General features: G+C 72.7%; 54 protein-coding genes, 1 tRNA gene and 1 pseudogene (1 of these 56 only partly in view). 21 read left to right on the top strand and 35 right to left on the bottom strand.

All coding sequences use genetic code 11. From position 1 onward, the window contains the following. Positions 1–339: the 3' portion of a response regulator transcription factor gene (locus tag ACZ45T_RS25830; protein WP_468445173.1), read on the top strand. Its footprint begins 378 nt before the window's first position; 339 of the gene's 717 nt are visible here — the last part of the coding sequence; its start codon lies off the left edge, out of view; the stop codon is at positions 337–339. After that, the gene (locus ACZ45T_RS25825; RefSeq protein ID WP_468445171.1) at positions 336–1,718 is read left to right on the top strand and encodes a HAMP domain-containing sensor histidine kinase; all 1,383 of its coding nucleotides are present in this window, start codon (positions 336–338) and stop codon (positions 1,716–1,718) included. The genes ACZ45T_RS25830 and ACZ45T_RS25825 overlap by 4 nt, the downstream gene beginning before the upstream one ends. A 51-nt stretch (positions 1,719–1,769) precedes the next feature. On the opposite strand, the gene ACZ45T_RS25820 is transcribed toward ACZ45T_RS25825, so the two are convergent. Beyond that, positions 1,770–2,738, bottom strand: a complete 969-nt coding sequence (locus tag ACZ45T_RS25820; protein WP_468445169.1) for a TAXI family TRAP transporter solute-binding subunit — start codon at positions 2,736–2,738, stop codon at positions 1,770–1,772. Between the two features lie 65 nt (positions 2,739–2,803). Between ACZ45T_RS25820 and ACZ45T_RS25815 the strand changes: the two genes are divergently transcribed. After that, positions 2,804–3,418, top strand: coding sequence for a hypothetical protein (locus ACZ45T_RS25815; protein ID WP_468445167.1), 615 nt, complete (start codon positions 2,804–2,806; stop codon positions 3,416–3,418). A gap of 70 nt (positions 3,419–3,488) precedes the next feature. On the opposite strand, the gene ACZ45T_RS25810 is transcribed toward ACZ45T_RS25815, so the two are convergent. Further along, positions 3,489–4,439, bottom strand: coding sequence for an ArsR/SmtB family transcription factor (locus tag ACZ45T_RS25810; RefSeq protein WP_468445165.1), 951 nt, complete (start codon positions 4,437–4,439; stop codon positions 3,489–3,491). 137 nt (positions 4,440–4,576) lie between these two features. On the opposite strand from ACZ45T_RS25810, the gene ACZ45T_RS25805 reads away from it, so the two are divergent. From ACZ45T_RS25805 to ACZ45T_RS25790, 4 genes are all read left to right on the top strand, one after another. After that, positions 4,577–5,845, top strand: a complete 1,269-nt coding sequence (locus ACZ45T_RS25805; protein ID WP_468445163.1) for an MFS transporter — start codon at positions 4,577–4,579, stop codon at positions 5,843–5,845. A 10-nt stretch (positions 5,846–5,855) separates the two neighbouring features. Then, the gene (locus ACZ45T_RS25800) at positions 5,856–6,722 is read left to right on the top strand and encodes a PhzF family phenazine biosynthesis protein (protein ID WP_468445161.1); all 867 of its coding nucleotides are present in this window, start codon (positions 5,856–5,858) and stop codon (positions 6,720–6,722) included. A 225-nt stretch (positions 6,723–6,947) separates the two neighbouring features. After that, complete coding sequence (locus tag ACZ45T_RS25795; protein ID WP_468445159.1) at positions 6,948–7,688, top strand: cyclodityrosine synthase; 741 nt, start codon at positions 6,948–6,950, stop codon at positions 7,686–7,688. Next, a complete protein-coding gene (locus ACZ45T_RS25790; RefSeq protein ID WP_468445157.1) occupies positions 7,678–8,862 on the top strand; it encodes a cytochrome P450 in 1,185 nt (394 codons plus the stop codon). Before ACZ45T_RS25795 ends, ACZ45T_RS25790 begins: the two co-directional genes overlap by 11 nt. A gap of 94 nt (positions 8,863–8,956) precedes the next feature. Here ACZ45T_RS25790 and ACZ45T_RS25785 read toward each other — a convergent pair whose 3' ends face one another. Next, on the bottom strand, positions 8,957–9,784 hold the full coding sequence (locus tag ACZ45T_RS25785) for an alpha/beta fold hydrolase (protein WP_468445326.1): 828 nt from the start codon (positions 9,782–9,784) through the stop codon (positions 8,957–8,959). A 78-nt stretch (positions 9,785–9,862) separates the two neighbouring features. Here ACZ45T_RS25785 and ACZ45T_RS25780 point away from each other — a divergent pair, with 78 nt between their 5' ends. Then, positions 9,863–10,468, top strand: coding sequence for a sigma-70 family RNA polymerase sigma factor (locus ACZ45T_RS25780; protein ID WP_468445324.1), 606 nt, complete (start codon positions 9,863–9,865; stop codon positions 10,466–10,468). 129 nt (positions 10,469–10,597) lie between these two features. On the opposite strand, the pseudogene ACZ45T_RS25775 reads toward ACZ45T_RS25780, so the two are convergent. Further along, positions 10,598–10,768: pseudogene (locus ACZ45T_RS25775) on the bottom strand (class I SAM-dependent methyltransferase); the annotation flags it as partial. A gap of 8 nt (positions 10,769–10,776) precedes the next feature. Beyond that, positions 10,777–10,938, bottom strand: coding sequence for a hypothetical protein (locus tag ACZ45T_RS25770; protein WP_468445155.1), 162 nt, complete (start codon positions 10,936–10,938; stop codon positions 10,777–10,779). A 165-nt stretch (positions 10,939–11,103) separates the two neighbouring features. Between ACZ45T_RS25770 and ACZ45T_RS25765 the strand changes: the two genes are divergently transcribed. Continuing rightward, the gene (locus tag ACZ45T_RS25765; protein ID WP_468445153.1) at positions 11,104–11,634 is read left to right on the top strand and encodes a hypothetical protein; all 531 of its coding nucleotides are present in this window, start codon (positions 11,104–11,106) and stop codon (positions 11,632–11,634) included. Positions 11,635–11,722: 88 nt separating this feature from the next. Here the strand turns inward: ACZ45T_RS25765 and ACZ45T_RS25760 are convergent, their stop codons facing one another. Continuing rightward, entirely contained in the window at positions 11,723–12,622 is a 900-nt protein-coding gene (locus ACZ45T_RS25760) for an aminoglycoside phosphotransferase family protein (RefSeq protein ID WP_468445151.1), read from the bottom strand. A gap of 128 nt (positions 12,623–12,750) precedes the next feature. Between ACZ45T_RS25760 and ACZ45T_RS25755 the strand changes: the two genes are divergently transcribed. Continuing rightward, on the top strand, positions 12,751–15,939 hold the full coding sequence (locus tag ACZ45T_RS25755; RefSeq protein ID WP_468445149.1) for an amidohydrolase family protein: 3,189 nt from the start codon (positions 12,751–12,753) through the stop codon (positions 15,937–15,939). Positions 15,940–15,959: 20 nt separating this feature from the next. On the opposite strand, the gene ACZ45T_RS25750 is transcribed toward ACZ45T_RS25755, so the two are convergent. From ACZ45T_RS25750 to ACZ45T_RS25740, 3 genes are all read right to left on the bottom strand, one after another. Then, positions 15,960–16,358, bottom strand: coding sequence for a nuclear transport factor 2 family protein (locus ACZ45T_RS25750; protein WP_468445147.1), 399 nt, complete (start codon positions 16,356–16,358; stop codon positions 15,960–15,962). Between the two features lie 94 nt (positions 16,359–16,452). Further along, positions 16,453–17,640 (bottom strand): low temperature requirement protein A, encoded by a 1,188-nt coding sequence (locus ACZ45T_RS25745; protein ID WP_468445145.1) that lies wholly within the window; start codon positions 17,638–17,640, stop codon positions 16,453–16,455. After that, positions 17,640–18,434, bottom strand: coding sequence for a class I SAM-dependent methyltransferase (locus tag ACZ45T_RS25740; RefSeq protein WP_468445143.1), 795 nt, complete (start codon positions 18,432–18,434; stop codon positions 17,640–17,642). Before ACZ45T_RS25740 ends, ACZ45T_RS25745 begins: the two co-directional genes overlap by 1 nt. Before the next feature lie 268 nt (positions 18,435–18,702). On the opposite strand from ACZ45T_RS25740, the gene ACZ45T_RS25735 reads away from it, so the two are divergent. Continuing rightward, positions 18,703–19,026 carry a putative quinol monooxygenase gene (locus ACZ45T_RS25735; protein WP_468445141.1) on the top strand — a complete coding sequence of 108 codons (324 nt, stop codon included), beginning with the start codon at positions 18,703–18,705 and terminating at the stop codon, positions 19,024–19,026. Positions 19,027–19,038: 12 nt separating this feature from the next. Here the strand turns inward: ACZ45T_RS25735 and ACZ45T_RS25730 are convergent, their stop codons facing one another. From ACZ45T_RS25730 to ACZ45T_RS25715, 4 genes are all read right to left on the bottom strand, one after another. Further along, the gene (locus ACZ45T_RS25730; RefSeq protein WP_468445139.1) at positions 19,039–19,440 is read right to left on the bottom strand and encodes a hypothetical protein; all 402 of its coding nucleotides are present in this window, start codon (positions 19,438–19,440) and stop codon (positions 19,039–19,041) included. Positions 19,441–19,522: 82 nt separating this feature from the next. Beyond that, positions 19,523–20,047 carry a GNAT family N-acetyltransferase gene (locus tag ACZ45T_RS25725; RefSeq protein ID WP_468445137.1) on the bottom strand — a complete coding sequence of 175 codons (525 nt, stop codon included), beginning with the start codon at positions 20,045–20,047 and terminating at the stop codon, positions 19,523–19,525. A gap of 100 nt (positions 20,048–20,147) precedes the next feature. After that, positions 20,148–20,618, bottom strand: coding sequence for a hypothetical protein (locus ACZ45T_RS25720; protein WP_468445135.1), 471 nt, complete (start codon positions 20,616–20,618; stop codon positions 20,148–20,150). 90 nt (positions 20,619–20,708) lie between these two features. Next, positions 20,709–22,829 (bottom strand): SpoIIE family protein phosphatase, encoded by a 2,121-nt coding sequence (locus ACZ45T_RS25715; RefSeq protein WP_468445133.1) that lies wholly within the window; start codon positions 22,827–22,829, stop codon positions 20,709–20,711. 200 nt (positions 22,830–23,029) lie between these two features. Between ACZ45T_RS25715 and ACZ45T_RS25710 the strand changes: the two genes are divergently transcribed. Continuing rightward, complete coding sequence (locus ACZ45T_RS25710; RefSeq protein ID WP_468445131.1) at positions 23,030–23,650, top strand: L-threonylcarbamoyladenylate synthase; 621 nt, start codon at positions 23,030–23,032, stop codon at positions 23,648–23,650. Positions 23,651–23,714: 64 nt separating this feature from the next. On the opposite strand, the gene ACZ45T_RS25705 is transcribed toward ACZ45T_RS25710, so the two are convergent. The 4 genes from ACZ45T_RS25705 to ACZ45T_RS25690 are packed head-to-tail and all read right to left on the bottom strand — an operon-like array spanning position 23,715 to position 29,418. Next, entirely contained in the window at positions 23,715–25,853 is a 2,139-nt protein-coding gene (locus tag ACZ45T_RS25705; protein WP_468445128.1) for a bifunctional serine/threonine-protein kinase/ABC transporter substrate-binding protein, read from the bottom strand. Positions 25,854–25,859: 6 nt separating this feature from the next. After that, complete coding sequence (locus tag ACZ45T_RS25700) at positions 25,860–28,016, bottom strand: bifunctional serine/threonine-protein kinase/ABC transporter substrate-binding protein (RefSeq protein ID WP_468445126.1); 2,157 nt, start codon at positions 28,014–28,016, stop codon at positions 25,860–25,862. Then, on the bottom strand, positions 28,016–28,924 hold the full coding sequence (locus ACZ45T_RS25695; RefSeq protein ID WP_468445124.1) for a hypothetical protein: 909 nt from the start codon (positions 28,922–28,924) through the stop codon (positions 28,016–28,018). Before ACZ45T_RS25695 ends, ACZ45T_RS25700 begins: the two co-directional genes overlap by 1 nt. Continuing rightward, positions 28,921–29,418, bottom strand: a complete 498-nt coding sequence (locus ACZ45T_RS25690; protein ID WP_468445122.1) for a GNAT family N-acetyltransferase — start codon at positions 29,416–29,418, stop codon at positions 28,921–28,923. Before ACZ45T_RS25690 ends, ACZ45T_RS25695 begins: the two co-directional genes overlap by 4 nt. A gap of 170 nt (positions 29,419–29,588) precedes the next feature. Here ACZ45T_RS25690 and ACZ45T_RS25685 point away from each other — a divergent pair, with 170 nt between their 5' ends. After that, a complete protein-coding gene (locus tag ACZ45T_RS25685) occupies positions 29,589–30,320 on the top strand; it encodes a LamG domain-containing protein (protein ID WP_468445120.1) in 732 nt (243 codons plus the stop codon). A gap of 45 nt (positions 30,321–30,365) precedes the next feature. On the opposite strand, the gene ACZ45T_RS25680 is transcribed toward ACZ45T_RS25685, so the two are convergent. Together ACZ45T_RS25680 and ACZ45T_RS25675 are read right to left on the bottom strand one after the other, a co-directional pair. Continuing rightward, a complete protein-coding gene (locus ACZ45T_RS25680; protein WP_468445118.1) occupies positions 30,366–30,530 on the bottom strand; it encodes a hypothetical protein in 165 nt (54 codons plus the stop codon). A gap of 6 nt (positions 30,531–30,536) precedes the next feature. Beyond that, positions 30,537–32,354, bottom strand: a complete 1,818-nt coding sequence (locus ACZ45T_RS25675; RefSeq protein ID WP_468445116.1) for a family 20 glycosylhydrolase — start codon at positions 32,352–32,354, stop codon at positions 30,537–30,539. A 559-nt stretch (positions 32,355–32,913) separates the two neighbouring features. On the opposite strand from ACZ45T_RS25675, the gene ACZ45T_RS25670 reads away from it, so the two are divergent. Further along, complete coding sequence (locus tag ACZ45T_RS25670; RefSeq protein WP_468445114.1) at positions 32,914–33,996, top strand: mechanosensitive ion channel family protein; 1,083 nt, start codon at positions 32,914–32,916, stop codon at positions 33,994–33,996. Between the two features lie 78 nt (positions 33,997–34,074). On the opposite strand, the gene ACZ45T_RS25665 is transcribed toward ACZ45T_RS25670, so the two are convergent. The 4 genes from ACZ45T_RS25665 to ACZ45T_RS25650 all read right to left on the bottom strand — a co-directional run bounded on the left by ACZ45T_RS25665 (position 34,075) and on the right by ACZ45T_RS25650 (position 36,512). Beyond that, a complete protein-coding gene (locus ACZ45T_RS25665; RefSeq protein WP_468445112.1) occupies positions 34,075–34,239 on the bottom strand; it encodes a hypothetical protein in 165 nt (54 codons plus the stop codon). 262 nt (positions 34,240–34,501) lie between these two features. Further along, positions 34,502–35,209, bottom strand: coding sequence for a ribonuclease H family protein (locus ACZ45T_RS25660; RefSeq protein ID WP_468445110.1), 708 nt, complete (start codon positions 35,207–35,209; stop codon positions 34,502–34,504). A gap of 103 nt (positions 35,210–35,312) precedes the next feature. Beyond that, positions 35,313–36,107 carry an aquaporin gene (locus ACZ45T_RS25655; RefSeq protein WP_468445108.1) on the bottom strand — a complete coding sequence of 265 codons (795 nt, stop codon included), beginning with the start codon at positions 36,105–36,107 and terminating at the stop codon, positions 35,313–35,315. 90 nt (positions 36,108–36,197) lie between these two features. Further along, the gene (locus ACZ45T_RS25650) at positions 36,198–36,512 is read right to left on the bottom strand and encodes an ArsR/SmtB family transcription factor (protein WP_468445106.1); all 315 of its coding nucleotides are present in this window, start codon (positions 36,510–36,512) and stop codon (positions 36,198–36,200) included. Between the two features lie 68 nt (positions 36,513–36,580). On the opposite strand from ACZ45T_RS25650, the gene ACZ45T_RS25645 reads away from it, so the two are divergent. Continuing rightward, positions 36,581–37,000, top strand: a complete 420-nt coding sequence (locus ACZ45T_RS25645) for an arsenate reductase ArsC (RefSeq protein WP_468445104.1) — start codon at positions 36,581–36,583, stop codon at positions 36,998–37,000. 11 nt (positions 37,001–37,011) lie between these two features. Here the strand turns inward: ACZ45T_RS25645 and ACZ45T_RS25640 are convergent, their stop codons facing one another. Continuing rightward, entirely contained in the window at positions 37,012–37,404 is a 393-nt protein-coding gene (locus ACZ45T_RS25640; RefSeq protein ID WP_468445102.1) for a MerR family transcriptional regulator, read from the bottom strand. A 51-nt stretch (positions 37,405–37,455) separates the two neighbouring features. Between ACZ45T_RS25640 and ACZ45T_RS25635 the strand changes: the two genes are divergently transcribed. After that, positions 37,456–38,748 carry an MFS transporter gene (locus tag ACZ45T_RS25635; RefSeq protein ID WP_468445100.1) on the top strand — a complete coding sequence of 431 codons (1,293 nt, stop codon included), beginning with the start codon at positions 37,456–37,458 and terminating at the stop codon, positions 38,746–38,748. 239 nt (positions 38,749–38,987) lie between these two features. On the opposite strand, the gene ACZ45T_RS25630 is transcribed toward ACZ45T_RS25635, so the two are convergent. After that, a complete protein-coding gene (locus ACZ45T_RS25630; RefSeq protein ID WP_030384970.1) occupies positions 38,988–39,191 on the bottom strand; it encodes a cold-shock protein in 204 nt (67 codons plus the stop codon). A gap of 287 nt (positions 39,192–39,478) precedes the next feature. Between ACZ45T_RS25630 and ACZ45T_RS25625 the strand changes: the two genes are divergently transcribed. Beyond that, positions 39,479–39,552: transfer RNA gene (locus tag ACZ45T_RS25625), tRNA-Met, on the top strand. A gap of 43 nt (positions 39,553–39,595) precedes the next feature. Here ACZ45T_RS25625 and ACZ45T_RS25620 read toward each other — a convergent pair. Both ACZ45T_RS25620 and ACZ45T_RS25615 read right to left on the bottom strand, forming a co-directional pair. Then, positions 39,596–40,561, bottom strand: coding sequence for an ABC transporter permease (locus ACZ45T_RS25620; RefSeq protein ID WP_468445097.1), 966 nt, complete (start codon positions 40,559–40,561; stop codon positions 39,596–39,598). Beyond that, a complete protein-coding gene (locus ACZ45T_RS25615) occupies positions 40,558–41,370 on the bottom strand; it encodes an ABC transporter ATP-binding protein (RefSeq protein WP_468445095.1) in 813 nt (270 codons plus the stop codon). The genes ACZ45T_RS25620 and ACZ45T_RS25615 overlap by 4 nt, the downstream gene beginning before the upstream one ends. A 190-nt stretch (positions 41,371–41,560) precedes the next feature. On the opposite strand from ACZ45T_RS25615, the gene ACZ45T_RS25610 reads away from it, so the two are divergent. After that, complete coding sequence (locus ACZ45T_RS25610; RefSeq protein WP_468445093.1) at positions 41,561–42,844, top strand: sensor histidine kinase; 1,284 nt, start codon at positions 41,561–41,563, stop codon at positions 42,842–42,844. Beyond that, positions 42,841–43,533, top strand: a complete 693-nt coding sequence (locus ACZ45T_RS25605; RefSeq protein ID WP_468445091.1) for a response regulator — start codon at positions 42,841–42,843, stop codon at positions 43,531–43,533. The genes ACZ45T_RS25610 and ACZ45T_RS25605 overlap by 4 nt, the downstream gene beginning before the upstream one ends. Here ACZ45T_RS25605 and ACZ45T_RS25600 read toward each other — a convergent pair. The 4 genes from ACZ45T_RS25600 to ACZ45T_RS25585 form a co-directional block, all read right to left on the bottom strand. Beyond that, positions 43,530–44,687 carry an NHL repeat-containing protein gene (locus ACZ45T_RS25600; RefSeq protein WP_468445089.1) on the bottom strand — a complete coding sequence of 386 codons (1,158 nt, stop codon included), beginning with the start codon at positions 44,685–44,687 and terminating at the stop codon, positions 43,530–43,532. The genes ACZ45T_RS25605 and ACZ45T_RS25600 overlap by 4 nt on opposite strands. A gap of 21 nt (positions 44,688–44,708) precedes the next feature. After that, positions 44,709–45,746: a gluconolaconase gene (locus tag ACZ45T_RS25595; RefSeq protein ID WP_468445087.1), complete on the bottom strand. Its 1,038-nt coding sequence runs from the start codon at positions 45,744–45,746 to the stop codon at positions 44,709–44,711. 379 nt (positions 45,747–46,125) lie between these two features. Continuing rightward, positions 46,126–46,830: a response regulator gene (locus tag ACZ45T_RS25590; RefSeq protein WP_468445085.1), complete on the bottom strand. Its 705-nt coding sequence runs from the start codon at positions 46,828–46,830 to the stop codon at positions 46,126–46,128. Next, entirely contained in the window at positions 46,827–48,098 is a 1,272-nt protein-coding gene (locus ACZ45T_RS25585; RefSeq protein WP_468445084.1) for a sensor histidine kinase, read from the bottom strand. The genes ACZ45T_RS25590 and ACZ45T_RS25585 overlap by 4 nt, the downstream gene beginning before the upstream one ends. A 270-nt stretch (positions 48,099–48,368) precedes the next feature. On the opposite strand from ACZ45T_RS25585, the gene ACZ45T_RS25580 reads away from it, so the two are divergent. Together ACZ45T_RS25580 and ACZ45T_RS25575 are read left to right on the top strand one after the other, a co-directional pair. Continuing rightward, a complete protein-coding gene (locus tag ACZ45T_RS25580; protein ID WP_468445083.1) occupies positions 48,369–49,727 on the top strand; it encodes a tannase/feruloyl esterase family alpha/beta hydrolase in 1,359 nt (452 codons plus the stop codon). Between the two features lie 59 nt (positions 49,728–49,786). Then, positions 49,787–50,020 (top strand): antitoxin MazE7, encoded by a 234-nt coding sequence (locus ACZ45T_RS25575; protein WP_468445081.1) that lies wholly within the window; start codon positions 49,787–49,789, stop codon positions 50,018–50,020. On the opposite strand, the gene ACZ45T_RS25570 is transcribed toward ACZ45T_RS25575, so the two are convergent. From ACZ45T_RS25570 to ACZ45T_RS25555, 4 genes are read right to left on the bottom strand one after another with little or no spacing between them, the layout of a single operon-like run. After that, positions 50,021–51,445: an ABC transporter ATP-binding protein gene (locus ACZ45T_RS25570; RefSeq protein WP_468445079.1), complete on the bottom strand. Its 1,425-nt coding sequence runs from the start codon at positions 51,443–51,445 to the stop codon at positions 50,021–50,023. It lies immediately after the preceding gene. Then, positions 51,442–52,251: an ABC transporter permease subunit gene (locus ACZ45T_RS25565; protein WP_468445077.1), complete on the bottom strand. Its 810-nt coding sequence runs from the start codon at positions 52,249–52,251 to the stop codon at positions 51,442–51,444. The genes ACZ45T_RS25570 and ACZ45T_RS25565 overlap by 4 nt, the downstream gene beginning before the upstream one ends. Next, positions 52,248–53,195: an ABC transporter permease gene (locus ACZ45T_RS25560; protein WP_468445075.1), complete on the bottom strand. Its 948-nt coding sequence runs from the start codon at positions 53,193–53,195 to the stop codon at positions 52,248–52,250. Before ACZ45T_RS25560 ends, ACZ45T_RS25565 begins: the two co-directional genes overlap by 4 nt. Continuing rightward, positions 53,192–54,763 carry an ABC transporter substrate-binding protein gene (locus tag ACZ45T_RS25555; protein WP_468445074.1) on the bottom strand — a complete coding sequence of 524 codons (1,572 nt, stop codon included), beginning with the start codon at positions 54,761–54,763 and terminating at the stop codon, positions 53,192–53,194. Before ACZ45T_RS25555 ends, ACZ45T_RS25560 begins: the two co-directional genes overlap by 4 nt. Between the last annotated feature and the right edge of the window lie 116 nt (positions 54,764–54,879).

The following is a 54,879-nucleotide window of genomic DNA, read 5'->3' as shown; positions in this document are numbered from 1 at the left end:
TCTGCGGCCACGGGCGGCCCGCCGGTGCGCACCGGAGACGTCGAGGTCGACCTGGCGGGGCGGACCGTCACGGTGGCGGGCGCCGAAGTCAGGCTGACCCGGCGCGAGTTCGACGTCCTCGCGTTCCTCGCTGCCCGCCCGGACCAGGTGCATTCCCGTGAGGAGATCCTGGACCGGATCTGGGGGGACGCCTTCCTCGCCGCCTCCCGCTCACTGGACGTCCATGTGGCGGGCATCCGCGCCAAGACCGGCCGCTCCGGCCTGGTGCGCACCGTCCGCGGGTTCGGCTACCAGCTCGGCTGCCCAGCCGCCGGCCATGGGCTGGACGGCGAGCGATGAGACGCAGGCTGCTCGCCGTGCTGATGGTGCTCATGGGGGTCGCGGCGCTGCTGCTCTGCGTCCCCCTGGCCGATGCCTACGCGCGGGGACGCACCGAGCACCTGCTCCTCCAACGCCGCTCGGAGGCCGTTCGGTTCGCCGATCTCGCCGACCGCATGCGCACCGAGGCCGACCGGGCGGAACTGTCCGCCGAGATCGGCCGGTACGCCCAGCTGTACGGAGCCGGGGTGGTCGTGGTGGACACCGCGGGAACGACGCTCGCGCGGGCCGGAGCCGGGGCATCCGCGGAAGGCTCCGGGGACGCCCTCGGCCGCGCCCTCACCGGCCGCTCCACCGACCGGCTGCCCACCCTGCGCCCCTGGGGCCCGAGGACCGTCGTGCTCGCCGAGCCCGTGGGCCGGGACGAGCGGGTCAGCGGGGCGGTCCTGATGGCCGTGCCCACCGATGCCGCCCGCCGGGACGTGACGGTCCGCTGGTCGCTCATCGCCGCCGGGGCCCTCGCCGCCTTCGCGGCCGCCGCCCTGGTCGCGGCCGGGATCACGCGCTGGCTGATGCGCCCGGTCCTCGACCTGGACCGGGCGGTGGAACGACTGACCGCCGGCAGCCTCCAGGCACGGGCCGTCTCCGACACCGGCCCGCCTGAACTGCGCCATCTGCGGCAGCACTTCAACACCATGGCGCAGGCCCTGGCCGACTCCATCGTCCGCCAGCGGGACTTCGTCGCCGACGCCTCGCACCAGCTCCGCAATCCGCTGGCCACCCTGGTGCTCCAGTTGGAGAACGTCGAACCGCACATCGCGCCCGGGCCGGGCCGGACCGAGCACAGCCGCGCGCTGGACGAGGCCGAACGCCTGGAGGAGCTGCTCGACGGCCTGTTGGCCCTCGCGCGGGTGGAGTCCGGGACGGCCGAGCTGAGCGACCAGGACGTGTCGCGGGCGGTACGGGACCGGGTGAGGGCCTGGACTCCGGTCTTCCGCGGCGCGGGACTGGAACTTGACGCCGTCGGCCTCCCCGAGGACCTGCGGGCCCGCGCCCTGCCCGACGCGGCGGGCCGGATCCTGGACGCGCTCCTCGACAACGCCGTCAAGTTCGTGCCGCCCGAAGGCCGCGTCGAGGTGCGCGCCACGCGCGGGGCGGACGGCAGCACCGTCGTACGGGTCGCCGACGACGGCCCGGGAGTGCCGCAGGAGCAACGGGACTTGCTGCTCCGGCGTTTCGCGCGCTCGCCCGAGCACCAGAACGTCCGCGGCAGCGGACTGGGACTGGCCATCGCCGATGAGATCGCCCGCATCAGCGGCGGCCGGCTCGGCGTCAGCGGCAACACCCCGCACGGCCTGGTCTTCGAACTCCGGCTCCCGCCCTCGCCTTCACCCTCATGACGGCTCGACCACTCCGCCGTCCCGCCGTTGCGGGGCTCCCCCGTTCGCGGTTCAGCCGTACACCGACCGGTAGTACGCGACCGCGCCCGGGTGGAGCGGTATCGTGCCGGTCGAGATGGCGAACCGGGGCTCCAGCCGCGCCCCGGCAGTCACCTCCCGCAGCAGGTCCCGCCACCGGGCGAACACCACCTGGAGCAGCTCGCGTACGGCGCTCTCCGGCACGCCCTCACCTGCCAGGAGGTAGTTGCCGACCCCGAGGGTTCCCACCGGCTCCGCCAGCCCGTACACCCCGGCCGGAAGCGTCACCGCCGTGTAGACCGGGGCATGGCGCTCGCGCAGCGCGCCCACATAGCCGTCCAACGGCAGGAATCTCAGCGGCAGTTCGCGTGCCAGCTCCGACAGCGCGGGCGTGGGCACGCCCCCGGACCAGAACAGCGCGTCGACCGTGCCCTCGCGCAGCGCCCGCACCGAGGCGGCGAGACCCAGCCACCGCTCGTGCGCCGGCGAGGACCCGCCGTTGAGCCCGGCCGCCTCCAGGACCCGCTGCGCCACCACCTGCACCCCCGACCCGGAGGCACCGGCGGCGACCGGACGCCCGGCGAGATCCTGCACCGACCGCACCGGCCCGCCCGCCGGGACGACGAGGTGCGTGTAGTTCACGTAGACCCTGGCCAGCGCCGTGACGGCGGCCGGACGGGAGAACGACTCGCGCCCCAGTACCGCGTCCTCGGCCACGTCCGCCATGGCCAGCGCCAGCTCCACCGATCCCTCGTCCAGCTTGCGCAGGTTGTTCACGCTGGCCGCGGTGCTCACCGGCACGATCTCCAGCCCGCGGCCGCTCGCGGCGGCGGCCTGCGCCAGGGCCTTCCCGAACGCGTTGTACGGGCCTCCGTCCGGCCCCGTGGCGAGCCGCAGTCGCCGCACCGGACCGGGGCCCCCGGCGCATCCGGCCAAGGCCATCGCGCAGGCGCCGAGCCCGGCGCCCATCACACGTCGGCGGGTCAACTCTGCGCTGGTCACGACGCGAGCCTAGTGCTGTGACCGGAAAGGTTCACCGGGTCACGGCCCGTGGCAGAGTCATCCCCATGTTGACCTCGATACGCGGGCGGCGCGGGCACTTCGCCGCGACCGCTCTTCTCCTCGGCTGCACCATGGCCCTGACCGCATGCGGCACGAATCCCGGCGGGAACTCGGCGGCCGGTGACCCGAGCACACCCCCCGGCCTGCCTGCGAGTTCGAGCCCCAGTGCGGCCGGCGCCTCCCCTCATGTGGAGCCCGGAGCCGGCGACGGCGCCCCGCACTACAACGAGAACAACGCCCACCGCCGCTCCGGCGACATGTCCCCCGCCAGCGCCGAGGACGCACGGAAGGAAGCCGCTCGTATCGAGCCCGTGCTCAAGCGACTCTGGGAAGAGAAGAAGTGGGACCCCGGGACCGTGCGCACGGAACTGCTCGCACTCGGGTACGAGGAGGAGCGGTTCGGACCCAAGGGCGAGCGGCTCGGCGGGACGCTCAGCGTGCGGGGGATGGAGCCGCGCTTCCGGGACAACCAGTACGTGACGGCCGAGGGTGCACAGGTGGGCCTCCGCGTCCATGACGACGCGTGCGTCATGGCGTTCGTGCAGACCACGAACTACCAGGTGAGGGCGAAGGGCCCGTTCGCCGAATCCGGTTGTTTCGAGCCGCCCTTCGCCCACTGAGAGCCCGGCTCTGCGACCGGACCGGACCGGACCGGACCGGACCGGACCCGCGCCCGCGGTCGCGCTCCCGTCACGTGACCCGCTCCAGCAGCGCGGTCCCGAGGTCGCTGGCCGTGTAGTGGACCTCGCGACGGTAGCGGTGGCTGGTGACCAGGCCCGCGTCGCGCAGCACGGCGAGGTGCTGCGAGACCGCGCCCAGGCTGAGCCCGGTCCGGCCGGCCAGCCGGGTCGTCGTGGACGGTGAGCTCGTGTGGGCGAGGACCTGCGCCCTGCTCCGGCCCAGCAGGCGCGCCAGTCCGTCCCCGGCCGCGTCACGGCGTTCCCACAGGGTGCCCACCGCCCGCGAGGGGTAGACGACGCACGGCGGCGCCCCGCCCTGCCCGGCCAGCAGGTGGCAACGGACCGCGAAGGCGCTGGGCGCCAGGGTGGTCCCGACCCCGTCCAGGCGGAGTTCCCCGGCCGGCAGGTCGGCGGACACCAGGCGGTCGTCCGCCCAGTGCAGCGCCGGGTGGAGCCGGGCGAACACCTCACGGATGCCGTCCTCGCCGAGCTGGCGGGTCCGGTACGCGAGGTCGGCCTCCAGGAGTGCGCGGATCCGCGGCCAGTGCGGCCGGACACCCGCTCGCCACCAGGCGAGCACCGCGTCCGCCAGTTCGGGCAGCGCGCGTGCGGGGTCCTCGGCCAGCCGCTGCTCGAAGCCGGTCAACGGTGTTCGCCGGCCGACCGCTTCGAGCCCGGCGCGCACCCGCTCGGGCGACAGGGCCACGAGCGCGGCGAGCTCTTCCTCCATCTCGGCCAGCGGACAGCGCGGCGGCGGCACCAGGAAGCTCCGCACCGCGCCGTCCCGGGTCACCAGCGCGTGCAGCGGGCCCGTCCTCGCGGCGAGATCAGGGTCCTGACGGAGGGTCAATGCCCCCTTGATCCAGGGCAGATGGACGGCATGGCTGCCGGGATCAGCCATCGCCCGCAGACTCGCGACGGTCTCCCACAGCGGCGATATCGCGAATCTGAGGTTGGCCATGTCATCCACACCGAAGAGCACCTCACCCATACCCGCGCCCCGCCCGTCTCGCCCGTCTCGCCCGTCTCGCCCCGACGATGTTTTCGCCCAGACTAAAACAATGGCTGCGCCGCCCGGGCGATGGTGATGTCGCGGTCATGACGATCTCCCTCACCGACGATGTCGGAGTCCCTGGCAACCCCCGCCCCGCCCTCTTCCGCATCGCGGACTTCCGCCGCCTGTGGACCGGTGACACCGTCAGCCAGGCCGGCACCGCCGTCACCCTCCTCGCCCTCCCCCTCCTGGCGATCGGCACCCTCGGCGCCACCCCTTTCGAAGTGGGTCTCCTCGTCGTCTGCGAGTACCTGGGCTTCCTGCTCATCGGCCTGCCGGCCGGGGCCTGGGTGGACCGCATGCGCCGCCGCCGCGTCATGATCGCGGGCGACCTCGGCCGCGCCGCACTCCTCGCCTCCCTCCCCGTCACGGCCTGGTTCGACGTCCTGACCCTCCCCCAGCTGTACGCCGTGGCCTTCGGCATGTCCGTCTGCACGGCCTTCTTCGACATCGCCTACCAGAGCCACCTCCCGCAACTCGTGGACGGCGCCCGCCTGGTGGAGGCCAACGTGGCCCTCGAATCGACGCGCACCATCACCGCGGCCGCCGGCCCGGGTGCGGGCGGCGTGCTGGTCGGCGCACTGACGGCGCCCGTGGCGGTGGCTGTCGACGCGGTCAGCTTCCTCGTCTCCGCGCTCTGCCTCTCCCGCATCCGCCGGGCCGATGCCGAGCCCGAGCGCCGGCCGGACGTACCGCTGAGGTCCGAGATCGCCGAAGGGCTGCGCTTCGTCTTCGGCCACCCGCTCCTGCGGGCGCTCACCCTCACCTCCGCGATCTCCAACCTGTTCGGCACGATCGGCGCCGCGATGCTGCTCGTACTGCTGGCCGGCGAACTGGGTCTGTCGCCGCTCCTCTGCGGGCTGGTCTTCACCGCGGAGGCCATCGGCGGATTCCTGGGCAGCCTGCTCACGATGCGGATCGCCGCGCGCTTCGGCCAGGGCCGGGCGATGTGCGCGTCCGTGATCGTCAGCGGCGCTCTGTGGCTGGCGGCGGTGCCCCTCTTCCACGCCGACGGGCGCTTCGCCCTCGCCGTCGCCCTCCAGGGCCTGGGCTGGACCGCCTTCATGACCTTCAAGATCACTTCGGTGGCTTGGCGCCAACAGCTCTGCCCCGAGCCGCTTCTGGGCCGGATGACGGCGACGTTCCGGTTCGTGGTGTGGGGATCCATGCCCCTCGGCGCACTCATCGGCGGCCTCCTCGGAGAGCACTTCGGCGCCCGGACGGCCCTGTGGACCGGAGCCCTGGGGGAACTCATCGCCGTACTGCCCCTCCTGCTCTCACCGCTGCGGACCGCGCGTGAACTCCCCCGGTAGCGTCGGCGCCATGCGCTATCACCACGTCGACGTCTTCACCGGCCACCCGTACAGCGGCAACAGCCTCGCGGTGTTCCCCGACGCCGACGCCCTGACCGGCGCCCAGATGCAGGCCGTCACCCGGGAACTGCGGCACTTCGAGTCCGTCTTCCTGATCCGCGACGGAGCACCGGGGCGCAGCCGCCGGGCGCGCGTCTTCGACCTCACCGAGGAACTGGACTTCGCCGGCCACCCCCTCGTCGGTGCGGCCGCGGTCCTGCACGACCTCCACGGCACCACGGACCACGAGGCCTGGACCCTGCGCCTGCCGGCCCGGACGGTGGAGGTCACCACCGAACGCCTGGGACCGGGCCGGTACGCGAGCCTCCTCGACCAGGGCGCCGCCGCCTTCCTCGGCCGCCCCGACCCGCACGGCCTCGCCGCCCTGTTCGGCCTCGAACCGGACGACCTGGATCCCGCCCTGCCCCCGGAGGTCGTCTCCACCGGCCTGCGCTACCTGGTGCTCCCCGTACGCGGCGACGCGCTGGCGCGCGCCCGGGTCACCGCGCCACTGGACGGGCCCCTGGCCGGGATCGGGGCCCGCTTCGCCTACCTCCTGGACGCCGCCGCACCGGAGGGGCGGCACTGGGACAACGACGGAATCCTCGAAGACGTCGCCACCGGAAGCGGCGCGGGCTGCGCCGCCGCCTACCTGCGCCGCCACGGCCGGATCGGCGCCGGCGAGCGGACCGTCCTGCACCAGGGCCGTTTCACCGGGCGCCCCAGCGAGATGACGGTCAGCGCCGAGGGCCACGGCGCGGACATCCACTCCGTACGCGTCGGGGGCGGTGTCGCCTTCGTCGCGGAGGGGTCCCTCCGCGAGCTCCCGCCGGCGTAGCCGCCCCTCGCCGCCGGGCGTCCGCGATTGGCCACATGGAAGACATCTCTCGTTCACCCTGGCGAATTGTCGTAGCCACGATGACGGCTCACATGACGGTCTGAAAGGTGCCTGAGACAACTGTCCTGTCCAACAGGTGAGTTACCGCCGGGAACTAATGGAACGTCGCACACCGTTCAGGTAGCTTTCCGTCACGTCGCCGCCACACCCGGGGCACAGGGCCCCATGGGACTTGCGGCACAAAGGACCCGACACCTGTTGACGACAGCAACCGAAGTCTTCACAGTCCGGCCGTACACCCCGCATTGCGAAGTGATTCACACCGAAGGTGACCATGCCGTCATAGGCATCTCACCGGGGAACAGCTACTTCTCCGCCCAGCGCGTCATCGACCTCGCCCAATGGGGCATGCGCAACTTCGAGCAGGTCGACCTGATCTACACCGACCTGCACGTGGCCGAGATGTACGAGGCCCTCGGATACGGCGAGGACGAGGCGCGACGCAAAGCGGTGAAGAACCTGCGCGGCGTCCGCGCCAAGGTCAACAACGCCGCCGCCGAAGCCGACCCCACCGGCGTCCGTCTGCGCGCCCGCCCGATGTCGTCCCTCACCGACATCCCCGCCTACCGCGTGCTGCACAACCACCTGATCAACCTGATCGACACCGACCCGGAGTTCCGCACCACCTGCAACTCCCTGGTCGACGCGTTCCTCTCCTCCAAGGTCCTGGACGGGAAGACCGCCACCACCCGGCAGCGCGACGTGTGCCTCGAGTACGTCTGCGCCGAAGCGCCGCTGTTCCTGGACACGCCGGCCATCCTCGGCGTGCCCTCGTCCCTCAACTGCTACCACCAGCTCCTGCCGATGGCGGAACTGCTCTACTCGCGCGGATCGGGTCTGCGCGCCTCGCGCAACCAGGGCCACGCAATCATCACCCCCGCCGAAGGAGACTCCGATGACCACTGACACCCTGCTCGACTTCCCGTTCTCCGCGCGCGGCGACCAGCTTCCCCCCGAGGTCGAAGAGCTCCGCAGCGAGCCGGTCAAGCGGGTCCGTACGATCGCCGGCGACGAGGCCTGGCTCGTCTCCTCATATGAGCTGAGCAAGCAGGTCCTCGAGGACCCCAGGTTCAGCCTGAAGGACACGTCGGCGCCCGGCGTGCCCCGTCAGTACGCGCTGACGATCCCGCCCGAGGTCGTCAACAACATGGGCAACATCACCGGCGCCGGACTGCGCAAGGCCGTGCTGAAGGCGATCAACCCCAAGACCGACGGTCTCACCGACTGGATGCGCGAGCACGCGTCCGCCCTCGTCGACAGCCTCCTGACCCACGGTGCGCCCGTCGACCTGCGCGGCCAGTTCACCAACCCGTACGCCGAGAACCTGCACTGCCGCATCCTGGGCATCCCGGAGGCCGACGCCCCCCGCTTGGCCGCGAGCCTCGACATCGCGTTCATGAACTCGGCCTGCCCGGTCACCGGCGCCAAGCTCAACTGGGACCGGGACATCGCGTACATGGTCGAGCGCCTCGACGACCCCACCACCACCGGCCTCATCTCCGAGCTGGCCGCCCTGCGCAAGGATCCCGACTACGACCACCTGACGGACGAGATGCTCGCCACGGTCGGCGTCACCCTGTTCGGTGCCGGTGTCATCTCCACCATGGGCTTCCTCACCATGGCGATCTTCTCGCTGCTCCAGAACCCCGACGTGTGGGAGCAGCTGCGCAAGGCGCCGGAGAAGATCCCCGCCGCCGTGGACGAGCTCCTGCGGATCAACCTGTCCATCGCCGACGGGCTGCCCCGCCTCGCCCTCGAGGACGTCACCCTGGGCGATGTCGAGGTGAAGAAGGGCGAACTCCTCCTGGTCCTGGTCGAGGGCGCCAACACCGACGCGGCCGTGTACCCGGACCCGCACATCGTCGACATCGACCGGGAGAACGCCGGTACGCACCTCTCCTTCGGTGGCGGTCAGCACTACTGCCCCGCCACCGCCCTCGGCAAGAGGCACACGGAGATCGCCATCGAGGTGCTGCTGGAGAAGATGCCCAACCTCCAGCTCGCCGTGCCGGTCGACCAGTTGGTCTGGCGCACCCGCTTCATGAAGCGCCTGCCGGAGCGCCTGCCCGTGCTCTGGTAGCCGGGCCGGCGCGAAACCGCGCCGGCCCGACGAGGGCCCCGGCCGGGTGAACCGGCCGGGGCCCTCGCTCTCCCTCACGGCCGGGGGCGGGCCGTCACCCCAGGAAGGCCGCCGCGGTCGCCACGAACCGGTCGGCGTCGTCGAGCCAGGGGTAGTGGCCCGCCCCCGGCTGTACGGCGAGCGTGGCGTCGGGGAACAGCTCCGCCAACCCGGCCACCGTCTCGGGCGGGCTGTTCAGATCGAACTCCCCGGCGAGCACCAGCACGGGACCCCCGCAGGCGGTGAGCGCCGCGCGCGTGGCCCGCGGATCGAAGGCGCCCTCGGCCCCGAAGAGGGCGACGGCCTCCGTGTTGCGCGGCCGGCCGGCTGCCTGGTGCTGCTGCGCCGCAGCGTCCCAACGGCCGTAGAAGAAGGGGTTGATCGCGTCCCAGTCAGTGCCCGTGCCCGCAGTGATGGCCTCCAACGCGGCGAACGCCGCCGGGAACCAGGACTCGTCGCTCCGCAGCCGGGCGAGCTTTCGCCGGGTCTCCCCGGTGGTCTCCAGGCCCACAGCCCGCGTACCCGGGGTGATCAGGGCGAGCTTGCGGACGTTCTGCGGGTATCGGGCGGCGTACTGCGTCGCGACGTTCGCCCCCGCGGAGTGGCCGAGCAGGTCGGTCCGGGCGAGGCCGAGATGCTCGCGCAGCGCCTCGACGTCGTCGACGAGACGGTCACAGCGGTACGAGGAGGTGTCCTCGGGCACCGCGGACCGGCCGGTCCCGCGCAGGTCCAGGGCGATCAGCCGGCGGTGCGCGGACAGGCCGCCGAGGTCGCCGAGGTAGGCGGAGTCCGCAGGACCTCCCGGGACGCAGACGACCGGGTCGCCGTCCCCCTGAATGCTGTAGGCGAGGCGGGTTCCGTCAGGTGCGGTGAAGGTGGGCATGGCACGGATCCTGCCAGCCATAACCGAGTTATACAACCTGGTTATGAGCGAGCACCCCGCTCGGTGTATAACCGAGTCATGGCAGGCCGAGAGCGCGCGCACCACCAGCCCGGGACACTGACCGAGGAGCAGGCCGAGCGGATGCTCGCCGGCATGAACGAGGTCATCCGCGCGGGCGAGGAGATGCGGAAGCTGCGCACCGAGATGATCAAGCTGTTCGTCGGCTTCGGCTGGACCCAGGACAAGATCGCCCGGATCACCGACATGAGTCAGCCCGCCGTGTCCAAGCAGGTCACGAAGTACAAGAACGACGAACCGCTGCCCCCGACGGCACTCTCCCTCGACCAGAACGACGCCCCCTGGCTCGAAGGCCGCCTCTGGGGTCTCGCGGAGGAGGTCGCCGAAACCTTCGACGGCGCCCGCTGCGCCCGCTCCGTCCACGCCTTCGCCCGGGGAAAGAAGCGCTTCACGCCGCGGAACGTCGACGAGCTGCGGCGCCTCCTCGAAGAGGACCTGAGGCTCCACCGGGCCGAGATGCCCGGCAGTTACCGGAACGCCTACGACGAGATCAGCCGCGGCCTCGACGTCCCCTCGAAGGCGGCCACCACGGCAGCGGTGCCCGCCTCCGTACGTCGAGCCCTCGCCCACCAGATCCAGCGCGACCTCCTCAGGAACGACAGCTAGTGCATGTCCGCTGACCCGCGCGAGCCCGGCAACCCACTCGACCTGGTCGTCCATGACGTTCCACAGGCCGGCCAGGATGCCGTGGGGTGTGAGGACCCTGGCGATCTCGCCTCCCGCGACGGCCATGTCGAACCAGTGCATGGCGTTGCCGGCCAGCACGGCATCCACGGAGGCGTCCGGCAGCGGGATCGCCTCGGCGCTGCCCGGCAGGGCGCGGACGGCCGGAAGCGCGCGGCGCAGCTCGGCCAGCATCGCCGTGTCGGGCTCGACCGCGATGACTTCGGCACCCAGCGCGACCAACGCGGCGGTCAGCTTGCCGGTTCCGGCGCCGAGGCCAGCACGCGCGGGCCGGGCGCGGGTTCAAGCGCCCAGCGCACCGCGGCCTGCGCGTAGTCCGGACGGTGCTCGGCATAGGCGACCGCCGCTGCGCCGAACGACGAGGCGTGAAGTAAGCGTTCATCCCGATCCATGCGGTCACGCTACCGGTGCTGCCGGCGCGCACTTCCGGCCACCTTCGCACCTCCCCTTCCTGCGGCGGAGTGCCCCGTCCATCATCGCTACATCACGACATCACGACATCACGCCGAAGGTTGTGTCCCGCCGGCCACGTCGATTCGACCAAGGGGAAGATCCTCATGCGCAGCCGCGTCCGCACCACCCTCGCCACCAGCCTCGTCGGCACCACCGCCGCCCTCGTCGCCCTGCTGGTGCCCGGCACCGCCAGCGCCGCCCCGGTGAAGCTCACTCACGCCTCGGCCGTGAGCAAGCTGAACGCGACCGGCGGGATCAGCCTGTACTCCAGCGGCGGCTGCACCAACCGGAACGTCAGTACCTGCACCTCGCTGGAGCAGGTCAACGCCGCCAGCATCGACGACACCATCACCCTGCGCAGGGCGAGCGGCTGCGTCCTGACCATCACGGGCGGTACCGAGGTGGGACACGCCTCCGGCACCTACAGCCACTGGAACGGCTACAAGATCGACTTCAGCCCGACCACGTGTGTCGGCAACTACGTCACGAGCAGCTTCACCCGCATCGCCAACCGCAGCGACGGTGCCGCCCGTTACCGGTCCGCCGCGGGCAACGTCTACGCCCGGGAGAGCAACCACTGGGACGTCACCTACTGCGGGGGCAGCGCGGCCTGCACCGCGGCAGCCAGCTCCTGATCGGCCGACGCGGCCAAGGGGGACCCGGCCGGCAGCGGTACGTCGGCGGGGGCGTCGCTGACGCCCCCGCCTCCACCGCGCCGCGGCCTCAGTCCTCGCCCAGCACCGCCCCGATCACGTGCCGGGCGTTGCCGGCCATCGCCGGGTTCGTGCCGCGGTAGTACGGCAGCGCGATCAGCGCCTGCGAGAGCGTCCGGCCCCGGCCGCGCGCCCAGGTCGCGTCGTCCACGCCGAGCCGCTCACGGAAGACCTCCCTCGCACCGCCCGGCAGCAGGTTCCACGCCGGGAACAGATCGCAGGCCGGATCGCCCACCCCCGTGCAGCCGAAATCGATCACCGAGGTCAACCGGCCGCCGTCCACCAGCAGGTTGCCCGGCATCAGATCGGCGTGCAGCCACACCGGAGGCCCCTGCCAGGCCGGGGCACGCAGCGCCTCCTCCCATACGGCGACCGCGGCGTCGCAGTCGACGCCCTCCTGCGGGATCCCCCGCAGCTCATCGATCGCCGCCCGGGTGTCCGCGTCCAGCGAGGCGAGCGGCCCGCCGCGGTGGGCCCGCGGCGCCCCCGGCAGGGTGATGCTCCGCATCGCCGCCACGAACCCGGCCAGATCCTCGGCCAGCAGCGCGGGTTCGCGGAGCGCCCCCGCCTCCGGGTTCTCCCCCGCCCGCCACCGGTAGACCGACCACGGCCACGGATACCCCTCACCCGGCTCCCCGGCTCCGAGCACCTCGGGGATCGCCGTGGAGAGCCGGGATGCGAGGCGCGGCAGCCATTCCTGCTCCATCGCCACATCCGAGACTCCGCCCTTCACCAGCGGCAGCCGTACGACCATGTCCGCACCCAGCCGGTACATGCCGTTGACCGTGCCGCCGGACGGAAACCGCGTCACCGGCAGTCCGGCCCACTGGGGGAACTGCCCGGCGATCAGCCGCCGTACGAGGTCCTCGTCGACGGGGTGCATGCCGGGATGCATCTGTCCTGTGCTCATGGCTGCCATCCGACGCCGGACGCCGCCGGGCGTCAAACGCTTTTCGCGGGCCGGGGCCAACGGCGTTGCCGAATGCGGGTCGTGATCGTTTGGGTGGCTGACGGGTCAGGCATCGACGGACGAATCGGGTGGTCGGATTGCGGGTTGCGCGCAGGACCGTTCTGCAGGCGGCTTCGGCGGGCGCCCTGGCGGCGCTGGCCGGCCCGTCCCCCGCGGCGGCCGCCCCGGACACCGCGGCCGCGGACCTGGTCAGGCTGCGCTTCACCCGCGCGACCAACGGGGCCGCGACCGCCACCGCCACCGCCACCGGGGACCGCGTCGTCGCCGAGGTGCAGAACATCCTCTGGTCCCTGCCCCTGGACGGTTCGCCCGCGACGCCGCTCACCCCGCCCGACCTGGAGCCCGGCCGCCCGGTGTTCTCCCCCGACGGCCGCCAGGTGGCGATGAGCGCCTACCGCGGCGGCGCCTTCCACATCTGGGTGATGAACGCGGACGGCTCCGGCCTGCGCAGCCTCACCGACGGCCCCTTCGACCACCGCGCGCCCGCCTGGTCGCCCGACGGACGCACCCTGGCCTTCTGCTCCGAACGCGGCGGTGATCCGGTGGCGGGGAGCCCGTACCGGATCTGGACCGTCACCGTCACCGGCGGCCGCCCTCGTCGCCTGACCGGCCTGCCCGGGCAGTCCGGTCCCGGCCAGGACGGCGACTGGGAGGACTTCGACCCGGTCTGGTCGCCGGACGGCTCCCGCGTGCTCTTCGTCCGCGGCACCGCGACCGGGGACGCCCTGACCGCCCGGACCCTCGCCTCCGTGGCCGCCGACCCTCCCGAGGCCGGAGGGACGGTACGGACCGAACACACCGTCGCCGACGGCAGGTTGCTCGCTCCGGCGCTCTCCCCGGCCGGCCGCACCGCCTGGCTGTCCGCGGCCCCCGGCCCCCGCAAGGCCGAGACCCTGACCCTGTTCGCCGACGGCCGTCCGGTGGCCCTCGCCGGCGACCTCGCGCCCGCTCCCCCGCGCTGGATCGGCGACGACCGCCTGCTGATCACCCTCGACGGCAGGTTCCAGGTCATCCGCCCGCACCGGGACGGCGGCGGCCACGCGATCCCCCTCGACGCCACTCTCGAAGTCCCCCGCCCCCGCTACCGGGTCAAGGAGTACGTCCTGGAGGCCGAGCGGAGCCGCCCGGTACGCGGCATCCACCTGCCCGCCCTGTCGCCCGACGGCCGGAGCGTGGCCTTCGCCGCTCTGAACGCACTGTGGATCGCGCCCGTCGCCGGTGGCGCGCCGCGCAAGGTCGTCCAGGCCCCGGCCACCGCCTACGTGCAGGGTCCGGTGTGGACCCCGGACGGCCGGGCCCTGCTCTACACCGACGACCGCGACGGGCTGAACACCGTACGCCGCCGGGAACTCGACGGCGGCCGGGAAAGCGTCCTCGCCCCCGACGGCCGGGTCTACGGGGTGCTGTCGCCGGACGGCACCCGGCTCGCCGCCCTGGACCTCGCCGGGCGCCTCCTCGTACGCGATCTCGCGACCGGGACGGAGACTCCCCTGGTCGCCGCACTCGGCGGCGGCGGGCTGCCCGGCCCGCCCAGCTGGTCGCCCGACGGCCGCCACATCGCCCTGTGCGACCGCAACCGGCTCAGCCGGCGCTTCCGCGAGGGCTACAACCTCATCCGGATCGTCGACGCCACCACCGGCGCCGCGCGCCTGTACGCGCTCGCCCCGCACGCCTCGCTCGCGGACCGCTATGCCTCAGGGCCCGTCTGGTCGCCCGACGGCCGCTTCCTGGCCTGCGTCAGCGAGTCGGCCCTGTGGCTGCTTCCCGTCGACCCCGACGGCACGCCCGCCGGGCCGGCCCGCCGCCTGACCGACGAACCCGCCGACCACCCGTCCTGGTCCGCGGACTCCCGCGCCCTGCTCTACCAGTCCTGCGCCCGGCTGCGCCTGCTCACCCTCGACGACGCGGGCGCACCCGCGGCGCCGCCCCGGACGGTGCCGATCTCCCTGACGTACCGCCGCTCCGCGCCCGTGGACACCGTCGTGCACGCGGGACTCCTGTGGGACGCCACCGGCTCCCCGCCGCGCGCCGACGTCGACATCCTCCTGACCGGAGGCCGGATCGCCGCAGTCGAGCCCCACCGGCCGGGCCGCCGCGCCGCCCGTACGGTGGACGCCTCCGCCGGCACGGTCCTGCCGGGCCTGTGGGACTCGCACGTGCATCCGTACCCCTACACGTACGGGGCCCGCCAAGGCGCGCTGCACCTCGCGTACGGGGTCACCACCGTGGTCTCGCTGGGCGGCTCCGCCTACGAACAGGCCCGACTGCGCGAGGACATCCGGGCCGGGCGGCTCGCCGCGCCCCGGATGCTGGCGGGCGGCGAGCTCCTCGACGGCTCCCGGGTCGCGTACAGCATGGGGCGCGCCCACCGCACCCGTGCGGGATTCGCCCGCTCACTGGCCCGGGCCGCGGCGCTGGACTGGGACTTCGTGAAGACCTACGTACGGGCCCCCTACGAGCTGATGGCCGAGGCCGCCCGCTTCGCGCACGACCGGCTCGGCGTCCTGGCCGGCTCCCACCTGTGCGCCCCCGGCATCCAGGCCGGCCAGGATCTGACCACGCATCTGGTGGCGACCGAGCGCGCCGAGTACGGCCACGGGGCGACCCCGCTGGGCCACACCTACCAGGACACCCTGGAGGTCTACACGCACGGCGGTTTCGACCTCGTCGCCACCCCCTTCACGGCCCTGCCGCTGATCGGCGCCGATCCGGCGGTCGCGGACGACGCCCGGGTGACGGCCCTGATGCCGCCCTGGGACGTGGCGGCCGTCCGGACCGCGGCGGCAGCGCCGCCGAGCGCCGAGCAGAGCGCCGCCCTGGAGCGGGAGGTCGGCGTCTACCGGCGCGTCCTGGAGGGCGGCGGGCGGCTGGCGTTGGGCACCGACGCGCCCCTCACGCCGGTGGGGCTCCACCTCCACCTCGCCCTGCGCGCCCTGCACCGGTACGGCCTGACCCCGGCGCAGGCCCTGACCACGGTGACCCGGACCCCGGCCCGGGTCTTCGGCGTCGCGAACCGGCTCGGCACGGTCGAGCCGGGCAAGATCGCGGACCTCACCGTCGTCGACGGCGACCCGTTCACCGACTTCGCCGACCTGATCCGCGTACGGGCGACCGTGCGCGGCGGAAGCCTCCAGGAACGCCCGGCCCTGGAGCGCTCGTTGGCTCTCCCCGCAGCCGCTGCCACCGGCCCCGAGGACTGGCGCACCGTTCTGCACCAGATGCTCCGCGACGGCTGCTGCCACCACGAGTTCCGCTGAGTGGCGGGGCCTCTCCTCGGTCAGGGCTGGTCGTACCAGGCGAATGCCGCGATCCGCCAGCCCTCCGGGGTGCGGACGAACTGGATGGTCTTGGTCCCGGCTCCCTCGAAGGGCTCACCGTCCAGGATCCCGGACTTGCGGTACTCGCCGAACCGCGACGCGATGTCGCCCGCGATCTCGGTCCGCTCGGAGGTCTCCCACTCGGAGAACTCGGCCAGCCTGCCGCCTGCCAGCAACAGCTCGCGGGGCTCGATGAACTCGTCCACCGTGTAGACGGTGAACTCCGGGCCGGTCTTGACGATCACGCCGCCCGGCACCACCAGACGACGGATCCGGGCCACATCGGCGGCCGCGCCGCCCCGGTTGTCGAAGGCGCCGAAGAACTCGGCGGTCACCGCATCGATCTCGACCTTGGACATGGCGCGACAGTAACACCCAAGGGGGGCGTGGGACATGGGCGGCCCCGCCAGCACGGGCCGCACGGCCCGGTCGCCGGTCGCCGGTCGTTTCCGCCTACCGGGGTCGGTCCTGGGCCGCTCGGCTCCGGCGTCGGGCGACCGTCCGCGCGTACAGCAGGTGGACGATGGCCTCGGCGGCGAGGAGCAGGACGACCAGCCAGGGTGCGAGGTGGTCGGCGCCGAGGACGACGAGCAGCGGGACGGCGATGCCGGGCAAGGCCCAGAGCGCGACGCTGCCCAGGGGCCGGCCGAAGCGCAGCGCGATGCCGGCGTGGGCCGAGTGGTAGAGGGCGAGCCCGCCGGCGAGTGCCCAGACGGCGCCCCGCGGCAGATGCGCGTGGCCGGCCTCCTCCACTGCGGTGGCCAGCCCGGCGGCCATGCAGATGACGGCGGCGGTGACGAAGAAGTGCAGGAAGCCGGCCACGTCGCGGGCCAGCAGGTAGGCCCGGTTGCCTTCGGCGGAGCCGAGCATCAGTTCCGCCGAGGTCGCGCCGAAGTCGAAGTACGACCACCAGAGCGCGGCGAGCAGGACGAAGCCCAGTGCGGCCACCACCCCGGCGCGGGCCGTCCACGCGTGGTCGGCCGAGGTCACCAGGGCGATCACCGACTCGCCGAGCACGATGATGACGAACAGCCCGACCCGCTCGACCAGATGCCCGGTGTGCAGCCGGCCGGGGATCCCGCGGCCCCGGGCGCTCAGCAGCAGCACCATCTCGGCGGCAAGCAGCACGGCCCAGACCGGATACCGCCAGGGCGCGGGCACGGCCGCCGATCCGGCCCAGAGCACGCCGGAGAGCAGGCAGTAACCGAGCGGCCGCCAGCGCGGGATGCGCAGGGGTTCCGGGAAGCGGGTGGCGGGCCACCACAGCCCGAGCAGCACCAGCCGGGTTCCCGCGTAGCCGAGTGCGTACGCCGCCGCGCGGCCCCCGTCGCTGTCGGCCTGCGGCACCGCGGCGGCCATCACGGCCAGGCAGAGCATGGCGGACAGCATCAGCAGGCGGCGGCGCGGGCTGTCGTCCTCGAAGAGGTTCGCGGAAACCGTGAGGTTGATCCACAGCCACCACGGCGGGAAGTACAGGGCCAGGAAGACGGCGAAGTCACGCAGCCCGGGGTCCCCGTGCAGCGAATGGGAGAGCTGCGCGGCGAAGGCGACGAAGACGAGATCGAAGAACAGTTCCAGCCAGCCGGCGTGCCGGCCCTCCCGCGCGCCACCGGGCACCGGCGAGGTGACCTGCGTACTCATCAGGCCGCCAGCGCTGTGGTGATGACCAGGGGTGGCCTCGCTCGCTCCGCCGACCATGCGCGGCCGGCGGCGAGGCCGGCGTCGGCGATGTCGAGCGCCTCGTCCACCGAAGGCCGGTGCTGGACGACGTCCCGGAAGCCGGCGCGCTCCAGCAGGGCCGGGTAGAGGCCGACGGGCCACGCGTGGTTGCGCACCTCCTGCCAGGATCCGTCGGTGCGCCGGAGCCGTACGGTCAGCTCCTCGCCCGGCCCGTACACCCGGCCCGGGTCGCCGATCCGCAAGGAGGCGTACTCCGTGCCGCTACAGGCGGGATCGGTGGTCAGCAGCACGAACGGGGCGCCCGGCCGCAGCAGCCGGCGGATCTCCGTGAACACGCCGAGCACCGCTTCCTCGGTCGGCAGCGACGCCAGGACGTGATTGCACATCACCGCGTCCGCGCAGCCGTCCGCGAGGCCGGTGACCCGCCCGTTCTCGACCAGGTGGTAATCCGCCACCGCCGTCCCCGAGGCGCGGGCCAGCGCGAGCATCTCCGGGGAGGTGTCCACGCCCAGCACCCGAGCGTCCAGCAGCCGGGCCGCGTGGTCGGCGACCTTGCCCGGCCCGCATCCGTAGTCCACCAGGACGTCGCCGGAGCCGATCCGGCGGGACAGGGCCCGGAAGACGAACGGATACCCGAGGAGCCAGTCGGTGGCCGCCTCCACCGCCGCGAATGCCCGCGCCCCTTCACGTCCGGACCAGGCGGCGCCTTCTCCGGCGCCACCGACCTGCCCGGTTCCCTCCGACCAGTCGCTCACAGCCCCACTATCGACCCACCACAGCCGTACGGGAGCGTTACGACACGACGCCGCTGCCGCCGCCGGGCACGGCTGGTGTCCGCGCGTGGCGGCTGACAGCATCCTGCTGACACCCGACCGACGGCGAAGGGCGGCCCGGCCGCCAGATGATCCTCATGTCGGAAACGTATAAGGAAGCGGCGGGTCTGCCACTGGTGGGTGTCGTCCGGCGGGCCATACCTTGATCATATCGAACGGCGCGGCTGCGCCCCGAAGAAGGAGAACCACCATGGCCAACGCCCCGAGCCCCGATTCCGCCCGCCTCGGCCTGCACATCCGACTCGAAGCCAAGCCCGAGCACGCCAAGGCCGTCGAGGAGCTGCTCACCGGCGCCCTCGCCCTGGCCAGGGAGGAGGACTTCACCACCGCGTGGTTCGCCCTGCGGCTCGGGCCGACGACCTTCGGCATCTTCGACGTGTTCGGCAACGAGGAGGACCGCACCGCGCACCTCCGGGGCAAGATCGCGGCAGCGCTGCTGGAGCAGGCCCCGCACCTGTTGGCCGCGGCGCCCGAGATCCTCCCGGTGGACGTCCTGGCGGCCAAGCTGGCCTAGGGTCCGCGCCGATCAGGCCGGCAGCCGGCTGAAGCCCGCCTGCGGGGCGTGAAGAGTGACCGTGCCGCCGCCGAGCATCGCGGCCTTCTGGCGGAGCTGGTCCACGACCGCGGGGCTGGGCCGGCCGTACACGTCGATGGACCGCATGCGGATGAGCGACGCGAACGCGCGGAACCTCGGTCCGCCGAGCTCCATGTGGAGCTCCATCGACGCCGAGTCGGGATGGACGGCCACCAGGGTCATCGTGGCCTCGGACTCGTCGATGTAGAACTGGTAGGCGATCAGCTGCGGCTCACTCGCCTCGCAGAACGCGGCCAGGTCGCGCATCCCGTTCTTGACCTCCGCGAGCCTGCCCTCGCGGATGTCCGAGTGGTCGACGTAGTAGATGGGCTCCGCGTGAATCGGTTCCGCCATGGCGCCCGAACCTACCGCCGGACGCCCCGTCAGGTCCGTTCGGCGCGCGGTGGCCTTCGGGGAACGACACGAGGCGCCGGAGCTAGAGGTTGATCCAGTAGCGCCGCTTGGGACCGATCAGGGTCTCGCGGACGTCCTCCAGCACACCGCCGTTGCGCTCGATCGTGCGGACCGACGGTTCGTTGTCGGGGTCGCAGGTCAGCAGCACCCGGTCCATGCCCAGCAGGCGCGCCTCGTGGAGGGCGGCGGACAGGGCCCAGGTGGCAAGGCCCCGGCGGCGCGCCGATGGCCTGATGCTGTAGCCGATGTGGCCGCCCGCGTCGAGGAGGAAGCCGTTCAGGTAGTGCCGCAGGTCGATGGCGCCGAGATAGGTGTCGCCCTCGGCGATCCACCAGTACGTCGCGTGGACGCGGCCGTGGTCGACGGGCAGGGTGCGGTCCGAGTAGCCGCGCAGCCGCTCCACCCAGGCCGCGAAACCCTCCGGGCTGTCCACGTCGTCGTCGGAGCCGAGCCCGGCGCCGTCCATGTGGGCGTTGGGGCCCCATTCTTCTTGCGCGGCCAGCCAGGAGCTGTGCAGGCGGGGAGTGGGGGCGATGAGCTCTGGCATACCTCGGACGATAACAGTCCGATCATCCGACCCATGGAGACCCGTCGAGCCGCCGAGCCGCCGAGCCGCCGACCCGTCGACCCGTCGACCCGCTTGCTCGCTACTTCGCGTCCCACTTCTCCGGGGTCGAGCTCGTGACCACTTCGCACACCGCCGGCTCGCCCGGGGCGGGCGAGGTGCCGCTCGCCACTTCACGCACACCGTCGAGGAGGATCCGGCACGACACCACATCGCCGGGAGCGGGTCGCACCTCGACGCGGGCCTTCTCGCCGATGTTGATCACCGTCTCCTGGCGCCAGGGCAGGGAGACCGGTCCCACGTGCTCGGTGGACACGCCCTCCTTGTACCGGTCCGGGTTCCGGCCGTAGAAGATCTCCTTCACGTCCGTCCGCCCGTCCGCGCCGGTCACCTCGTACGTCAGGGACCACCCGGCCCCGCCCACCATCCGCTTCAGCCACGTGTGGTCCCGGCTGAGCACGACGATGCCCGCCACGAGGGCCAGGGCCGCCCCCACCGCGATCCATGCCGTGCCGTTCCCGCCGCTGCGCCCGCGTTCGTATCGTGCATTCATGTAGATCACGGTACGAGATCGGTCATAACCTACCTTTCGCCCCAGAGGATGAGCTTGTGAGCGCCGGGTCATCCCCGAGGCGGACCGTCCTCAGCCGGTCGCTGCCGGAAGGGGTGTCGCGCGGGCGATGACCAGGGCGACGTCGTCGTGGTCGTCCGGGCGGCGCAGGGAGTCCAGGAGCCGGTCGCAGGTCTCCTCCAGCGGGCGTCCGGTGTCGGCGAGCAGATCCAGCAGCAGGGCGAGCCGTTCGTCGATGGGCTGGTCACGGGTTTCGACCAGGCCGTCGGTGTACAGGACCAGCTGGTCGCCCGGCTCCATGCAGACGGTGGTCGCCTCGAAGGGGATGCCGCCCACGCCCAGCGGGGCGCCGGTGGGCAGGTCGAGCAGCTCGGGGGTGCGACCGGGGCGGATGAGGACGGGCGGCAGATGTCCGGCGACGGCCACCCGGCACTGTGCGCGGTGCGGGTCGTGGACCACGTAGACGCATGTGGCGATGGTCTCCTCGAGGGCGGCGGTGGTGCGGTCCAGCTGCTGGAGCACCTGGGTCGGGTCGAGCGCGAGTTCGGCGAGGGTGCGGGTCGCGGTGCGCAGTTGTCCCATGCTGGCGGCGGCGTTGATGCCGCTGCCCATGACGTCTCCGATGACGAGGACGGTGGTGTCGTCGGGTCCGGCGATGGCGTCGAACCAGTCGCCGCCGATCTCGCTGCTGGCCGCGGCGGGCCGGTAGCGGTAGGCGACTTCCAGTCCGGGCGTGGGCGGCGGGTTGTGCGGGAGGAGGTGGTGCTGGAGGGCGAGGGCGGTGTGGTGCGCGTTGCGGTACCAGCGCGCGTTGTCGATGCACACGGCGGCGCGGGCGGCCAGCTCGCCGGCCAGCACGATGTCGTCGTCGTTGAAGGGCAGCGGGTTGCGGGTGCGTTTGAGGTCGAGGGCGCCGAGGACCTCGCCGCGGGCGATGAGCGGCACGGCCAGGTACGAGCGCAGGCCGGCGCGGGTCAGGAGGCTGGCGGCGGTGCTGTCGCGGGCGATGCGGGAGATGTCCCGTGCCTGTACGTGGGCCACCAGGACCGGATGGCCGGTGGCGGCGCACTGGGTGACCAGCCGGTCCGCGGCGTACCGGGCGATGTCGCCCGGGGGGTCCGCGGCGCGGACGGCCTCGCTGGGGAAGGCGGCCGCGACGGCCAGGGCACGGAACACCGCGGGCTCGTGGGCGGACGACCTCAGCGTCGGGCGGCCTTCGAGGACGGAGTCGAGGATGTCGACCGCGGCGATGTCCGCGAGCTCGGGCACCACGACGTCGGCGAGCTCTCGGGCGGTCTGGTCCAGGTCGAGGGTCGTGCCGATACGGACGGTGGCGTCCGCGATCAGGGCCAGGCGCCGACGGCTGCGGGCGATCTCGATGGCCGCCTGGTGACTCTGGGTGACGTCCACCACGGAGGTGGCCAGGCCGAGCACCCGCCCGGTGGCGTCCTCCAGCCGGTAGTACGACACCGACCAGGCGTGTTCGGTGCGGTCCCCGCCGTGGGTGCGGCCGGCCGTGAACTGTTCGAGCAACGGCGTGCCGGTGGCCAGGACCTGGCGCATCGCCGACTCGGCGGCCTCCGCGTCGTCGAGGAAGGACAGGGCCTCGCGGACGCCGCGACCGATGTGCTGGGAGGCGGGCAGCCCGTTGATCCGCTCCAGCGTCGGGTTGACCAGGACGTACCGCAGTTCCGTGTCCAGGACCGCGAGCCCGATCGGGGACTGGGCGACCAGCCGCGCGGACAGCGCCAGGTCCCGCTCCAGCTGCCGCAGCCTGGTCCGGTCGGTCGCGATGCCCAGCGCGTACAGGTCCCCGTGCTCGTCGAGCAGCCGCATGTTGCGGAATTCCACCAGACGCGTGGAGCCGTCCTTGTGCCGCACGGGAAAGGCTCCCGCCCAGTCCCCCGCGCCGCCCATGACCCGGGCGAACAGCTCCGTGAGCAGGGCGACGTGCTCTTTGGAGGCCAGCAGCCGGGCGGCGGGCCGGCCGAGCGCCTCCCGCGCCGTCCAGCCGAACAGCTGCTCGGCCTGTGGGCTCCACAGGGCGACCCGCCCTTCGGCGTCGAGGACGACGGCGGCGACGTTCAGGACGTCGAGCAGTCCGCTCGGCGGGGAGAGCCCGGCCTCGGCGGGCGGCCAGGCCTCGGCAGGCGGCCAGGCCTCACCGGCCCCCACCCCGTCGATCGCAGCCATCGAGGACACTCCCTTCCGGCGCCGTCGGCCCGGCGCCGTGCCGCCCGCACGCGCCGTGTGGCGGTCCGAAGCGGTCGGCTATCTCTCATGGTCCCTCCGAACCTGCCCGGTAGCGTCCGGAACCGGGTCAGGGCCGGTCTCCGGGCCGGTGTCAGGGCTGATCCGGCCGGGGCGGGCGCCCGACCCCGTAGTCTCGGCGGATGGCGAAATACTTCGATGTGCACCCCGAGAATCCTCAGCGTCGCACCATCGGCAACGTGGCCGACATCATCCGCTCCGGCGCGCTCGTCGCGTACCCGACCGACTCCTGTTTCGCGCTGGGATGCCAGCTGGGCAATCGGGACGGCATCAGCCGGATCCGGAGCATCCGCAACCTCGACGACCGTCACCACTTCACCCTCGTGTGCCAGAACTTCGCGCAGCTGGGTCAGTTCGTCCACATCGACAACGACGTGTTCCGGGCGATCAAGGCGGCGACGCCGGGCAGTTACACCTTCATCCTCCCCGCGACGTCGGAGGTGCCCCGCCAGTTGCTGCACCCGAAGAAGAAGACGGTCGGAGTCCGGATTCCCGACCACGTCGTCACGCAGGCCCTGCTCGCCGAGCTCGGTGAGCCGCTCCTCTCCAGCACCCTGCTGCTGCCCGACGAGGACGAGCCGATGACTCAGGGCTGGGAGATCAAGGAGCGGCTGGAGCACGAGGTGGACGCCGTGCTGGACTCGGGTGACTGCGGCACCGAGCCGACCACGGTCATCGACTTCTCCGGCGGTGAGGCCGAGATCGTCCGCCGCGGGGCGGGCGACACCAGCCGCTTCGAGTAGCCGCGCCGGGCCGTTCCCGCGCCGCTCTCACGCTCCCGCGCCGCACTCACGCTCCGCGCCGCTCTCACGTTCCCGCGGGCACGTCCGGGTAGAGGCCCAGGTACCGGTACGCGCCGGATTCGACCCGGTAGACGTGGCCGAGGCGGTTTCCGGTCAGGACGTGGGTGCCGGTGTCGAAGGCCAGCGGCTTGGCCAGGCCCTGGTGGGTCGTACGGAAGATCCGGCGGGTCAGGGCCGCGCGGTCGCGCCCCTCCTCCGCCAGGCCGGTCAGGGCCTCGGCCAGCAGGCCCACGGCGTCGTACGCCTCGGTGGCCCAGCGGGCGGGCGGCTCCCCGTACGCGGCCCGGTGGGCGGCGACGAACTCGGCGGCGGCGGGTACGGCCGGCGGGTCGGTGAAGAGGGCGCTGAACACCCAGCCCTCGGCGGCCGGACCGGCGGCCGTGAGGAAGGCCGGTTCCATCGCGTAATGGATGCCGACGCGCGGGCCCTGGAATCCGGCATCGGTCAGGGCGCGGGCCAGCTGGGCCGCGCGCTGCGGCGAGGTGCCGGCGTAGACGACGGCCTCGGCCCGGGCCCCGGTCAGCTCGCGCACGGCGCCGGCGAAGTCGGAGCTGCCCACGGGGACCCGGTGGACGCTGAGCGTGCCCATGGAGGGCGGGGTCTGCTGGAGGGTGCGCACGAGCGGCCACGTGGGCTCGCCGGCTTCCACGTCCTCCACGAGGGCCGTGCGGCGGACGGGCCGTACGCGGCTGAGGTAGTCGATCACCGGGAGCGCGAACTTCTCGCCCGACGGGCGGGTGGCGCACAGCGTCCGCCACTGTGACTGGGCGTTCTCCGCGCTGTCGACCGACACCAGCAGCAGGGCCAGGTCCGCCGCGGCGCAGGCGGCGGCCAGCTCGGGCACGGCCGCGTCCGCGGTGGGACCGGTGAGTGCGAGCACCGCGGGGTCGGCGACCAGCTCCTTGGCCACCTGCGCGGCGCGCGCGGCGTCGCCGCCGTCGTCGGCGACGCGCAGGGCCAGCCGGAACGGGGCGTCCGCCCGGCCGTTGTGCCGCTCCACGGCCAGTCTCATGCCGCGCTCGTGCGCCTGGCCGACGGCCTTGCCGGGCCCGGTCACATCGGCCTGCAGGGCCAGGGTGAGGGTGGTGAGATCGCGGGCCGGCGGCGGCGCCGTGCCGCCGTCCTTCCCGCTGGTGGCGAACCGGGCGACCGGTACGCCGATGGCGACCAGGCCCGCCCCGGCGAGGAGCAGCCGCCTGCGGGTGAAGCCTCGGCCGGCGCGCGGCGCGTCGATCCGGGTGGGCTCCGGGGCCGGCAGGTCCAGGGCCCTGGTGGAGCGTTCGGCGATGAGCCGGGGCAGCGGGGGCGGCAGCCAGTCCTCGGCGTCCGCACCGAGCGGGTCGCCTCCCAGCAGGGCGCGCAGCTGCGCGGGCGTCGGCCGCGCGGCCGGGTCCTTCGCCAGGCAGGCCCGTACCGCTTCGAGCAACTCGGCCGGGAGTCCGGTGAGTTCGGGCTCGTCGTGCACCGTACGGTAGACCACCGCGGCCGCGTGCCCGCCGCCGAACGGGCCGTGTCCGGTCGCCGCGTAGGCGAGGACGCAGCCGAGGGAGAACACATCGCTCGCGGCGCCCGCCACGAGGCCGCCCAGCCGGGCCTGCTCCGGTGCCAGGTATCCCGGGGTCCCGAGGACGGCGTCCACGGACGTCAGCGTGGCCGCCCCCTCGGCACGCGCGATCCCGAAGTCGATCAGCCTGGGCCCGTCCGGGGCGAGCAGGATGTTGCCCGGTTTCACGTCGCGGTGCACGAGCCCGGCGGCGTGCACCTGTGCCAGTGCTTCGGCGAGCCGCGCCCCCAGCGTCCGTACGGAGCGGGCGGGCAGGGGACCGTACCCGCCCACCGCCTCGGCCAGCGAGGGCCCGGGGACGAACGGGGTGGCCAGCCAGGGCTCGCGCGCCTCCGGGTCGGCGGCCACCACCGGGACCACCCAGCGCCCGGCGAGCTGGCCCGCGGCCTCCACCTCGCGACGGAAGCGGATGCGGAAGTCCGGCTTCTCGGCGTGGTCGGCGCGGATGACCTTGACCGCCACCAGTGTGCCCGTGGCGGAGCGGGCGAGGTACACCGTGCCCATGCCGCCCGAACCGAGGCGGCCCAGCAGCCGGTTGCCGCCGATCGCGGCCGGATCGGCGTGGGTGAGGGGGCGCATCCGCGGCTATCCCGCCGGGGGCTCTGTGGCCGGGCCCGCGTAGCGGATGCGGCCGCCCTCCACCCGGTGCAGGAAGTAGAAGTTGCCCTTGAGCTGCCGACGGGCGTCGAAGGCGTACTCCTTGGTCAGGCCGCGGAAGGTGCCCTGGGCCAGCGCGGTCAGCAGTTCGGCCCGGGACGGGCGGCCGCCGCCCTGGGCGCCGGCGACCAGCCGGTCGATGACCAGGCGGGTCGCGTCGAAGGCCTCGGCGGTCCAGACGTCGGGGGCGGAACCGTACGTCGCCTGGTGCGCGCGGGCCACCTCCGCGATCTCGGGGGCTTCCACGCCGGTGTAGGGCGCGAAGAACTGCCAGCCCTCGGCGGCCGGGCCGGCGGCCTTGAGGAACTCCGGGCCGGCGAGGCCGTAGTCGGCCGCCCGGGGCCCCTTGAAACCGGCGGCGGCCAGCATTCCGGCGACCTTGGCCCCGCCGGCCGGAGTGCCGGTGTAGAAGAAGCCGTCGACGCCGTGCGCGAGCATGTCGGTGACCACGGGTGCCAGGTCCTGGGTACCGCGCGGGACGACACGGGCGTAGAAGGTGGCCTCGGGCGCGAAGAAGGCGATGGTGCGGCCCACCAGCAAGGCCGTCTGCCAGCTGTCCGTGTCGCCGTCGCGGTCGCTGAGGATGCCCATCCGCCGGACGCCCTGCTTACCGGCCAGTTGGAGGTTGGCCGCGGCGGCCTGCGCGGAGGTGATCGGGCAGCTCTGGAAGAAGCTGCGCCGGTCGGTGACGCTGTAGGTGGTCGCCAGGGCGGACACGCTGACCAGGGGGACGGAGCTCTCGCCGTACAGTTCGAGGCACGGGATCACCGAGTCGTTGCCGGTGGGGCCGATCACCGCGAACAGATCGCGGTTGGCGATGAGTTCGGTGGCCGCGGCCGCGGAGCGGTCGGCCCTCCCCGCGTCGTCGGCGGTGGCGACGGTGAGGGAGAAGGGCTTGTCCGGACGGGCGTTGAAGGCGTCGACGGCCAGCCGCACCCCGCGTTCCTGTGCCTGTCCGACGGCCTTCTGCGGGCCGGAGAGGTCGGCGTGCACGCCGATGACCCATTGCCGGGGGCCGGGCGCGGCCGGGGTCTTGGGCTTCTCGTCCTCGCGCAGTGCCAGCCAGGCGGCCAGGCCGCCGCCGGCCGCGAGCACGGCACCGCCGGAGGCGAGGGCGAGGAAGCGCCTGCGGGAGGGCGCGGGCGTACCGGGGGCGGGGGCGGCGTCCGGGTCGGCGACGGTCTCGTCGATGCCCGGCAGGGCGAGCAGCGCGGCAGAGCGTTCGGCGATGGTGGCGACGACCGGGTCGGGCAGCCAGTCGGTGCCCTCGCCCGGGGTGTCCTCGGTCAGCGCCCGGTCCAGCTCGGCGGCGGTGGGGCGGATGTCGGGATGCTTGGCGAGGCAGGTCCGCAGCAGCGCGGTGAGTTCGGGGTCGGCCAGGATCTCGGAGCCGAACTCGGGCTCGTCGTGGACGGTGCGGTAGAGCACCGCCTCGACGGTGCCGCTGCCGTAGGGCAGGCGGCCGGTGGCGGCGTACGCGAGGAGGCAGCCGAGCGAGAAGATGTCACCGGCCGGTTCGGCGGGGCGGCCCTCGGCCTGCTCGGGCGGGAGGAAGCCGGGGGTGCCGAGCACCGCGTCGGCGGAGGTCAAGACGGTGTGATCGCCGCCGCGGGCGATCCCGAAGTCGATCAGGCGGGGCCGGTCCATGCCGAGCAGCACGTTCCCCGGCTTGACGTCCCGGTGGACGAGGCCCTGCTCGTGCATCACCCCGAGGGCCTTGGCCATGGCCTTGCCGAGGATCCGTACGGCGCGCAGCGGGAGCGGGCCGTGGGCGGCGACGGCCTCGGCGAGGGAGGGGCCGGCCACGAAGGCGGTGGCCAGCCACGGTTCGGGGGCGTCCGGGTCGGCGCCGGTGATCCGTACGGCCCAGGGGCTGTCGACCTCCGCGGCGATCTCGGCCTCGCGGCGGAAGCGGGCCCGGAAGTCCGCCTCGTCGGCGTACTCCGCGCGGATCACCTTGACGGCGGCGAGCGCGCCGTCGTCGGTGCGGCCGAGGTAGACGACGCCCATGCCGCCGGCGCCGAGCCGTCCGAGGAGTCGGTAGCCGGCGATCCGGGAGGGGTCCGAAGGATGGAGCCGCTCCATCAGCCCGCCGCCTTTCCGAGCTCCTGCTTGGCCTGATGCATCATCCGGCTGGTGCCCTGGGCGACGAGCGTGTCCATAGCCTCCCTGGTGAAGCCCTCGGCGCCCTTGGCGGCGATGGCCACGGTGACCGGTCCGAACTGGGCCTGGGACCAGGTGTAGGGGTGTGGCCCGCCGTCCTTCGCGCTGACGTACTCGCCGGTCTCGCTGAAGGCGTCCTCGGTCCACCCGTTCATCTGTTCGCCGAGGTAGAAGGAGCCGCCCCACAGGTTCTTGAGCTCCTCGCCTTCCCGCAGCTTCTGGCTGGGGCAGCGCAGGACCTCTTCCATGGCGCGGGCGGTCTCCCAGCCGGATTCCTGGCGGTTGTGGTGGATGGTGACCGTGGCGTTGAGCCGTATGCGGCCGTGGCCGTCCTTGGCCGGGATGTGGAAGTAGCGGGTGCTCGTGGCGAGCACGTCGTCCGGCAGGCCGGTGGTCTGCCAGACGCAGTTCTCGTCGAGGACGGGCCAGCGGCCGGGATCGCTCTCGAACGGGGTGCTGCGCACCACCTCGGGGCCGAAGGCCTCCTGGGTGATGACGATGCGGCCGAGCAGCTTGCGGGCCTCGGCGACCGTCTTCGGCTGCTTGGACTCGTCCAGTTGGGGCACGAGGGAGGCGGCCGGGCTGCTGGATGGTGCGGTCGGCGCGCCGGTACCCGGGCTGGCGGTACCCGGGCTGCCGGTACCCGAGCTGCCGGTACCCGGGCTGCCGGTACCCGGGCTGCCGGTACCGGACGGCGACGGCGCGGCGGCCGGGGTGCGGCCGCCCGCGCCGGTCTTCCCCGCCCCGTCGCCCGAACAGCCGGCGAGCAGGAACAAGCCCGCCAGCGCGCACCCGCAGGCGCGCAGCGCGGAGCTGCGTCTGTATGTCACTGATCCCCCCACGGCGCGGATCGTACTCCGCCCGGGAGGGATGTAACCGGCTTACGGAAAAAGGATGTTGCCGGGAGCGCGCGGGTCGGCTCAGCGAGGGGCGAGGGTCCAGGCGGATTCGTGGCGGGTGAAGCCGACGGCGGGTAGTAGTCGACCGCGGCCGGCGCGGAGAGCAGGATCAGCTTGGCCTGGGGCGCGGCTTCCTGCGTGACCCGGATGAGCTCGCGCCCGACGCCCTTGCCCTGGTAGGCGACGTCGACGGCAAGGTCGCCGAGGTACGTCGAGTACGCGCCGTCGGTGATCGAGCGGGCGATGCCGATGAGGCGGCCGTCGTCGGTGCGGGCGACGACCACGAGGTTGGCTCCGGCCAGCATCCGGGCGAACCGCTCGACGTCGGCGACGGGGCGGCGCTCGGCGAGGGTCGACTCCCGGTAGAGGCCGATGACTTCCTCGACGTCCAGCTCGGCGCCGATGACGCGCTCACACTTCCACATACTGACGCAGCTCCTTGCATCACGTAATAGTCACTTGTGAATAGCGATTATTACATCACGAAGGAAGTGGAAGACAAACCGGTGGACCGGCATGCCTTCCGCGAGGGCGGGGCATGCTGCACTGGCGTCCGTTTTCTACGGGAAGGTGCGACTTGCTCACTCTGTTTCTCATGTGGCTCCGCCGACAGCTGGGGCGCTTCACCAGCACCAACACCAGCACCGCGGAGCATGGCTCCTCACCGACACACACCGCCTCGACCCCGCTGTTCACCGCGGACTTCACGTCGGCCACCCAGTGGGTCGCCGGCCGGTCCTGGGCCTATCCGGACGGCGGCCCCACCAACCCCGGCGACAACAAACTCGACTACCTGGTGGAGGACCCGTCCTACAGCCGCACCGGGACCTTCCGGGCCGTCCGCCGCCCGGACGGCAAGTGGAACGCGGGCCTGCTGACCACCGAGGGCAGCGACGAGGGGTTCATGATGCGGGCCGGGGACGTGCTGGAGTCCCGGGTGCGGCTGCCCGCCGAGGTCGGGGCCTGGCCTGCGATCTGGACCTGGCGGGACGGCGGCAACGAGATCGACGTCTTCGAGTACCACCCGGACAATCCCGACCTGCTCGAACTCTCCAACCACGTCAAGGGCGGTTCCCGCTACCACCGGGACTCGGCCGTCGCCCCCGGCGGCTGGGTGGACCTGAAGGTCGAGTTCGGGGCGCGCTCGGTCGTGTGGTGGGTCAACGGCGCGCGGGTGTTCGCCGACCGCCGCGGGGTCGGCCGCAGTTGGCGGGCCTATCTCATCGTCAACCTCTCCGTGTGCGCCGGGCGCTACCACCCGGCGCCCGACGCGGACGTGTCGGAGATGTCGTTCGAGGTGGCGTACCTGCGCGTCCACCGGCCGTAGGCCGGCCTCGGGCATGCCCGAGGCCGGCCGTCTTCCGCTCGTGCGTCAGGCGATCTGCCACTGCTGACTGTCGCCGCCCGTGCACGTCGCCTGGTCGTCCAGTGCCTTGCCGCCCGCGGTGAGGGTGCGGGTGCCGCCCAACGGGCCCCCGTACACCTCGAACTCGTACAGCGAGTGGCCGTAGGAGGTGCCGCGCCGAGTGCCGTCCACGCGGATCTACCGGCCTGATCCGGTGAGGTCGGTCAGGTCCTGGACTCCGCGGGTGCCGGCCGTCGTGGAGTGCACGGTGCGCCGGGTGGTGGCGTCGTCGGAGAGCTGGATCTGGAACGACTTCCCGTACGCCGCCTCCCGGCGGAGCACGACGCGGCTGACGCTCTGGGTGGAGCCGAGGTCGACCTGGAGCCACTGCGGATCGCTGTAGCCGCTGGACCAGCGGGTTCCGGGATCGCCGTCGGTGGCCGACGCCGCCGGGAAGTTCGCCGTCTCCGTGCTGGAGGCGGTGGTCGGACGGCCCAGGGCCAGGTTGCCCGGCTGGGCGGGGCCGGGCCAGGCCGGGTTGTGGCCGACGCTCGCGACGATCGGGGTGAAGGCGGCGTACGTCGCCGCGAGCTTCGGCGATCCCCAGGTCTGCTGGGCGAGCGCGCGCAGCGGGGACATGATGCCGGCGGCGATCTGTTCCTCGGTCTCGGCGGTGGGGATGTCGCACCACACGTGGATCACCGAGCCGGGGTTCTTCCCGGGGTCGGACAGGGTGCTGCCGCCCTCGAAGCGGTCCGGGGTCCAGGTCTCGTACATCCACTTGGTGTCGGGCTTCGGGCCCCCGAGCACGTAATAGGTGGGGGTCCAGGACTCGTTGGCCACGATGTGCCCGGCGTCGGCCAACTGCTGGGGAGTCAGGCCGTAGGTGTACCAGTACTCGACGATGATGCCGGAGTGGGGGCGCAGCGTCCCGTCGCCGGACTTGATGCCGTCGTTCCACATCCGGGTGGTCTTGCCGCCCGCCCGCACCAGGTCGTCGGCCCAGTTGACGAACCCGTAGTAGGTGTCCTTGGCGGTGGCGTTCGCACCGTAGTGGGCGCGGGCGTAGCTGAGCAGCTGCGGGTACTTGCTGTAGTCGGTGACGTATTCGTCCGCGCCGATGTGCCAGTACGGCGCCGGGAACAGCGGCAGGTACTCGCTGACCAGGTCCTCGATCAGCGTGTACGAACCGGGCAGCGAGAGGTCGATGAAGTCGTTGCTGACCGCGCCGGAGCTGCTCTTGAGCTTGAGCTCGGGGTGCGCGGCCAGGACCGCGGTCATGTGCCCGGGGGTGTCGATCTCCGGGACGATGGTGACGTGGTACTTGCGGCCGAGCTCGACGAGGTCGGCGATGTCCTGCTTGGAGTAGTGGTCGGTGGAGACGATCTCCGGGTGGGTGGAGCTCTCCAGCCGGAATCCGTACCTGTCCGACAGGTGGAAGTGGAAGTAGTTGAGCTTGAGGTAGGCCAGCTCCTTGATGTGCTGCTTGAGCCAGTCCACGGTGAAGAACTTGCGCCCCTGGTCGACCATGAGCCCGCGCTCGGCCTTGGCGGGCCAGTCCACCGCCGTGCCGGCCGGCACCGTGGCGGACTGGTGCAGGAGCTGGAGGACGCTGCGGGTGCCGTAGAACACGCCGGCATCGGTCCCGGCCTGGATGGTGAGGGCTCCCGCGACCGTCATCCGGTAGCCCTCGGCGGGCAGGGCGGTGCCACCGAGGCCGAGACCGATGTCCCCGGCGGTCGGGCTCCCGGTGACGACGGCCACGCCGCGCCCGGCCAGCGCGCCCAGGTCCTGCGCGAACGTGGCGGCCTCGTCCGCCAGTTGGTCGGTGGAGGCGGGGTCGACGACGATCCGGGTGGCGTCGGTGAAGGTGTAGGTACCGGTGCCGGCCGTCCATTGGCGCAGGGCCGGTACGGTCGGCGGCGGCCCGGTGGCCGCCTGGGCGGCGCCGGCGCCGGGTATCGCCGGTGCGAGCACCGCGCACGCGATGGCGATCAGCAATCTGAGCAGACGCATGGCTGCCTCCAGCCGGGTATGGCAGAGCGGAGCGTGTGGGGTGCATGAGTGCAGCGCAGCGCCGGGTTCATGCTGCGATCCTGCCCCGGGTGGTACAGGCCTGCATCTTGAGATACGCCTGTCGCAGCGCCACGTGCCACGGCGCCGGGACGCGGGAAGCCCTTTTCCGCAGGCCACGCATCTCAGCGTTTCGGGTCCCACTGCGGTCATGGCCGGGCGCGCCGTGCGGTTCCCGAAACGTCCGCTGTCAGGCTCGTCCGTTGCCCTTTCAATGCGGCCTCGAAGGCCGGACCACTGCCCAACCCCGCAGGAATGCGCAAGATCGCCGGTTCTGCGGGGCGGCAGAGCGCGTGGCGCGGCCGGGTCGCGCCCATGTCACCCGAGGTCACACCGGCCCCCCTGTAGCGCCCCGCTGTCCATGCGGCAGGATGGCAGCCCGATTCGTGTGCGTACACACGCCCGAACGGGCCCCCGCACAGCACGATCTGACAGGTGAAGACAAAGTGACGACACAACACATACGCCGAGCGGCGACGCCCTTCTCTCCGGAGGGGATCCTTTGAGCCGGGATCTCGTCCTGCACGACTGGGTGGTGGCCGCCATCGCGCTGGCGGCGGGTGTCGCGGCCGGACTGCTGTTGCGTGCCGTCCTGCGCTGGCTGGGCAAGCACGCCAGCAGGACGGCGTGGAGCGGGGACGACGCCATCGTCGACGCGCTGCGCACCCTCGTCCCCTGGGCGGCCGTCATCGGCGGCGCCGCCGCGGCGGCCTCGGCGCTGCCCCTGACCACGCGGGTCACGGGCATCGTGAACCAGTCGCTGACCGCCCTGCTCGTCCTCATCGCCACGGTCACGGCGGCCAGGATCATCGCGGGGCTCGTACAGTCCCTCGCGCAGGCCCGCACGGGAGTGGCCGGATCGGCCACCATCTTCGTCAACATCACGCGTGTCGTCGTGCTGGCCATGGGCGCGCTCGTGGCACTCGAAACCATGGGCGTGTCCATCGCTCCGCTGCTCACGGCGCTCGGCGTGGGCGGACTCGCGGTCGCCCTGGCGCTGCAGGACACCCTCGCCAACCTCTTCGCGGGCGTCCACATCCTCGCCTCGAAGACGGTGCAGCCCGGGGACTACATCCGGCTCAGCGGTGGCGAGGAGGGGTACGTCGTCGACATCAACTGGCGCAATACCGTCGTGCGCAACCTGTCGAACAATCTGGTGATCATCCCCAACGGCCGCCTCGCGCGGACGAACATGACCAACTTCACCCAGCCGGAACAGCGGTTGTCGATCCTCGTCCAGGTGGGCGTCGGCTACGACAGCGATCTGGAGCACGTCGAGCGGGTCACCCTCGACGTCGTCGACAGCGTGATGGCTGACATCTCGGGAGGGGTCGCCGACCACGAGGCCGCCGTCCGCTTCCACACCTTCGCGGACTCCAGGATCAACTTCACCGTGATCCTGGGCGTGGGCGAGTTCAGCGACCAGTACCGCATCAAGCACGAGTTCATCAAACGCCTGCACCAGCGCTACCGGACGGAGGGCATCTCCATCCCCGCCCCCACCCGCACGGTCTCGGTCCAGCCCTGGGGGTCGCCGATCCCGCACCAGCGCGACGCGCCGGACTCGGTGCTGACCGATCGCTGAGCTGAGCGCTGAGCGCTGAGCGCTGAGCGCTGAGCGCCGGTGCACCGGGCGGACCGCCGACCGCCGACCGCCGACCGCTCAGTAGGAGCAGGCGTCCCCATGGGGATCGTCGAAGCGGTCGGCCTCGTCGACACCGAACAGCCGGACGTGGTCGAGCAGTTCCACGAGGCGCTCGTCCGCCAGGGGGGTCCGTGGCCGCCCAGACGGCGAGCCACGGGCCGAGCCCGGCCGAGGCTTCGGCACACAGCTCGAAGACCGCGTACGCGGCCACCGGCAGATCGGGGTCGGTGAGCGCGTGGGCCCGCCAGGCCTCCAGGAATTCCCGGACCGCCCCCGCTTCCTCGGCGGACCTCTCCTGCCACTCGCCGCGCGCGAGCGCGCGCCCGGCTCCTGCCATGTCGTACTCGTCGACGAGGCCGCCGGCCAGGGCCCGGGCGAGCTGCGGCAGGATCCGCCGCAGCACCGAAGGGTCCGCCTCGTCCGGCCGCTTCCCCCGTCACGGCCGCTACGCCGTGGCGCCGTCGGGGACGGCGGCGCCGCAGCCCTGGTGGCCCCAGCGGCTCCCGTTCTTGGTGATCATGTCGCCGACGGCGTAGGGCTTCCCGCAGGGGCAGCTGCCCGGGAACTTCGCCTTGATCGCCCGCGATGCGCGCCCCGCCGCCGCACCTTCGGACGTACGCTTCCTCGGCGCGGCGGCCTTGTGGCGCGAGGGCGCGGCCGGTTCGGGCACGGGCATGTCCGGGTGCCCGAGGGCCGTACCGGCGGCTTCCTGCGTCCGGGCCGCGTCGCTGGCGGCCTGGTCGGCGATCGCGTTCAGGTGGTCGCCGTCCTCGCGGTGTGCGGGAACGTACAGGAACGTCACGTCACGATCGGCCAGCAGCCGGTCGATCTGCTCGACGAGTTCACGGTTCGCGACCGGCTGTCCGGAGGAGGTCTTCCACCCGTTGCGCTTCCAGCCCGCGAGCCACTGCGTCACGGCCTTCATCGCGTACTGGGAATCCATCCGGACCTGAACGGACGTCCCGGGAGCGAGTGCCTCCAGCAGTCGCTGGAGGGCGGTCAGCTCCCCGATGTTGTTGGTGGCCCGCCCCAGCGGACCGGCCTCCCAACGCTCGGGACGTCCCTCGGAGTCGGCGATGACCCAGCCCCATCCGGCGGGCCCGGGATTACCCTTCGCCGCTCCGTCACAGGCGGCAATGATGCGATCAGACATCCCCCGATCATGCCTCATCCCCCGAGGTGGTCACGCCGCCGTGGGGCAGCTCCCGGCCCGCGCGGGCGCCGCCCGAGCGCGGCGACGCGCCGCTGACCGCCGCCTATTCGGCGGGCGACCCGGCCTCCGTCTTCCCGCGCATGAAGATGACCGCCACCAGGGCGAGGCCGAGGACGGCGCCGGCCAGCTGCATGCCGACGAAGCCGGGCACGGAGGCCGGGGCGATGCCCGCGAAGGTGTCCGTGAACGCCCGGCCGATGGTCACGGCCGGGTTCGCGAAGGAGGTGGAGGAGGTGAACCAGTACGCGGCGCCGATGTACGAGGCGACGGCCACGGGTGCGAAGCGCAGCCGGTCGGTGCGGGCCAGGCCGAAGATCAGCAGGATCAGGCCGGCGGTGGCGACCACCTCGCCCAGCAGCAGGTTCCCGGCGGAGCGGTCGTGGGTGGACCACCGCACCAGCGGCTCGCCGAACATCGCGTCCGCCAGGATCGCACCCGCGATCGCGCCGACGATCTGCGAGGGCACGTACACGGCCAGCTCGCGGGCCGTGACCCCGGCGCCGCCGCGGCGGGCGGTCCACCATTCGGCGAGCGTGACCGCCGGATTGAAGTGGGCTCCCGAGACGGGGCCGAGGAGCACGATGAGCACGCCGAGGCCGAAGACGGTGGCGGTGGAGTTGGCCAGGAGCTGCAGCGCCACGTCCTGGGTGAGCTCGGTCGCCTGGATGCCGGAGCCGACCACGACCGCGACCAGGGCCGCGGTGCCGACCAGCTCGGCTGCGGCGCGGGCGATCAGGGGGGTGCGGGGCGGGGTGGCGCCGGGCGCGGGCCGGGGCGCGTCGGCGGCTATGACGGATTCCGCCGCGGGGGCGGCGGCGACGGGCTCGGTGGCGGTCACGACAGGTTCTCCTCGGGCAGGCCGGGCCGGGGCAAGGCAGGGCAACGCAGGGGGCAGGGCAGGGCAGGGGTGAAGCAGGGGTGAAGCGGACTACGGGCAGGACCGCTTGAGGTTCGCTTCGGCGGTGGCACGCGCGGTCCGAGCGAGGTCGGCGAACTGACCGGCGACGGCTTCGAGGACTTCCGGGCGGAGCCTGTAGTAGGTGAAGCGGCCGCACGGTTCGGTCTCCACGACCCCTGCCTCGCGCAGCACCCTCAGGTGGTTGGAGAGGTTGGTCTGCTTGGCGCCGGTCTCTTCCACCAGGTGCGTGGTGCACAGCGTCTCGCGGGAGAGCAGGGTCACGATCTGAAGCCTGAGCGGGTCTGCCAGGACTCGGATCAGTTCAGTATCGACTGACGTCATCATGCGCTGATACTGTCACATCAGCCGGGCCTGACATGAGGCCGAGCTGGATCGACTCCAAGGAAGAACACATGCCCTCCGCTCCCGCCGCCTCCGTCCTGTTCGTCTGCGTCCACAACGCGGGCCGCTCCCAGATGGCGGCCGGGTTCCTCCGCCACCTCGCCGGAGACCGCGTGGAGGTCCGCTCCGCCGGCTCGGTCCCCGGCGACCGGGTCAACCCCTCCGCCGTCGCCGCGATGGCCGAGCTGGGCATCGGCATCTCCGACCAGCAGCCGAAGGTCCTCACCCCGGAAGCCGTCCAGGCGTCCGACTACGTGATCACCATGGGCTGCGGCGACGCCTGCCCGTACTTCCCCGGCAAGACCTACCTCGACTGGCAGCTCGAAGACCCGGCCGGCCAGGGCGTCGAAGCCGTCCGCCCCATCCGCGACGAGATCAAGCACCTCATCGAGGGCCTGATCGCCGAGATCGACGCCAAGCGGCAGGCCTGACCGCTCGGATCTCAGGAGCCCGGTCCGGTGGCGGACAGGAGCTGGCACTCGTCGAAGTTCATGCAGCCGCAGGCGAGGCAGTCGGCGACGGCGTCGCGCAGGGCTTGCGTCTGCCGGATGAAGCGGTCCAGCTCGGGGAGCTTGCTCTCCGCGAGAGCGCGCCACTGCCGGGTGGCGCCGCGGTCGGTGTCGGCGTCCAGCAGGGCTCGGATCTCGGCCAGCGTGAACCCGGCCCGCTGAGCCATCTTGATCAGCGCGATCCGCCGTACGGTGGCGGCCGGATAGACGCGCCGGCCCGCGGCCCGTTCGGCGGACGGCAGCAGGCCGACGCTCTCGTAGTAGCGCAAGCCCGAAGGCCTCATTCCGACCTGCCGTGCCAGCTCCCCGATGCCGAGCTTTCGCACTGATCATTCCCCCCTTGACCTCAAGCGCGCTTGAACCAGGAGTCTGACCCGGTGACTCCCCCACGGACAACTCGCCTTCTGCCGCAGGCCTATCGGCCGCTGTTCGCCCATGCCGGGTTCCGCCGGCTCCTGCCCGCCCTCGCGGCATCCGATCTCGGCGACGGGATGAGCGTGGTCGCGGTCGCATGGCTGGCCATCGAGATCGCACCTCCCGGGCAGTCCGGGCTGCTCCTGGGAGCCGCCGTCGCCGCGTACGCGCTTCCCGGGGCCGCCGGAGCCCTGCTCTTCGGGCGGTGGCTGCGCCGGCTTCCCGCCCGGCGGCTGCTGGTGGCGGACAGCCGGATCCGCGCGGTCCTCCTCGGCTGCGTGCCGCTGGCCTGGGCCGCGGGGGTCCTGCACCCCGTGCTGTACGTGGCCCTGCTGGCGGGCTCGTCCGTGCTGCATGCCTGGGGAAACGCCGGGAAGTTCTCACTGCTCGCCCAACTGCTGCCCCCCGACCAGCGGCTGGCCGCGAACGCACTGGTCAGTTCCAGCACCTCGGCCGCCATGGTCTTCGGGCCCGCCCTCGCCGGTTTCCTGGCGGTGCTGGTCGACCCCGCCTGGATCATCGGCGTCGACGCGCTGTCCTTCGCCCTGCTCGCGGCCCAGGTCGGCCGGCTCCGGGGCCCGGCCGACGCAGCCGACAAGGCAGGCCGGGCCGACGGAGCCGACGCGGTGGAGACGAGTGCGCCGGTCGACACGGACCGGTCGGCTGCCGGGCTGCACCTGCTGCGAGGACAGCCCGAACTCCTCGGGATCCTCGCGCTGACCTGGTTCTTCAACTTCCTCTACGGGCCGGTCGAGGTCGCCCTCCCGCTGCACGTCACCGGTGATCTGCATGCCGAGGCGGGCCTTCTCGGGCTGTACTGGGCGCTGTTCGGGGCGGGAGCCGTCCTGGGCGGTCTGGCGGCGGGCGCCCTGCGCAGGCTCCCGCTCTGGCCGGTCACCCTGGGGATCGTCGCGGGCTGGGGGCTGGCTCTGGTGCCCTTCGGATTCGGCGCGTCCGCTCCCGTCACCCTCGTGTGCTTCACGCTCGGCGGTTTGATCTACGGACCGTTCACGGCGCTGTCCTACACCCTGTTCCAGGACCGCACTCCGGCCGCGTGGCTGACCACGGTCCTCGCCGCCCGTAGCGCCGCCCTGCTCACCGCCTCCCCGGTGGGCACCGCACTCGGCGGGCCCCTGACCGCGCTCCTGGGGCCCCGGCAGGTGCTGGCCGCATCCGGGATGGCGACCGTCGTCCTCGCCCTCGCCGGGGCAGCGGTATGGGCCTTGAGCGAACGCCGGGTGGCCGCCCGCCCCTGATCCGCCGACGCCACCTCGCAGGCGCCACCGGACAGCGCCGGTCAGCGCCGGTCACAGCACTAGGACACGGCGGATCTGATCTCGTCCGCCGGCAACCGCGCCTGCACGTCCGCGCTCACCCTGCGATTCACCTGAGCATCATGGCACCAGGGCCGTGCGGCGGTTGCCGCACGGCCCTGGTGTGTCACGTCGGCCGTTTCGGCACGCAAGCGCCGAAACGGTTCTCCGCCGCTCCGAGATCAGGCGGGGGTGATGTTCTCCGCCTGCGGGCCCTTCTGGCCCTGCGTGATGTCGAAGGTCACGGCCTGACCCTCCTGGAGCTCGCGGTAGCCGGAGGCGTTGATCGCCGAGTAGTGGGCGAAGACGTCCGGGCCGCCACCGTCCTGGGCGATGAAGCCGAAGCCCTTTTCAGAGTTGAACCACTTCACGGTTCCCGTAGCCATGTTCATGCCTTCCCGTTGACGTACGTCTTCCACACGGCGTGGAAGACGGAGGTGATCGCCCTGGTCCTACGGCACAACACAGCAAAACTGCCCACACCAAAGGGCACGGGCAAGGCACTTGGAACCACGACAGCTACCCGTGAAGGTACACGCCTGCACGCACGGTCACCAGGGGGAATGATCTCGCCTTCGCGGCGAGATCCGGCCTTGCGCGCACCCCTCGGGCCCGGTCGTCCCGAAATGTGTCGAGTGCCGCCCCCGCGATGCCGTAGGGTGAGGTCTACCGACGCGGGGTGGAGCAGCTCGGTAGCTCGCTGGGCTCATAACCCAGAGGTCGCAGGTTCAAATCCTGTCCCCGCTACTGCTCGGAAATGCCCGGATCCTGATGGATCCGGGCATTTCTGTCATGTCAGGCGGCGTCGCGTCCACCAGAAGCAGACGAGTCCCAGGAGCGCCGCGAGCGCGAGGCACAGGCCCGACTCCATCCACTGGAGCGGCCACAGGTGGGACTGCGGGTGGTGCGCGGCCCACTGCCCCGTGATCCCGTGCTCTGCGAGGCACTGCTGGAAGTCCTCGGCCAGCAGGCACTGGGGCAGGTCCGCGACCCGCTGCCCGGCGGAGGTGACCAGGCCCTCCTCCAGCACCCAGGAGTTGCCCGGCCCGCCCGATGCCTCCGTACCCGGCCACTGGGTGACGACCTCCGGCCACAGGGAACTTCGTACCCGCTCCAGTGCCGGCAGCAGGACCGCGCCGACCGCCAGGGTCGCGCCCATGGCCGCCACCGTGCGCCGCAGCAGCAGGCTCAGCGTGATCCCGACCATGAGCATCAGCAGCGCCTTGGCGACCGCCGCGGGGCCTATGGCGTCGTACGGCATCCAGCCGTACCAGGGGAAGCGGCTGCCGAGGGGGCCGGCCACCTCGTGCCACCACCAGGTCGCGGAGGCCGTGACCAGGCCGCTGACGAGGACCGTCAGGGCGACGGGGACGGCGATCTTGGCCAGGAACCAGCGGGTCCGGGTCACCGACTGGGACAGCGCGGTGCGGTACGTGCCGGACTCCAGCTCGGGTGCGAACAGCGGCCCGCCGAGGAAGAGTCCGAACACGAGCGGAAGCAGCGCGAGCACCTGGAGCGGCTGCCGCAGCGGGTACTGGTGCTGCTGCTGGAAGTCGACCAGTACGTCCGCGCAGTGCCGCGCATGCTCGGCGGCCGGGCCCGTGCAGCCGGCCAGCTGCTGGGCGACGGCGTCGGCCGCCCCGTACCGGCCGAGCACGAAGTACCCGGCGAGCAGGGCGGATCCGGTGAGGAGCGCCCACAGGGCGGTGCGGTGCTGGCGTACGACGAGCCAGGTCACCCCGCGTACGAGCCTCATGCCGCGGCCCCTGCCTGCTCGGGACGGGCGGCCGAGGTGATCACCGTGGGCAGTTCGGGGTCGCGCAGATACGTCATGAGCAGGTCTTCCAGGGAGGGTGCGGGGCCGTCGCCGCCGGGGTGGTGGGCGGCGCGGAGTTCGTCGATGTCACCGGCGAGGCGGACCCGGCCGGAGCCGATGACGAGCAGGAAGTCGCAGGCGCCCTCCAGTTCGGAGACCACGTGCGAGGACAGCACGACGGTGGTGCCGTGGGCGGCGGCCTCGCTCAGCAGGAGCTGCGCCATCTCGTGGCGCACCAGCGGGTCGAGGTCGGCCATGGGCTCGTCGAGCATCAGCAGCCCGGGGCGTTTGCCGAAGGCCAGGGCGAGGGCGACGCGGGTGCGCTGGCCGCCGGAGAGCGAGCCGACCCGGGCGCCGTACGGGATGTTCCCGCCCGCGATGACGCGTTCGGCGGTCGCCCGGTCCCAGGCGGGGTTCAGCTCGGCGCCCATGCGCAGGATCTCGGCGACCCGGAAGCCCCGGTGGAGCGGCTTGTCCTGGCTCAGCAGGGCGGTCGCCCGGCGGGCCGCCGGGGCGCCGGGCGGTGCGCCGAACACGCGGATCGAGCCCGCGGTGGGCGTGAGCAGGTCGGCGGCCAGGGACATCAGGGTGCTCTTGCCTGCGCCGTTGGGTCCGACGAGGGCGCAGACCCGGCCGGCGGGGATCTGGAAGGTGCAGTCCTTCAGGGCCCAGCCGCGGGGGTAGCGGCGGCCGAGGCCGACGGCGCGCACCGCGGGGGAGCCGGGCTCGGGTACCTGGTTCGTGTTCATGACGCCGACGCTAGGAAGGCCGTACGGCCAGGGGCATCGGTGGAAGGTCGGCGAGAGCGCGGACCTTCGGCGAGGGATGCACGGGCGCGCGCTGACCAAAGTATGGGTTCCGCCGACGAAGGTACGGGGCGTACGGGCGAGAGTACGACTGTACGATTTGCCCCGATTGGGTCGAGTAACGTGTTGGCCCATGTCCCGAACCTCGCGCGAGCGGTCCGTCGACCTTGCCGTCGTGCTCTTCGCCGCCGGCCTGTCGTTCGCGCTCGCCGCGGCCGCCAGCAACCCGCTGCTCATGTTCCCGCGCATGCCCGTGGGCACCGGCCTGCTGCGCCCGGTCGAGGCCCTGATCCGGGTCCCCTTCTACGGCACCGGTCCCTTCGTCGGCGTGTGCGGAGCCCTCGCGCTGTGGTGGCGGCGCCGCTTCCCCGTCGCCGTCGTCGCCGTCACCCTCGGGCTCGGGCTGATGTCGTCGGCGGTGACCGTCTCCGCGATGGTCGCGCTGTTCACCGTCGCGGCCCTGCGCCCCGTACGCACCACCACCTTCGTCGCGGTGGCGGCCGCCCTGCCCGTACCGCTGACGTGGCTGCTCTACGAGGCGCCCCGCACCGGGATCAACATCATGGGCATCCTGCTCATCGCCTGGACCCTGGTCGCACTCGCCGTCGGGTGGGGCCTGTTCGTACGGTCGCGGCGGATGCTGGTCGCCTCGCTGACCGAGCGGGCGCGGCGGGCCGAGGAGGAGGCGGCCCGCCGGGCACTGGAGGCGCAGCTGCGGGCCCGCGAGGACATCGCGCGCGAGATGCACGACGTACTGGCGCACCGGCTGTCGCTGCTGAGCGTTCACGCCGGGGCCCTGGAGTTCAACAGGTCCCCGGACCCGGCCGACGTCGGCCGGGCGGCCGGCGTGATCCGGGACAACGCCCACCAGGCGCTGGAGGACCTGCGGATGGTCATCGGCGTGCTGCGCACACCCGCGAGCGAGCCGGGCGCCGGCGACCGCCCGGGGGACGACCTGGCGGAGGGGCCGGCCGAGGCGCCCCAGCCCGTCCTCGTGGACCTCGAACGACTCGCGCGGGAGTCCCGCGCCGCCGGTATGCGGCTGCGGCTGGACGTACGCGTCGACGACCCCGGCGCGGTACCGGACCTCGCGGGCCGCACCGTCTACCGCATCGTCCAGGAGGCGCTGACCAACGCCCGCAAGCACGCCCCGGGCGCCACCGTCCGCGTGGAGGTGAACGGCGAGCCCGGCAGCGGCGTCGACGTCATCGTCCGCAACCCGGTCCCGGTACGCCCCGCGCCTTCCGGATCCGCGATCCCGATCCCGACCCCGGGCCAGACCCCGACCCCGATCCCGGGCTCCGGGCAGGGGCTCATCGGCCTGGCCGAGCGGGCGTCGCTGGCCGGAGGCCAGCTGCGCCACGGCCCGGCCGGCGGGGACTACCTCGTGCAGGCCTGGCTACCGTGGTCGGCATGATCCGGGTACTCCTCGCCGACGACGATCCGCTGGTGCGGATGGGGCTGCGGCTGATGTTCGGCAGCGTCGACGACATCGCCATCGTGGCGGAGGCCGCCGACGGCGAGCAGGCCGTCGCCCTCGCCCGCGAACACGCACCCGACGTCGTGCTGCTTGACATCCGGATGCCCGTGATGGACGGGCTAGCGGCGACTCCCGCGCTGCGGTCCCTGCCCACCCCGCCCGCGATCGTCATCCTGACGACCTTCAACCCCGACGAGTACGTCGTACGGGCGCTGCGCGCCGGGGCGGCCGGGTTCCTGCTGAAGGACACCCCGCCGGCGGACATCATGGCCGCCGTACGCCGTGTGGCGGCCGGCGAACCCGTCCTGTCCCCGGCCGTGACCCAGCAGCTCATCGCCCGGGTGGCGGGCCCCTCGGCCGAGGCGGCCGAGGCAGCCGGCTCCCGGGCGGGGGCGCGGGCCCGGCTGGAGCGGCTGGCCGCGCGCGAGTACGACGTCGCGCTCGCCGTCGGGCAGGGGCGCACCAACGCCGAGATCGCCGCCCAGCTCTACATGAGCGTGCCCACGGTCAAGGCCCACGTGTCGAGCATCCTGGCCAAGCTCGACGTGACCAACCGCGTGCAGGTCGCCCTGATCGTCCACGAAGCGGGCCCGGGCCGGCCGCCCGCCCGGGGCCAGGGTGCCTAGGGCACGACCTTGCCGACGCCGCCCAGGGCCTGGGCGGCACGCTGGTCGATCTGCCACAGCTGGCCAGCGGTGTTGCTGACGTAGATCCAGCCGTTGACGGTGTCCAGCGCGAGGCCCGCGCACGTCCCCAGGCCGGTGGCCACCACGCGCTGCGCGCCGTCCGCGAGGGTGATCTCGTACAGACGCCCGTTCAGGTGGTCGATGGTGTAGGCACGGCCGGCGCCGTCCAGGGCCACGCGGATGGTGCTCGCCCCGGGAAGGTTGGTCACGACGCGGTGCGTGCGGGCGGCAAGGTCGACCTCGTACAGGTGGCCGCCGTGGTCCTTCCGGCCGATGTACGCCTTGCCCTGCCCGTCCAGCGCCACTCCGCCGATGCCCTGCCCCAGGCCGGTGACGATCGGGCGCTTCTGTCCGCCCGGCAGGTCGACGGCGATCAGCTGCCCGTCGGACCAGCTCGCGACGTAGGCCTTGCCCGCCGCGTCGAGCGCGACTCCGTACGCGCCCACCACGTCGGCGATCTTGCGGGACGTTCCGGCGGCCAGGTCCACGGCGAGCACGCGCCCACCGCTGTAGTCGGTGGTGTAGGCCGTGCCCTGGCCGTCCAACTGGACTTCGCCGATGTCGCCCAGGGCGCCGGCGGCCGTGCGCTGGGCGCCGGTGTCGACCTTCACCGCGGACAGCTTCAGGCCGCCCCGGTCGGCGGCGTACGCCGTGTTCAGCGACGGGTCGACCGCCAAACCCTCGGACGTTCCCAGACCCGTCGTGATGAGGGCGTAGCCCCTCCTGTTGGCGATGAGCTTCGACAGGTCTTCGAGCTTCGGCATGTCTTCGTCGCCGATGCTCACCTTCGGCGGTCCGAACGCCTTCGTGGTCGCCGCGGCCATGCCGGACGCGGAACCGGGGTTCTCGGAGACCTGGCGCTGCGCGGCGGCCGTGCCCTGGGCGTTCTGGAAGAGCGGGCCCAGGAAACCCATGACGTCGAACGCCCCGTGCGCGGTCTGGCGCACGAGCCACGGGTCGCGCTCGCTCTCCAGCTTGCGCACGGCCTCCGAGACGTCACCGGCGCCCGGAGTGTCTTCGTTGAGTGCCTGAGCGGACTTGTCGGCGGAACCGGCCTCGTCTCCGCCGTTTTCGAAAATGTTCTTGAAGGACATGGGTTTCCCTCCCGACCCCTTCTAGAGGGGCTTCTTCTGATTCTGGTAGTCGAGCACTTCCGGCTGGAAAACCCTGTGTTCTCCGGTACGGACCGCGACGATCTCGGCCGTCCCCTTCTGCATGAACCGCTTTCCTTCGTCGGCCAGGTCGAAGTGGCCGGCATTCAAGGAGGACTCGCCGAGTTTCCACGCGATGACCCGGGAGTACTTGGGGTCGGCGGCCTGCGGCGGAGTCTCCTTGACCGCCACCGGCTCGGGGTAATACAAAGCGACCCAGCCGCCGAAGGTGACGGGGAACTCATAGTCGAACTGGCGGATCTGACGCCGCGTCGTGGCCATGACGTCCGCCCGGCTCATGATTTCGAAGCTGACCGACGACTGGTGCTTCCATTCGGTGGTCAGCGAACCACTGACGGAACCGGTGATCCCGAGCAGGAGCTCTCCCCACAACTCCCCGGTGCCGGTGACGGAACTCATGGAGGTGGTGTTGCTCGTCGCCTCCGTCTGGGTCTCCGTGTTGACACCCTGGTTGTCCTTGCTGTTGAGCAGGGTGGTCTTCTGGTACTGCTTCATCTCCATGCTCTTCTGGAGCTGCTGCTGGAGCGATGCGATGGACTTCGCCCCGAAGGTGAGCTTCACCTCCCCCTGGAGCGACCAGCTGATCGTGTTCGAAATCGAGAACTCGACCGTGTCCGTCACGGTGATCTTGATCGGGTCGGTGCCGTTGACATACGTCTGCTTGGAGATCATGTCGGGAGGGGGCTGCTGGATGTCGCTCCGTTCTTCGACGACCGGTACGCCGACATTCATGTAGGCGCGCCAGCCGCGCTCTTGCGCGGTCGCCTCCTCCAACGGGAAACCGCCGTAGCGCACCTTGTTCAGGGAGAAACCGATCGGGTCGATCTGCTTCCCCCCTGCCTGGGGGGTCCGCTTGAGTACGTTCCGCAGTTGGTTCCGCTGCAGGATCCCGGCGGCCTTGGCGGCGATTTCGAGTTCCTCTTGATTCCGCGTGGTCATCGGGTGACGCATGAACACGTCGTTGATGTAGGCCGTTCCCACATCGTTCCTTGCGCTGGCATTTCCCATGCTCTTCAGACCTCCCCGCCTCGTAGACCGGTGACGCTACGCATCCGGCGGCGAATGATCACCGGGCCGAACTCGCCACCAGGTGAGTACCGGACAGATGCCGCTGACCAGGCGCTTGATCACGTGCGGGCGGGCGCGTTCCCGGGTCGGTCCGCCGCCCCCGGGGACATCGTTCCTTGATCTTGGGGGCCAAGATCCACAAGTGCGGTGCCGCGGCGGTCCGTCACGGCCGGGCGCGCGAGGTGTCCGGATATGCGGTCCTGTGCCTGTCGGCGCTGCCGGGCCCGCCCCATCCGGCTCGAACTGACCTCGACCGAGTGTTCGACTCCGTCGCGCGACGCAGCTGGTGCGTCTAGAGGAGGCCGTGGTCGCGGGCGTAGATGGCGGCGTGGGTGCGGTCGCGCAGGCCCAGGCGGGACAGGACGCGGGAGATGTGGTTCTTGACCGTGCCCTCGCTGAGGAAGAGCCGGCCCGCGATCTCGCGGTTGGTCGAGCCCTGGGCGATCAGGCGCAGTACGTCGGTCTCGCGCTCGGTGAGGGCCGCGAGGCCGGGCCGCCCCTCCCGGCCCGTTGGAGTGGTCGGCGGGGGCGGGGCGCCGGCCTCCGCGGGTGCCGGGCGGGCGAGCCCGACGGCCAGGCGGCGGGCCACGGCGGCGTCGAGCTGGGCCACGCCGGCGTGTGCCAGGCGTACGGCTGCGGCCAGTTCGGCCGAGGGCAGGTTCTTGAGGAGGTAGCCGATGGCGCCCGCTGCCAGGGCCTGGGCCACGTACTCCTCGTCGTCGAAGGTCGTCAGCATGATCACTCGGCAGGCGGGGGCGCGCCCGGCCAGTACGCCGACGGCGGTCACTCCGTCCATGACGGGCATTCTGACGTCCATGAGGATCACGTCGGGGTGGTGGGCGACGGCCGCCTCGACCGCCTGACGGCCGTCCGACACCGCTGCGACCACGGTGATGCCGGGCTGGATGCCGAGCAGGGAGGCGATCCCCTCCCGGACGAGCTGCTGGTCGTCCACGACCAGGACGCGCACCGGCCCGGTCCCGGCCTCCGCCGTCATCGGGTGACCTCCAGCCCGATTACGGGGACGGCGGCGGGGACGGGAACGCGGGGCACCGTCACCGTGACCACGGTGCCGCCGCCCGGTGCCGCCTCGACCCGGACCCGGCCGCCGAGGAGGGCCAGGCGTTCGCGCATCGCGCGCAGGCCGAATCCGGCCCGGCCCGTAGCCGTATCCGTATCCCCCGGGTCGGCGGTGAAGCCACATCCGTCGTCGGCGACCACCAGCCGGGCCTCGTCGTCGCCGAACACCGCCGACAGCCGGACCCGGGTGGCGCCCGCGTGCCGGCGTACGTTGGTGAGTCCCTCCTGCGCCGCGCGGTACAAGGCGGTGAGCGCTTCGGCCCGGTGGCCGTGCTCGTCCCCGGACAGGCTGAGCGTGACCGCGGGCGGTCCGCCGTCCACGTGGTGGACCAGGTCGGCGAGCGCGGTGGACAGGGAGAAGTCCGTGTCCTCGTCGCGCATCGCCCGGACCGACTGCCGGACTTCGTCGAGGGCCCGGCCCGCGGACCGGCGGGCGTCGGCCACGGCCTGCCGGGCGGTCGCCGCGTCGGTCTCCTGGAAGGCGGACGCCTTCTCCAACTGGATGGCGATCGCCGTGAGGTGGTGGCCGAGGCCGTCGTGGAACTCGCGGGCGAGCCTGTTGCGTTCCCGCACGGTCGAGAGCTGGGCGACCCGCGCGGCGTACGCGGTCAGTTGCGTGTGCGAGTCCCGCAGTTCGGCCAGGGCCTGTTCGAGCCGCCGGCGCGCCTCCTGCTCCCCCACGGCGACGGTGGCCATCGCGACGGCGAGAACGAGAGCCAGGCCGGACATCAGCACGTCGGTGACGTCGCCGGGGTGGACGTACCACTCCGGGACCCTGAGGGTGTTCCCCGCCAGGACCACCGCGCCGCACGCCACGCTCAGGGCGATCGCGGCCCGGCGGCCGAAGGCGAAGTAGGCCGTGAGGGGCACCAGGACGAACAGCGCCCGCGACACCCCGGATACGTCCAGGGCGCACGCGGTGCCGTACAGCGCGAGACGTGCCACGAGCAGGACGAGGGCGGGGCGGACCGGTGTGCTCCGCGGGTGGCGGTGCCGCTCGGCCCGGTCGAGCACCGCCAGGGTCAGCAGGCACGCGGTGAATCCGGCGAGCGCGAGCGGGTCGGCGGGCGGGGCCGCCACCGCTGCTCCGTAGAGTCCGCCGGCCAGGACGACCGCGTGGAGGAGGGGCGGCAGCCACGACAGGGGCCGCGCGGGCCCGGTGGCCGGGGTCAGCGACGCGGTCATCGGTTGCCTCTCGTGGGCTGCGGGCGCCGGGCGCTGGGCCCTGGATTTGGTGGGATGTGGGACCTGGACTGCGTCGAACGATACGCGCGGGAGGCGCCGGAGCGGCTCCCGGTGCGGGAGGTCGTGACGACCTTGGCCAGAGGTCATGTGCCGTTCGGACGTGCCCACTTCCGCTGTGTGGCCGCTCGGCATCTGGGGGACGGTGCCCCGGCCTTCCTAGCCTCGGCACTGTTCAGCAGATCACCCGATGAGCAGACAGGAATGCCCGTGATGAGAACTGCCCGACCGATCGCCGCCGTCGCCGCCGCGCTGTTGGCCGCGACACTGGCCTCGACCCATGCCAGCGCGACCCCGCAGGCCCCGTCGTGCACGGCGCGCGTCCCCGGCGCCGAGTACGTCGTCGGCGCCTGCCTGGCCGACCTGACCACGGCCGGAACGGTGGCCTCCGGACACACCGACCCGGCCGACTGGGCCGGGCTCGAAGCCCCCGGCTCGGTCAACCCGTCGGGGGTCAAGGGGATCCAGCTCGACGGCTACTTCCCCGACTCCTCCACCGGCAACACCAACCACGGCTGGAACCACGACAGTCAGTTCGTGATCCGGCTCCCCGACCACTGGAACGGCGGGCTCGTCGTCGCCGGACCGCCCGGGGTCCGCGAGCAGTACGCCAACGACCGGCTGATCGCGGACCACGTGCTCGCGCAGGGCTACGCGTACGCGGCCACCGACAAGGGCAACACCGGGGCGCGGATCTACACCGACGGACGGCGCCCCGGCGACGCCGTCGCCGAATGGCACGACCGGGTGACCCAGTTGGCCGTGGCCGCCCGGCGGACCGTGTCGCGGCACTACGGCCGCACGCCCGCGAGCACGTACATGGCGGGCGCGTCGGCCGGCGGCTACCTGGTGCGGTGGCAGCTGGAGAACCACCCGGAGCTGTACACGGGCGGCGTGGAGCTGCACGGTCTGCTGCTGACCTCCGACAGCCCCAACATCCTGGACACCGCCCCCGCCGCGCTGCGCGCCTATCCGCGCTACGTCGCCGGGGAGCCGGGCGCCGCCCAGGAGATGTACGCCGCCGGGTATCCGGTGGGCTCCGAACCGATGTGGGAATGGCACTACCGCAACCAGTGGGACGCGCTCCAGCGGATCATGCGCGAGGAGATCGACCCGGGCTACGACGGCGACCGGGAGGCCGGGACCCCGTTCTGCCCGGCCGGTGTGCAGAAGGGGTGCGACACCGACTACGTGTACGGCGACCGGCCGGAGCGCGTCCACCGCACGGTCGAGCGGCTGTCCCTGACCGGCCGGATCCAGCGCCCGCTGATCACCCTCCAGGGCACCCTCGACACGCTCCTGCCGATCTCCAGGAGCGGTGACGCCTACGCGCGGATGGTCGACGGCTCCGGGCGCGGCGATCTGCACCGCTACTACCGGGTCGCCGGCGGCACCCACTCCGACGGCCTGTTCGCGTCCTTCCCCGCCCTCGTCCGGCCGATGTCGCCGTGCCTGAGGACGGCCTTTGACGCGCTGGCGGCCTGGACGGGGCCGGGCGTCACCCCGCCGGTGAGCCACACGGTGCCGCAGCCGCCGGCCGGGAGCGACACCGTCAACGCCTGCTCCCTGTGAGGCAGCGCGCCTGCGGCGAACGGGCCCCCGACCGGTCCGCGGGCGCGCATACTCGGAGCATGGCCGACACCACCACAGTCGAGGTCGACACCGATGTGTACGACCGGCTCGCCGCTCTGGCCGCGGACCGCGGACTGAGCCTGCGCGCGTACCTGGCGGAACTCACCGCCGCCCAGGAGAACGGGGCCGCGCTCGCCCGCGCCGCCCGCGCCTTCGAGAAGGCGCTGGAGCGGCCCGGCTTCCGCGAGGGGTTCGCGCGCGACTTCGGCGGGCTGGCGGCACGGCCTAGGTGATCAGGCGGGTGGCCGTCCGCCGCTCGGTTCCACGATGCGTCCCGCGTCGAGGACGGCGGTACGGTCGGCCAGCGCAGCGGCGGCCGCGAGGTCGTGGGTGATGAACACCAGGGCGAGTTCGGTCCGTTCCCGCAGCCCGGCGAGCAGTTCGAGCATGGCGCCGCGGGTGGTGGGGTCGAGGCCCGAGGTGATCTCGTCGCAGACGAGGACCCGCGGCCGCGCCAGGAGGGCCCGGGCGAGGGCGGCGCGCTGGAGTTCCCCGCCGGACAGGGCCCCCGGGCGGCGGCCGGCCGAGCTCGCGCCCAGGCCGAGTGCCTCCATCGTCCGGGCGGCCTCCTCCCGTGCGGCCCGCGGATCGGCGCCGCGCAGCCGGACGGCCGTACGGGCCACCTGGTCGAGGACCGGCCGGTGTTCGTCGAAGGCCGCCTTCGCGTCCTGGAACACGTACTGCACGGCCGCCAGTTGCGTCCGGCCGCGGGCGCGCAGACTGTTCGGCAGGGGTTCGCCGTCGAGCAGGATCCGTCCCCGGTGGTCGGCGTGCAGCCCCGCCAGGCATCTCCCCAGGGTGGTCTTGCCGCTGCCGGAGCGGCCGACCAGCGCCAGGCACTCCCCCGCCGCGACCGACAGCGTGACGTCGTGCAGTACGTCGACGGCGCCGCGCGCGGTGCGGTGCCGGGCGGTCAGGGCCCGCGCCTCCAGGACCACGGGCCCGGCCGGGCGGCGCGGCCCCCGCCCGCCGGGGGCGAGCTCCGCCGCCGGATCGCCGAGCACGGCGCGCGCCGTTCCGCGGTGCACGATCCGGCCCGCGCGCATCACGACGACCTCGTCGGCCAACCGGCGCACCACGTCCATGTCGTGGCTGAGCAGGACGACGGCGATGCCCCGCCCCGCGAGGGCCGCCAGCTCCGTCACGATGCCCTGCTTGGTGAGCACGTCCTGCCCGGTCGTGGGTTCGTCGGCGACGATGACCTCGGCGCCCAGGAGCAGGGCCTGCGCCAGTACCACGCGCTGCTGCTGGCCGCCGGACAGCTGGTGGGGGAACCGGCGCAGGACCTCCGCGGGGTCCGGGAGCTGCGCCAGGCCCAGGGCCTCGTGGACACGCCGGCGGATCTCCCGGCGGCCGCCTCCCCGGCGCGCCGCGATGTCGCGCAGCAGGGCGCCGACGCGCCGGGCCGGGTTGAGTACGGCGGCCGGGTGCTGCGGTACGTAGCCGACCGCGCCCGGCCGCGTCCGCACGGTGCCCTCGACGCGTGCGCCCGGTGGGTACTCGCCGAGGAGTGCGAGGCCCGTGGTGGTCTTGCCGCTGCCGGAGGGGCCGATGACGGCGGTGACCCGGCCGGCGCGGGCGGTGAGGCTCACGCCGTCGACGATGGCCCGGCCGCCGACCTCCACCCGAAGGCCCCGTACCTCTGCGACGGCGGTCATGTCCGTGTTCCCTTCCGGCGGCCGCCCAGTTGCAGAGCCGCGTCGAACAGCAGGTTGGCGCCCATCGACAGCGCCGCGATGAGCAGGGCGGGCACCACCACGGCCCACGGCTGGAGGAACAGCCCGGTGCGGTTGCGGTCGACCATCACCGCCCAGTCGGCGGCGTCCGGTTCGACGCCGACGCCGAGGAACGCGGCCGTGGCCACCAGGTACAGGGCTCCGGTCAGGCGGATCCCGGCGTCCGCGGCGAGGGTGCGCCGCAGGGAGCGGGCCACGTAGCCCAGGGCGGTGCGCCACCAGGACTCGCCCTGCATGCGCAGCGCTTCGACGGCGGGCCGGGAGGCGACCTCGACCGCCGCCGCGTGCACGACGCGCGCCGCGTCGGGTACGGCGGCCAGCCCGACCAGAGCGGTCAGCCCCACGGGGCCGGGCCTGAACGTGGCCGCGACGAGCAGCACCAGGAGCAGTGAGGGTACGGCGATCAGCACGTCCAGCGGTCTCATCAGCGCCTCCTGCAGCCAGGTCCGGCGGGTCAGTGCGGCGGCGAGCCCGACCGGCAGGGCGAGGAGGTAGGCGAGCAGGGTCGCGCCGAGTGCCACGAGCACCACGGACCTGCCGCCGAGCAGTACCTGGCGCCAGACGTCGCGGCCGCTGAAGTCGGTTCCGAGCCAGTGGTCCCGGTCCAGGGAGAAGGAGACGGACCTCGGACCGGCGGAGCCCGCGACCAGTGGTCCGAGGAGGGCGAGCAGCAGGGGCAGGCACACGACCGCGATGCCGAGGGCGTAGCGCGCCGGGGGGAGTTTCACGCGGCCGCCTCCGAGCGGGGTGCGAAGCGGCGTGCGACGAGGTCGGCGCCGAGGTTGGCCAGGACGGTGACGACGCCGAAGACCACCGCCATGCCCTGGACGACCGGTACGTCGCGGGCGGCGACGGCCTCGATGAGCACGGTGCCGAGGCCGGGGACGACGAAGAGGGCCTCGACGACGATCACTCCGCTCAGCAGCCAGTCGCAGGTGCGCGCCAGTTGCTGGGCGGCGGGTGCCAGGGCGCCGGGCAGGGCGTGGGCCCAGCGGATGCGGGAGCCGGACAGTCCGTAGCGGCGGGCCTGGGCGACGTACGGGGAGGCCAACGCCTCGATCATCCCGGCGCGCACCAGACGGCTGAGGGTGCACACCGGCCGGGCCGTCAGGACGAGGACGGGCAGGATCAGGACCTCGGGCCGCGCGAGGGGGTCGGCGGCGACCGCGGTGGCCGGGAGCCAGCCCAGGTGCAGGGCGAACAGCGCGGCCAGCAGCACACCGAGGGCGAACTCCGGTACGGCGTGCACGGCCAGGGTCACGGCGCTGATGGTCCGGTCCACGACGCCGCCCTCCCGCCGGGCGGCGAGCACGCCGAGGCCGACGGAGAGCGGGACCAGCACGGTGAGCGTGGCGGCGGCCAGGAGCAGGGTGGGGCCGAGGCCCTCCGCGAGGTAGCCGGTGACGGGCCGTCCGGTGACCAGGGAGGTGCCGAGGTCGCCGTGGAGCAGGCCGGTGACCCACTCCAGGAGCCGCTCGGCGGCGGGCCGGTCCAGCCGCATGGCCTCGCGGATGCGGGCGATGCGCTCGGGGTCGGGCTGGTCGCCGGCGAGCGCGACGGCCGCGTCACCGGGCAGCGCCTCGGTGAGGGCGAAGATCAGCAGGACGACGGCCGCCGTCTGCCCCAGCCCGAGGAGCAGACGGCGGCCGATCCAGGGGAGGCCGCCCGTCACGCGAGCCAGATCTTGTCGAAGCGCGCCCAGTCGAGGGTGTTGGCGGGGGCCGTCTCGGAAACCCCGCGCACCCTGGGTGCGGTGGCGACGATCCAGTCGGCGAACCCCCAGATCAGGAAGCCTCCTTCGTCGTAGAGGCGGCGCTGCATCCGCTCGTAGAGGGCGGTGCGCTCCTTCTCGTCGCGGGTGGACTGGGCCTGCTGGTACAGGTCGTCGAAGTCCTTGTGCTGCCACTTGGTGGCGTTGGTGGTGGAGCCGGTGAGCAGCCGCTGGGAGACGTGGGACTCGATGGGCATGGCGCCGGAACGGTAGGAGGCGAAGGTTCCGGAGGACAGGATGTCCTTCCAGTAGGTCTCCTTGTTGCCGACCTTGACCTCGACGGTGACTCCGGCCTTGGCCGCCTGCTCCTTGAAGATGCCGGCGGCCTCGATGAAGCCGGTGGCGGCGGGCGCGGTGTCGAGGGTGACCTTGAGCCCTTCGGCGCCGGCCTCCTTCAGGAGGGCCCGGGCCCGCTCCAGGTCCTGGGCGCGCTGCGGCAGGCCGCCCGCGTAGTGCCGGCAGCCCTTGCCGAAGAGGTCGTTGCCGATCTCCCCGGCTCCGGAGAGCGCGCCGTCGACGAGCTCCTGGCGGTCGGCGATGAGGAAGAAGGCCTGGCGGACGCGCTTGTCGTCGAAGGGCGCCCGGTCGGTCTTCATGACGAAGCCCTGCATGGCGCTGCCCGGCAGCCGTACGACGTCGATCCGGCCCTTGCCCTCGTGGGCGCGGGCCGTGGCCGGGTTCAGTTCGTGGGCGTACTCGACCTGCCCGCCCAGCAGGGCGCTCACCCGGGCGGACTCCTCGCCCGCGATGACGAATTCGAGTTCGTCGAGGTGCGGGGCCCCCTCCCAGTAGGCCGGGTTGCGCTTGACGAGGAGGCTGCTGCCCGGCTTGAAGGAGACGAAGGTGAAGGGGCCGGATCCCACGGGCCGGTCGAAGTCGGTGGTGTCCTTGGGGACGATGTACGCGCCGAACGCAGCGAGCGTGTTGGGGAATTCGGCGTACGGGCGCTTGAGCCTGAACTCGACGGTGGAGGCGTCCACGGCGCGGCTCGCGGCGAGGTCGATGGGCTCCAGCGAGGCCTTGGCGCGGAAGGTGCCCTTCGGGTCGGCGATCCTGCGGTAGCTGTGGAGCACGTCCTCGGCGGTGACGGGCCGGCCGTCGTGGAAGGCGGCCGTGCGCAGGGTGATCCGCCAGGTGTCGAGGGTGTCGTTCGGCTCCCAGCGGGCGGCGAGGCGGGGCACGGGGGCGAGGTCGGCGCCGAAGTCGGCGAGCTTGTCGAAGAGGGCCTTGGCGCGGGCGGCGTCGACGAACAGGTTGGCCGCGTGGGGGTCGAGGGTCTCGGCCGCGCCGCCGCCCGCGAAGGCGGCGCGCAGCCGGCCGCCGCGCTTGGGGGCGCCGACCGCGGCGTTCTCGGCGTCCGGGGTGGTGGCGCCCGTGCCGCAGGCCGCGGTGAAGGCGAGGGCGGTGGCGGTGGCGCCCGTGGCGATGAGGAAGCCCCTGCGGGCGAGGCTGGAGCGGGCGTCGTTCATGGGGTGGTGTCTCCGTTGCTGGGGTGGGGTGTCAGGGGGGTGGGGGGGGGGGGGGGGCGGGGAGTCCGGAAAAAACCACCCCCCCCCCCCCCCCCAAAAAGCCTCCGTCTTTCTCT

The sequence above is a fragment of the Streptomyces sp. NPDC030995 genome (genome assembly GCF_055571215.1).
This window is presented reverse-complemented; position numbering and strand designations above follow the sequence as displayed.

Coding starts and splice junctions, on each gene's coding strand:
- ACZ45T_RS25825 (WP_468445171.1), top strand. CDS start 336: ATGAGACGCAGGCTGCTCGCCGTGCTGATGGTGCTCATGGGGGTCGCG.
- ACZ45T_RS25815 (WP_468445167.1), top strand. CDS start 2,804: ATGTTGACCTCGATACGCGGGCGGCGCGGGCACTTCGCCGCGACCGCT.
- ACZ45T_RS25810 (WP_468445165.1), bottom strand. CDS start 4,439: ATGGCCAACCTCAGATTCGCGATATCGCCGCTGTGGGAGACCGTCGCG.
- ACZ45T_RS25805 (WP_468445163.1), top strand. CDS start 4,577: ATGACGATCTCCCTCACCGACGATGTCGGAGTCCCTGGCAACCCCCGC.
- ACZ45T_RS25800 (WP_468445161.1), top strand. CDS start 5,856: ATGCGCTATCACCACGTCGACGTCTTCACCGGCCACCCGTACAGCGGC.
- ACZ45T_RS25795 (WP_468445159.1), top strand. CDS start 6,948: ATGGGACTTGCGGCACAAAGGACCCGACACCTGTTGACGACAGCAACC.
- ACZ45T_RS25790 (WP_468445157.1), top strand. CDS start 7,678: ATGACCACTGACACCCTGCTCGACTTCCCGTTCTCCGCGCGCGGCGAC.
- ACZ45T_RS25785 (WP_468445326.1), bottom strand. CDS start 9,784: ATGCCCACCTTCACCGCACCTGACGGAACCCGCCTCGCCTACAGCATT.
- ACZ45T_RS25780 (WP_468445324.1), top strand. CDS start 9,863: ATGGCAGGCCGAGAGCGCGCGCACCACCAGCCCGGGACACTGACCGAG.
- ACZ45T_RS25770 (WP_468445155.1), bottom strand. CDS start 10,938: ATGGATCGGGATGAACGCTTACTTCACGCCTCGTCGTTCGGCGCAGCG.
- ACZ45T_RS25765 (WP_468445153.1), top strand. CDS start 11,104: ATGCGCAGCCGCGTCCGCACCACCCTCGCCACCAGCCTCGTCGGCACC.
- ACZ45T_RS25760 (WP_468445151.1), bottom strand. CDS start 12,622: ATGAGCACAGGACAGATGCATCCCGGCATGCACCCCGTCGACGAGGAC.
- ACZ45T_RS25750 (WP_468445147.1), bottom strand. CDS start 16,358: ATGTCCAAGGTCGAGATCGATGCGGTGACCGCCGAGTTCTTCGGCGCC.
- ACZ45T_RS25745 (WP_468445145.1), bottom strand. CDS start 17,640: ATGAGTACGCAGGTCACCTCGCCGGTGCCCGGTGGCGCGCGGGAGGGC.
- ACZ45T_RS25735 (WP_468445141.1), top strand. CDS start 18,703: ATGGCCAACGCCCCGAGCCCCGATTCCGCCCGCCTCGGCCTGCACATC.
- ACZ45T_RS25730 (WP_468445139.1), bottom strand. CDS start 19,440: ATGGCGGAACCGATTCACGCGGAGCCCATCTACTACGTCGACCACTCG.
- ACZ45T_RS25725 (WP_468445137.1), bottom strand. CDS start 20,047: ATGCCAGAGCTCATCGCCCCCACTCCCCGCCTGCACAGCTCCTGGCTG.
- ACZ45T_RS25720 (WP_468445135.1), bottom strand. CDS start 20,618: ATGAATGCACGATACGAACGCGGGCGCAGCGGCGGGAACGGCACGGCA.
- ACZ45T_RS25715 (WP_468445133.1), bottom strand. CDS start 22,829: ATGGCTGCGATCGACGGGGTGGGGGCCGGTGAGGCCTGGCCGCCTGCC.
- ACZ45T_RS25710 (WP_468445131.1), top strand. CDS start 23,030: ATGGCGAAATACTTCGATGTGCACCCCGAGAATCCTCAGCGTCGCACC.
- ACZ45T_RS25705 (WP_468445128.1), bottom strand. CDS start 25,853: ATGCGCCCCCTCACCCACGCCGATCCGGCCGCGATCGGCGGCAACCGG.
- ACZ45T_RS25700 (WP_468445126.1), bottom strand. CDS start 28,016: ATGGAGCGGCTCCATCCTTCGGACCCCTCCCGGATCGCCGGCTACCGA.
- ACZ45T_RS25690 (WP_468445122.1), bottom strand. CDS start 29,418: ATGTGGAAGTGTGAGCGCGTCATCGGCGCCGAGCTGGACGTCGAGGAA.
- ACZ45T_RS25685 (WP_468445120.1), top strand. CDS start 29,589: ATGTGGCTCCGCCGACAGCTGGGGCGCTTCACCAGCACCAACACCAGC.
- ACZ45T_RS25675 (WP_468445116.1), bottom strand. CDS start 32,354: ATGCGTCTGCTCAGATTGCTGATCGCCATCGCGTGCGCGGTGCTCGCA.
- ACZ45T_RS25660 (WP_468445110.1), bottom strand. CDS start 35,209: ATGTCTGATCGCATCATTGCCGCCTGTGACGGAGCGGCGAAGGGTAAT.
- ACZ45T_RS25650 (WP_468445106.1), bottom strand. CDS start 36,512: ATGATGACGTCAGTCGATACTGAACTGATCCGAGTCCTGGCAGACCCG.
- ACZ45T_RS25645 (WP_468445104.1), top strand. CDS start 36,581: ATGCCCTCCGCTCCCGCCGCCTCCGTCCTGTTCGTCTGCGTCCACAAC.
- ACZ45T_RS25630 (WP_030384970.1), bottom strand. CDS start 39,191: ATGGCTACGGGAACCGTGAAGTGGTTCAACTCTGAAAAGGGCTTCGGC.
- ACZ45T_RS25620 (WP_468445097.1), bottom strand. CDS start 40,561: ATGAGGCTCGTACGCGGGGTGACCTGGCTCGTCGTACGCCAGCACCGC.
- ACZ45T_RS25615 (WP_468445095.1), bottom strand. CDS start 41,370: ATGAACACGAACCAGGTACCCGAGCCCGGCTCCCCCGCGGTGCGCGCC.
- ACZ45T_RS25610 (WP_468445093.1), top strand. CDS start 41,561: ATGTCCCGAACCTCGCGCGAGCGGTCCGTCGACCTTGCCGTCGTGCTC.
- ACZ45T_RS25605 (WP_468445091.1), top strand. CDS start 42,841: ATGATCCGGGTACTCCTCGCCGACGACGATCCGCTGGTGCGGATGGGG.
- ACZ45T_RS25600 (WP_468445089.1), bottom strand. CDS start 44,687: ATGTCCTTCAAGAACATTTTCGAAAACGGCGGAGACGAGGCCGGTTCC.
- ACZ45T_RS25590 (WP_468445085.1), bottom strand. CDS start 46,830: ATGACGGCGGAGGCCGGGACCGGGCCGGTGCGCGTCCTGGTCGTGGAC.
- ACZ45T_RS25585 (WP_468445084.1), bottom strand. CDS start 48,098: ATGACCGCGTCGCTGACCCCGGCCACCGGGCCCGCGCGGCCCCTGTCG.
- ACZ45T_RS25580 (WP_468445083.1), top strand. CDS start 48,369: ATGAGAACTGCCCGACCGATCGCCGCCGTCGCCGCCGCGCTGTTGGCC.
- ACZ45T_RS25575 (WP_468445081.1), top strand. CDS start 49,787: ATGGCCGACACCACCACAGTCGAGGTCGACACCGATGTGTACGACCGG.
- ACZ45T_RS25570 (WP_468445079.1), bottom strand. CDS start 51,445: ATGACCGCCGTCGCAGAGGTACGGGGCCTTCGGGTGGAGGTCGGCGGC.
- ACZ45T_RS25555 (WP_468445074.1), bottom strand. CDS start 54,763: ATGAACGACGCCCGCTCCAGCCTCGCCCGCAGGGGCTTCCTCATCGCC.